Annotated in this window: 44 protein-coding genes (2 of these 44 cut by a window edge); 36 read left to right on the forward strand and 8 right to left on the reverse strand. The window is 38.1% G+C overall.

What is annotated here, in order from left to right; translation table 11 throughout:
* The 28 genes from F2B13_RS00535 to F2B13_RS00665 all read left to right on the forward strand — a co-directional run.
* A protein-coding gene (locus F2B13_RS00535) for a helix-turn-helix and ligand-binding sensor domain-containing protein (protein ID WP_149302672.1) crosses the window boundary here: on the forward strand, window positions 1-2,200 show its 3' portion. It extends 620 nt beyond the left edge of the window; the window shows 2,200 of its 2,820 coding nt (coding positions 621-2,820); its start codon lies beyond the left edge, outside the window; the stop codon is at window positions 2,198-2,200.
* A 249-nt stretch (window positions 2,201-2,449) separates the two neighbouring features.
* Window positions 2,450-5,581 carry a glycoside hydrolase family 2 TIM barrel-domain containing protein gene (locus F2B13_RS00540; protein WP_394348951.1) on the forward strand — a complete coding sequence of 1,044 codons (3,132 nt, stop codon included), beginning with the start codon at window positions 2,450-2,452 and terminating at the stop codon, window positions 5,579-5,581.
* 12 nt (window positions 5,582-5,593) lie between these two features.
* Window positions 5,594-6,994: a glycosyl hydrolase family 16 gene (locus tag F2B13_RS00545; RefSeq protein ID WP_232625170.1), complete on the forward strand. Its 1,401-nt coding sequence runs from the start codon at window positions 5,594-5,596 to the stop codon at window positions 6,992-6,994.
* Between the two features lie 51 nt (window positions 6,995-7,045).
* Window positions 7,046-7,864 carry a glycoside hydrolase family 16 protein gene (locus F2B13_RS00550; RefSeq protein ID WP_149302675.1) on the forward strand — a complete coding sequence of 273 codons (819 nt, stop codon included), beginning with the start codon at window positions 7,046-7,048 and terminating at the stop codon, window positions 7,862-7,864.
* Window positions 7,865-7,875: 11 nt separating this feature from the next.
* Complete coding sequence (locus F2B13_RS00555) at window positions 7,876-9,909, forward strand: carbohydrate binding domain-containing protein (protein ID WP_149302678.1); 2,034 nt, start codon at window positions 7,876-7,878, stop codon at window positions 9,907-9,909.
* 184 nt (window positions 9,910-10,093) lie between these two features.
* On the forward strand, window positions 10,094-11,230 hold the full coding sequence (locus F2B13_RS00560; protein WP_149302681.1) for a glycoside hydrolase family 16 protein: 1,137 nt from the start codon (window positions 10,094-10,096) through the stop codon (window positions 11,228-11,230).
* A 247-nt stretch (window positions 11,231-11,477) separates the two neighbouring features.
* Window positions 11,478-14,951, forward strand: a complete 3,474-nt coding sequence (locus F2B13_RS00565; protein ID WP_149302684.1) for a hypothetical protein — start codon at window positions 11,478-11,480, stop codon at window positions 14,949-14,951.
* 207 nt (window positions 14,952-15,158) lie between these two features.
* Window positions 15,159-15,317, forward strand: coding sequence for a hypothetical protein (locus F2B13_RS20330; RefSeq protein ID WP_198440055.1), 159 nt, complete (start codon window positions 15,159-15,161; stop codon window positions 15,315-15,317).
* 37 nt (window positions 15,318-15,354) lie between these two features.
* Window positions 15,355-16,854, forward strand: a complete 1,500-nt coding sequence (locus tag F2B13_RS00570; protein WP_149302688.1) for an MFS transporter — start codon at window positions 15,355-15,357, stop codon at window positions 16,852-16,854.
* Between the two features lie 712 nt (window positions 16,855-17,566).
* Window positions 17,567-18,688, forward strand: a complete 1,122-nt coding sequence (locus F2B13_RS00575; protein ID WP_198439868.1) for a glycosyltransferase family 4 protein — start codon at window positions 17,567-17,569, stop codon at window positions 18,686-18,688.
* Between the two features lie 101 nt (window positions 18,689-18,789).
* On the forward strand, window positions 18,790-19,806 hold the full coding sequence (pseB, locus tag F2B13_RS00580; RefSeq protein WP_149276964.1) for a UDP-N-acetylglucosamine 4,6-dehydratase (inverting): 1,017 nt from the start codon (window positions 18,790-18,792) through the stop codon (window positions 19,804-19,806).
* A complete protein-coding gene (gene pseC, locus F2B13_RS00585; protein WP_149302691.1) occupies window positions 19,803-20,987 on the forward strand; it encodes a UDP-4-amino-4,6-dideoxy-N-acetyl-beta-L-altrosamine transaminase in 1,185 nt (394 codons plus the stop codon). The genes pseB and pseC overlap by 4 nt, the downstream gene beginning before the upstream one ends.
* Window positions 20,977-21,606, forward strand: coding sequence for an LbetaH domain-containing protein (locus tag F2B13_RS00590; RefSeq protein WP_149302694.1), 630 nt, complete (start codon window positions 20,977-20,979; stop codon window positions 21,604-21,606). The genes pseC and F2B13_RS00590 overlap by 11 nt, the downstream gene beginning before the upstream one ends.
* A gap of 5 nt (window positions 21,607-21,611) precedes the next feature.
* Window positions 21,612-22,142 (forward strand): GNAT family N-acetyltransferase, encoded by a 531-nt coding sequence (locus tag F2B13_RS00595; protein ID WP_149276967.1) that lies wholly within the window; start codon window positions 21,612-21,614, stop codon window positions 22,140-22,142.
* Window positions 22,135-23,004, forward strand: a complete 870-nt coding sequence (locus F2B13_RS00600; RefSeq protein ID WP_198440056.1) for an aldo/keto reductase — start codon at window positions 22,135-22,137, stop codon at window positions 23,002-23,004. Before F2B13_RS00595 ends, F2B13_RS00600 begins: the two co-directional genes overlap by 8 nt.
* Entirely contained in the window at window positions 22,995-25,064 is a 2,070-nt protein-coding gene (locus F2B13_RS00605; RefSeq protein ID WP_149302700.1) for an aminotransferase class III-fold pyridoxal phosphate-dependent enzyme, read from the forward strand. The genes F2B13_RS00600 and F2B13_RS00605 overlap by 10 nt, the downstream gene beginning before the upstream one ends.
* A gap of 6 nt (window positions 25,065-25,070) precedes the next feature.
* A complete protein-coding gene (locus tag F2B13_RS00610) occupies window positions 25,071-25,640 on the forward strand; it encodes a GNAT family N-acetyltransferase (RefSeq protein ID WP_149276970.1) in 570 nt (189 codons plus the stop codon).
* 3 nt (window positions 25,641-25,643) lie between these two features.
* Window positions 25,644-26,309 (forward strand): SDR family NAD(P)-dependent oxidoreductase, encoded by a 666-nt coding sequence (locus F2B13_RS00615; protein WP_149276971.1) that lies wholly within the window; start codon window positions 25,644-25,646, stop codon window positions 26,307-26,309.
* Window positions 26,306-27,004 carry a metallophosphoesterase family protein gene (locus tag F2B13_RS00620; RefSeq protein WP_149276972.1) on the forward strand — a complete coding sequence of 233 codons (699 nt, stop codon included), beginning with the start codon at window positions 26,306-26,308 and terminating at the stop codon, window positions 27,002-27,004. Before F2B13_RS00615 ends, F2B13_RS00620 begins: the two co-directional genes overlap by 4 nt.
* Before the next feature lie 10 nt (window positions 27,005-27,014).
* Entirely contained in the window at window positions 27,015-27,965 is a 951-nt protein-coding gene (locus tag F2B13_RS00625; RefSeq protein WP_149302702.1) for an ATP-grasp domain-containing protein, read from the forward strand.
* A gap of 17 nt (window positions 27,966-27,982) precedes the next feature.
* Window positions 27,983-29,038: a pseudaminic acid synthase gene (gene pseI / locus F2B13_RS00630; RefSeq protein ID WP_198440057.1), complete on the forward strand. Its 1,056-nt coding sequence runs from the start codon at window positions 27,983-27,985 to the stop codon at window positions 29,036-29,038.
* Window positions 29,025-30,488 carry an oligosaccharide flippase family protein gene (locus tag F2B13_RS00635; protein WP_149302707.1) on the forward strand — a complete coding sequence of 488 codons (1,464 nt, stop codon included), beginning with the start codon at window positions 29,025-29,027 and terminating at the stop codon, window positions 30,486-30,488. Before pseI ends, F2B13_RS00635 begins: the two co-directional genes overlap by 14 nt.
* 23 nt (window positions 30,489-30,511) lie before the next feature.
* Window positions 30,512-31,408, forward strand: coding sequence for a 6-hydroxymethylpterin diphosphokinase MptE-like protein (locus tag F2B13_RS00640; RefSeq protein ID WP_149276976.1), 897 nt, complete (start codon window positions 30,512-30,514; stop codon window positions 31,406-31,408).
* Between the two features lie 60 nt (window positions 31,409-31,468).
* The gene (locus F2B13_RS00645) at window positions 31,469-32,533 is read left to right on the forward strand and encodes a hypothetical protein (RefSeq protein ID WP_149276977.1); all 1,065 of its coding nucleotides are present in this window, start codon (window positions 31,469-31,471) and stop codon (window positions 32,531-32,533) included.
* A 1-nt stretch (window position 32,534) separates the two neighbouring features.
* Complete coding sequence (locus F2B13_RS00650) at window positions 32,535-33,329, forward strand: glycosyltransferase family 2 protein (RefSeq protein WP_149276978.1); 795 nt, start codon at window positions 32,535-32,537, stop codon at window positions 33,327-33,329.
* A 532-nt stretch (window positions 33,330-33,861) separates the two neighbouring features.
* Complete coding sequence (locus tag F2B13_RS00655; RefSeq protein WP_149302711.1) at window positions 33,862-34,854, forward strand: ATP-grasp fold amidoligase family protein; 993 nt, start codon at window positions 33,862-33,864, stop codon at window positions 34,852-34,854.
* Between the two features lie 213 nt (window positions 34,855-35,067).
* Window positions 35,068-35,859, forward strand: coding sequence for a glycosyltransferase (locus tag F2B13_RS00660; RefSeq protein ID WP_149276980.1), 792 nt, complete (start codon window positions 35,068-35,070; stop codon window positions 35,857-35,859).
* Between the two features lie 118 nt (window positions 35,860-35,977).
* Complete coding sequence (locus F2B13_RS00665) at window positions 35,978-38,473, forward strand: GumC family protein (RefSeq protein WP_198440058.1); 2,496 nt, start codon at window positions 35,978-35,980, stop codon at window positions 38,471-38,473.
* A gap of 109 nt (window positions 38,474-38,582) precedes the next feature.
* Here F2B13_RS00665 and F2B13_RS00670 read toward each other — a convergent pair whose 3' ends face one another.
* The 5 genes from F2B13_RS00670 to F2B13_RS00690 form a co-directional block, all read right to left on the reverse strand.
* The gene (locus F2B13_RS00670; RefSeq protein ID WP_149276982.1) at window positions 38,583-39,263 is read right to left on the reverse strand and encodes a WbqC family protein; all 681 of its coding nucleotides are present in this window, start codon (window positions 39,261-39,263) and stop codon (window positions 38,583-38,585) included.
* A gap of 813 nt (window positions 39,264-40,076) precedes the next feature.
* Window positions 40,077-40,910 carry a c-type cytochrome gene (locus tag F2B13_RS00675; protein WP_149276983.1) on the reverse strand — a complete coding sequence of 278 codons (834 nt, stop codon included), beginning with the start codon at window positions 40,908-40,910 and terminating at the stop codon, window positions 40,077-40,079.
* Window positions 40,911-40,933: 23 nt separating this feature from the next.
* On the reverse strand, window positions 40,934-42,418 hold the full coding sequence (locus tag F2B13_RS00680; protein ID WP_149276984.1) for a flavin monoamine oxidase family protein: 1,485 nt from the start codon (window positions 42,416-42,418) through the stop codon (window positions 40,934-40,936).
* A 619-nt stretch (window positions 42,419-43,037) separates the two neighbouring features.
* Complete coding sequence (locus tag F2B13_RS00685; RefSeq protein ID WP_149302717.1) at window positions 43,038-43,529, reverse strand: CIA30 family protein; 492 nt, start codon at window positions 43,527-43,529, stop codon at window positions 43,038-43,040.
* A gap of 228 nt (window positions 43,530-43,757) precedes the next feature.
* A complete protein-coding gene (locus F2B13_RS00690; protein ID WP_149276986.1) occupies window positions 43,758-44,222 on the reverse strand; it encodes an Lrp/AsnC family transcriptional regulator in 465 nt (154 codons plus the stop codon).
* A gap of 236 nt (window positions 44,223-44,458) precedes the next feature.
* Here F2B13_RS00690 and eat point away from each other — a divergent pair, with 236 nt between their 5' ends.
* Genes eat through F2B13_RS00715 form a run of 5 tightly spaced genes read left to right on the forward strand, consistent with a single transcriptional unit; the run spans window position 44,459 to window position 50,432 of the window.
* Window positions 44,459-45,769 carry an ethanolamine permease gene (gene eat / locus F2B13_RS00695; RefSeq protein ID WP_149276987.1) on the forward strand — a complete coding sequence of 437 codons (1,311 nt, stop codon included), beginning with the start codon at window positions 44,459-44,461 and terminating at the stop codon, window positions 45,767-45,769.
* An 11-nt stretch (window positions 45,770-45,780) separates the two neighbouring features.
* Window positions 45,781-47,139, forward strand: a complete 1,359-nt coding sequence (locus F2B13_RS00700; RefSeq protein WP_149276988.1) for a glutamine synthetase family protein — start codon at window positions 45,781-45,783, stop codon at window positions 47,137-47,139.
* 8 nt (window positions 47,140-47,147) lie between these two features.
* Complete coding sequence (locus F2B13_RS00705) at window positions 47,148-48,299, forward strand: iron-containing alcohol dehydrogenase (protein WP_198439874.1); 1,152 nt, start codon at window positions 47,148-47,150, stop codon at window positions 48,297-48,299.
* Between the two features lie 7 nt (window positions 48,300-48,306).
* Window positions 48,307-49,047 carry a gamma-glutamyl-gamma-aminobutyrate hydrolase family protein gene (locus F2B13_RS00710; protein WP_198439875.1) on the forward strand — a complete coding sequence of 247 codons (741 nt, stop codon included), beginning with the start codon at window positions 48,307-48,309 and terminating at the stop codon, window positions 49,045-49,047.
* Window positions 49,048-49,058: 11 nt separating this feature from the next.
* Window positions 49,059-50,432 carry an aldehyde dehydrogenase family protein gene (locus F2B13_RS00715; RefSeq protein WP_198439876.1) on the forward strand — a complete coding sequence of 458 codons (1,374 nt, stop codon included), beginning with the start codon at window positions 49,059-49,061 and terminating at the stop codon, window positions 50,430-50,432.
* A gap of 40 nt (window positions 50,433-50,472) precedes the next feature.
* Here F2B13_RS00715 and F2B13_RS00720 read toward each other — a convergent pair whose 3' ends face one another.
* Window positions 50,473-50,802: a YtxH domain-containing protein gene (locus tag F2B13_RS00720; RefSeq protein ID WP_149277156.1), complete on the reverse strand. Its 330-nt coding sequence runs from the start codon at window positions 50,800-50,802 to the stop codon at window positions 50,473-50,475.
* Window positions 50,803-51,965: 1,163 nt separating this feature from the next.
* Here F2B13_RS00720 and F2B13_RS00725 point away from each other — a divergent pair.
* Window positions 51,966-52,253 (forward strand): TIGR03643 family protein, encoded by a 288-nt coding sequence (locus tag F2B13_RS00725; RefSeq protein ID WP_394348952.1) that lies wholly within the window; start codon window positions 51,966-51,968, stop codon window positions 52,251-52,253.
* A gap of 179 nt (window positions 52,254-52,432) precedes the next feature.
* Window positions 52,433-52,564, forward strand: a complete 132-nt coding sequence (locus F2B13_RS00730) for a DUF2256 domain-containing protein (protein WP_149276990.1) — start codon at window positions 52,433-52,435, stop codon at window positions 52,562-52,564.
* Between the two features lie 298 nt (window positions 52,565-52,862).
* Here F2B13_RS00730 and F2B13_RS00735 read toward each other — a convergent pair whose 3' ends face one another.
* Window positions 52,863-53,633, reverse strand: coding sequence for a hypothetical protein (locus tag F2B13_RS00735; RefSeq protein ID WP_149276991.1), 771 nt, complete (start codon window positions 53,631-53,633; stop codon window positions 52,863-52,865).
* A 584-nt stretch (window positions 53,634-54,217) separates the two neighbouring features.
* On the opposite strand from F2B13_RS00735, the gene F2B13_RS00740 reads away from it, so the two are divergent.
* Window positions 54,218-55,825: a hypothetical protein gene (locus tag F2B13_RS00740; RefSeq protein WP_149302720.1), complete on the forward strand. Its 1,608-nt coding sequence runs from the start codon at window positions 54,218-54,220 to the stop codon at window positions 55,823-55,825.
* 32 nt (window positions 55,826-55,857) lie between these two features.
* Here the strand turns inward: F2B13_RS00740 and F2B13_RS00745 are convergent, their stop codons facing one another.
* Window positions 55,858-57,671 carry the 3' portion of an ATP-binding protein gene (locus F2B13_RS00745; protein ID WP_149302723.1) on the reverse strand. 160 nt of this gene lie beyond the right edge of the window, so 1,814 of the gene's 1,974 nt are visible here — the last part of the coding sequence; its start codon lies off the right edge, out of view; it ends in the stop codon at window positions 55,858-55,860.

Below are 57,671 nucleotides of genomic sequence, written 5' to 3' on the forward strand. Positions count from 1 at the left end.
AATTGATGAAGTAGTTAATATTTTTGGAAGCCGCGAAGACTTTCTCATACTAACCAAAGACAATGGTTTTTATAAATTGAACAAAAATGTAGCGGTAAAATCCAAAAGTTCATCAAATGAGATTTTGTCTAAAGTTAGTGTTTATGATGGTATTAAATTAAATGATAATAAATTGGCATTGGGCACAATCGCCGATGGTTTATTCATCTTAGACGAAAGGGAAGAAATTATTTCTCATATAAATTATGAACAGGGATTAATAAACAATACCGTTTTGGCGGTTTTTGAAGATGTCACAAATAATATTTGGCTAGGACTTGATAACGGAATCTGCTATATCAATACAAATTCTCCATATGAATTACATTATGAAAATAAAGGAATTCTAGGCAGTGTGTACGTCTCAATAATTCATGATGGTAATTTGTATTTAGGTACAAACCAAGGACTTTTTTACAAAAAACTGAACAGTAATGATAATTTTGGCTTTATTGAAGGTACCCAGGGCCAAGTATGGTCTTTAAAAGAGATCGAAGGCACCTTATTTTGTGGGCATAACGCGGGTACATTTATCATCGAAAGCACGCAAGCAAAGAAAATATCCAATGTTCAGGGTACATGGAAAATTGCCCAAATCGATGATAGGGCAGAATTACTTCTTCAAGGAAATTATGATGGATTGTATGTGCTGGAAAAATATAGTAATGGATGGAGACTCAGAAATAAAATAAAAGGCTTTAATAACTCATCGCGCTATTTTGAAATTCTCAAAAATGAGATCTTCGTAAATCATGAATACAAGGGTATTTTTAAATTAAAGATCGATAAATCATATTTTGCGGTTGAAGAGGTTTCCATTGATACCACCTTAAAAGGTTCTAATTCAGGAATTACCAAGTATAATCAAGATTTATTGTATTCGTATAAACAAGGTATCTTTAAATATGATACAGTCAGCAAAACGTTTATCAAAGACAACTTCTTAAGCAAAGTATATACACCGAAAGATTATGAATCAGGAAAGTTAATTGTTGATGAAAATGCTAATATTCTGTGGGTTTTTACAAAGTCAAATATTACCTATATTACACCGACAGGTCTCACCGATGAAAAAAGAATTAAAACGATACCACTTTCCTCCAAAATTAGAAATAGCATTATTGGATATGAGAATATTTCGGCTTTAAATAGTCACACTTATCTAACAGGGGCTACCTCCGGATATATTATAGTTGATACAAGAGTATCAAAAACCGAAAACTTTAGCGTGCGTATTGGTCATGTACTTAATGGAAGTAACAACACGGTCTACGAAGAAAAAAATATTGATTCGAAAGGTCTGTATTCTAGTGATCAGAAAAATTTTGATATTTCATTTTATACTCCAGAATTTAATAAGTATGTAAAACCCGAATATCAATTTCAGCTTTTAGGAATATATGATGCTTGGAGTGATTGGTCTGAAAATTCCACTGCTTCTTTTGATAACCTTCCGTATGGGAAATACACGTTTAACGTAAGGGCTAGGATTGGAGATACCGTTTCAAACAACATAAGTACCTATACCTTTGAAATAAAAAAACCATGGTATATTTCAAATGTTATGCTCTCGTTGAACGCGTTAGGTATATTGGCCTTTTTACTTCTCTCCTATTCCATGTATAATCATTATTATAAGAAACAGCGTCGCGAACTGATTATTAAAAATGAAAAAGAATTAAAGTTGACGAAAATCCAAAATGAGCAAGAAATAACGAAGCTTAAAAATGAGAAATTGAAAGTTGATTTTCAAAGCAAAAGTAAGGAATTAGCCGCTTCTCTCATGAGTATTGCCAAAAAGAACGATTTATTGAGAACGGTTAAGGAAAAATTGAGAATTTCGAAAGGCGCAAATGATGTAAATTCTGTTGTTGGTTTAATTAACAAGAACCTAGGCCAAAATGATGACTGGGAATTTTTTCAAGAGGCTTTTAACAATGCGGATAGTAATTTTTTAAAAAAACTTAAAGAATGCCATCCAACTTTAACACCAAATGATCTTAAATTATGTGGGTATTTACGACTGAACTTATCGACCAAAGAGATAGCCAAACTACTTAATATTGCTCCAAGAAGTGTAGAAATCAAAAGATATAGGCTTCGGAAAAAATTGGATTTGGTACACAAAGAAAACCTTGTAAACTACATATTGGAGTTATAACTACCGCAACACGAGGGCATTTTGCCTCAACCATACCCCTACAACCCTATTTTTTTATAATTAATTAAGCCTCCCGAGCGCTCCCATCGTTGGTATGCACTAATTCAACTTTTGCCCTAGACCAAAGCCCTAGGACAGGTATTTTGACAAAAAAACTCTGTGTTAATTATCATGTCCGTTGTTGTTGAGGTTATTTTCTATTGAATCCACAATTTTAGGTGATAAGTTTAACAACCTTAAAAGCTATCAATGAATTCAAATCGAGGCATATCCCTTACACTAGTTTTTCTGTTTTTTATGACATTGGCTTTGGCCCAATCCAACAGTGTTGTGGTACGCCAAAATGATGAAGGATCAAAATTGGTTGTCAATGGAGAAGACTATATGATTAATGGCATGAATTGGGATTATGTCCCTATCGGTACGAGTGTTGTTAATTACAGTTTATGGAAACAGCCTGATGATATTATCAAAGCGGCCCTAGATGCTGAAATGGGGCTATTACAGAATATGGGTGTAAATACTATACGTCAATATGAAGGGGTACCACCAAAGTGGATTCAGTATATCTATGAGAACTACGGTATATACACTATGATCAACCACTCCTTTGGTCGCTATGGGCTTACCATCAAAGGCACATGGGTGCCAAATACAGATTATGCCGACCCTGACACGCAACAAATACTTTTAACGGAGGTATCGGAATTGGTTAAGAAATATAAGGGCACCCCCGGGTTGCTTATGTACTTGTTGGGAAATGAAAATAACTATGGGCTATTTTGGGACGGTGCGGAAACTGAGGATATTCCGATTGAAGAAAGAAGATCAACCCAACGGGCAAGGGCCATGTACCAGATGTTTAACAAGGCAACCCAGGTACTAAAGTCTATTGACAGCTCGTTACCTGTGGCCTTGTGTAACGGAGATTTACTCTTCATAGATATCATCGCCGAAGAATGTATAGACATTGATATATATGGAACCAATATGTACCGCGGTATTTCTTTTACGGATGCCTTTAAGACAGTTAAGGACAAATTGAACAAACCTTTGATGTTCTCTGAATTTGGTGCAGATGCATTCAATGCAATCGAAAACCGGGAAGATGAACGTGCACAGGCCTATTACATGTTAGGAAATTGGAAAGAAATTTATGAAAACGCATCGGGGATGGGCAAAGTCGGCAATTCTATTGGTGGTTTCACCTTCCAGTTTAGTGATGGTTGGTGGAAGTTCGACCAGACTAAGAATTTTGATATTCATGACAACAATGCGTCATGGTCTAACGGAGGATATCAAAAAGACTTCATAGAGGGAGAGAATAATATGAACGAAGAGTGGTTCGGCATATGCGCCAAGGGACCATCAAATGAAAGGGGGCTATATGATTTATACCCCCGAGCAGCCTACTATGCACTTAAAGAGGCACATCAATTAAATCCATATGCAGAAGGGGTAACGCTTGATTTGGTTGAAAATCATTTTACTAATATCGGCTTAATGGATGCGGTCTTGAGAGCACGTGGCGACAAAGCTGCGCTAGGAGGTTCTGCGCATAAAATCAGCATCAGCAATTTAAGGGCCGAATTTACAACTTTCAATACAGGAGGTAGTTTGATCACTACACCCAATGGTCCGGACCCAAATGAAACTACCTACCCAGATCAGCTTGGCTTTGATCACATGCAATCCTACTACGTTGGTGTTCAGGGTAATCCTACCTCCAACATGCGTGCAAATGTAAATTTTAATATTATTGGTAACGTGGCTACCAATCCTATAGACGAAATATTCTATGAAAACAGGGCGAGGCCCCGAAGCGTTTCTACGGATGAAGGTCCTTTAGAAATTTCGGACTGGAATAGAGTTCAAGTATATAGCGCCGAATATTCTTGGAATACAAAAAATTTCGACTTAAGGGGGTTTTATAGAACGGGCCACTACCATTGGGGCTATGAAGGTGATTTTTTCGGTCTTTATCGAGAAGCAAATTATGGCCCTAATCTCGATATTTATAATGGTGAGATAAGTGGTTTCGAATTAGATGGCAAAAAAGCGATCAACGGTTTAAAAGTCGCTTTCGGTCCTCAGCTATGGTGGGGTGCGAACCCTGCCTTTCTTTTGAAATATGCCAGAAAAATAGGCCAATTTGATATAGCTGCTGTATATCATGAAGATATATCCGACGCGCCTGAGGTAGTTACCTCGAATTTTATTCCACAACCAAAAACACGTAGAGCTACTATATATGCAAAAAGGGAAATTGGAAACTTGGGTGTTGAAATCGGAGGTATATGGGGCGGTCAGCCTCTCAATGGTAGAAGTTTTCAAATTGCACAGGGTGAACCAGGAAACTACACGATAATTACCGATGAAATAAATGTCGGTGACAATTGGGGAGGTAAAGCGAAAATAACCTATTCAAAAGGAGCGTTTAACTGGTATGCGCAGGGGGCGGCCATGGGTTTGGTGGCTAATGGCGGTGCAGATCAAACGCAAACATTTACCGGTTGGAAATTAAAAGATTCCGGTAGCGGAAACCAGACTAACTTTCTTACTGGGTTCACCTATACCTTTGGTAAACTCCAAATTGCCCCAAACTTTTTATGGCAGAAACCCATTGTAGCGGCAATGCCTAATGATGTTGAAGCACCTGGTCGACTGAGAAATATACAAGACGACCCGTTTGCGGTTAGGTCAAATAGGGAAACAACTGCCGGTGAGCTTTTGCTGACCTATGATCCCACACCTGCTACCTGGATGTATCAATGGGACAATGACAGGGCCGAAGATGCAAAATTGGCCATAAGTGCCGGATTTGTTTATCGCCACCATCCTACGGCCCAAGATGCGGCAATTGGTTTTTTAGCCAATCGTACACTATTTGCATTTCCAAATTCTGCACCCGCAGAGGATTTATGGGAAGCCCATACACGCCTAGTATCGAAGGTAAGTACTGACCTTGGGCTTATCGCCAATATCTACGCTGGCAATGGACAAGCGAATGGAAGTGATGAAAGGCTCATTCAGCGTGGCGGGGGTGACATTCGTGTTATTTATAAAAACATCAAAGTTGTACACTCCTTTAAAATCGATGATTGGGGTCCTTTCGACTATCATCGCGACTTCAACCTTACCTACCCCGTACAATTGATGTTAGACCTATCGACCACATTAGGGAAACCGGATTGGTTTATTCTACCCAATACAAAAATTGGAATACGCGGTACTTGGCGTTCTCTAAACGAATATTCGCCAAGGTATTTGCCCAATGTAGCACTCGAATTTGCAGAAGCACCTATTATTAGCCCCGTTGGATTCGATAATGGTAATGAATGGGAGATTAGAACGTATGTGCATATCAATATTGGGAAATAAATAGATAGACAGATGAAAAAAGAATTTTTCCTTAACTCAAAATACCCAATACTCCTTAGCTTAATCGTTGCAGTTGCATTAAGCTGTGAACGGGAACTTTCGGAAGAGGTTGAATTTGCAACTTTTCCTAACAATCCTGAGATTTTTATAGATGGTTTTAGTGGGGGCTTGCAGTATTTTCCATTTGCGGGCTCAAAATTCGACGCCTTTGATGTTGATACTGAAGTAAAATATTCAGGTACCTCATCGATGCGCCTTGATGTACCCAACTTTGGCGATCCAGGGGGCGCATATGCAGGAGCCATTTTTCCGGATCAAACAGGTCGGAACCTTACGGGTTTTGATGCATTGACATTTTGGGCCAAAGCCTCACAGGCCGGCACCATTAATGAAATAGGCTTGGGAAACGACTTCGGTGAAAATAAATACCTCGTAACCAAATCGAATCTTAGAATCAGTACAGCTTGGACAAAGTATATTATTCCTATTCCGAATCCAGAGAAACTTACTTTGGAAAAGGGCCTGTTTTGGTACGCTGAAGGGCCAGAGAATGAAAATGGGTATACCATCTGGATCGATGAACTGAAATATGAGCAATTAGGGACCATTGCACAACCTAGACCGGCTATTTTAAACGGTAAGGACGAAGTGCGTCAAGGTTTTCTAAATGATCAAACCGCCTTGAGTGGACTTACACAGACGTTTAATATGGCATCAGGCCTTAATGAAACCGTCTCTGCGGCTCCGGCATACTTTGATTTTAATTCTTCGGATGTGAATGTCGCGCAAGTAAGTGAATCTGGCTTGGTCTACATTTTGGGAACCGGAACCGCAAAGATTACCGCTAGCTTAGGCGGTATTTTGGCAAATGGTTCGTTGACACTCAATGTTTCCGGGAGTTTTGATTTTGCTCCAACACCTTCTAGGGCCGAAAGTGATGTCATTTCCATATTTAGCGATGCGTACGATAATGTACCTGTAGACTTTTACAACGGTTTTTGGGAGCCCTTTCAAACCACGGAATCGGATGACTTTTCGATCGATGGAGATCATATTCTGAATTATACCAATTTCAATTTTGTGGGTAACCAGTTTAGTAATCCAACCGTAGACGCAACTTCAAAACCCAATTTTCACGTCGACATTTTTATTCCCGGTACAATAGATCCTGCAGTTAATTTATTGATTACGCTTAAAGATTTTGGTGCTGATGGCGCTGATGGAGGTGGAGACGATGAGATTCAGCAAATTTTCTTTGTAAGCTCGGATTTTGTGCAAGGCACATGGAACAGTTTCGATATCTCGATTACGTTGACAAACAAAAATAGAATTGGACAGATCATATATGAGAATATTAACGGTTCACCGTTGTCCAATTTTTATGTAGACAACATCTATTTCTTTAATGAATAGTTCGATCTCAAAATAAAATAGATAGCTGAATCGGATAAACAGAAAAAAAGAATGCAAACACTCTTATTTAAATATGCTTTTTTGGTGTCGATACTGCTAACAATCGTAAGTTGTTCCAATGACGATACACAAACGGTTGCTCAGTTCACAGAACTAGTGATGCAAGATGAGTTTGATGCCGATGGGGTTCCTGATAACTCAATTTGGACTTATAATATTGGAACTGATACAAACGGTTGGGGAAACAATGAATTGCAGTATTATACCGACCGTAGTGATAATGTGAAAGTAGAAAACGGTGTACTTGTAATTACGGCAAAAGAAGAATCGTTTAATGGTTCGCCGTACACCTCGGCCAGACTGTTGACGAAAGGATTATTTGAGCAGGCCTATGGGCGTTTCGAAGCTCGGATTCAATTACCTTATGGACAAGGTATATGGCCTGCATTTTGGCTGCTTGGTGCCGACAAGCAGGAAGAATGGCCCCAAATAGGTGAAATTGATATTATGGAATATCGAGGTCAGGAACCCACCAAAATATCGGGATCGGTTCACGGGCCTGGATACTCAGCTGCCGAAGCCATTACTAAGACTTACACATTACCTAACGATCGTTTTGATACCGGTTTTCACATATTCGGTATCGAATGGGCCCCGGACTATATTAATTTCTATGTAGATAATGTCTTGTATAATCAAATTACACCGGGCGATGTTACCGGCGAATGGGTCTTTGACCAACCCTTTTATATTTTATTGAACGTTGCCGTAGGGGGCTCTTTTGTGGGCTCACCAAACAACGAGACAATGTTTCCTCAGAGTATGTTAGTAGATTATGTGAGGGTCTACAAGAATGATAACTTAAACTAAAGAAGAGTACTATGAAAAAATTATTAAGTCAATTAAGGAAAATGTCATTACTAATTTTAGGCGTTTTTTTCCTTGGGTGTAGCAGTGATGACGGGGCTGCAGAGCTACCGAAGGTGGTTGCCGGATTTACCGTTACCCTCAACCAAGATACAGGTGCGGCAACCTTTAAGAATACCTCTACAAATGCCAAGACCTATTCATGGAGTTTTGGAGATGGAAATACATCTACGGAGGTTAATCCCATTAAAATCTTTACCGAAGGCACATATACGGTTAGCTTAAAGGCCTCAAATGAGGCTGGGGCCTCGGATACCTTTGAAGATGAAATTATCGTAACTGTAACTGATGGTGGAGACGATGGGGACGGCGGTGATGTGACCTGTACTGAAGAAACGGCCCAATCGCTAAATGCAACAGATCTTAATTTGACTTTTCAAACTGACCCTACGGCTAGCATTGGCTCATTTGATGCCGGTTTGACCTGGATTGACAACCCTGATATCGATATTGACGTAAACGGTTCATGTAAAGTGGGTAAAATAGATAGAACAAGCGCTAATCCTTTTGCAAATAATCAGATTGAACTAGACACGAAATTAGATTTCAATGCAAATGGCGGCCTTACAATGAAAGTTTGGTCTCCTACGGCTGGAACGAATGTTATGATCAAATTAGAAGATCAAAGCGATGCAGGTTCCTTTATAGAGATACCTGTTATAACAACTCAGGCAAGCGCTTGGGAAGAATTGACTTTTCCGGTGGCAAGTACCGAAAGTGGCAAGTATGATTTAATCATTTTGTTTTTTGAAGTGAATACCGCTACTGTAGAAACTTACTTTATAGATGACCTGACCTTATATCCGTGTACCGAAAACTGCGAAGATGGCGGAGATGGTGGTGATGGAGGCGATGGCGGAGATGGAACCGATGAAAATAATTTGATATCCAATGGCGGTTTTGAAACCGGAGATAGCTCGGGTTGGGAAACATCTCTGGCAGGCAATAGTGGGGTTTTTACCGTTACTGATGCCGCTTCTAAATGTGATACGTACTCAGGTAGTTTCAATTCCGATACAGCACAATTAATGGTAATCAGACAAGCTAATATTGGTGTGGGTGTAGTAACCCCGAACAGCAATATTACCATTTCATTTGATTTACGCGGAACAGCTGGGGATGGTGGTGTTTTTATCGCACAGTTATTTTCTGAATCAATCGCCGATGGGGTTACAAAAACTGATATACTCAATAACTCCATGCCAATTCCCTTAACGGAAAATTGGACAAGATATAGCTTTACTACCACTACCGGGCCCGATGTTTCAAACGGAGTTAGCCTTTTATTGAAATCAGAATGCGGTGCAGTCGAGGGATGTATTGTCGAAGCCAATATTGACAATGTCTATGTCGCCGTAGGGACCAATGGTGGCCCCGCATGTTATAGCGGTACAGATGGTAGCGACAATGGCGGTGGAGATACTGGTGGCGACAACGGTGGTGGAGATACTGGTGGTGGTACCGGTACCGGAGACGAGTTTACAACAAATGGCGATTTCGAAACGGGAGACCTTTCCGGTTGGACCACATTCGTAGATAACATAACAGGGGCGTCTTTCGAGGCCACCGATACGCAAGCCAATGGTGGTACCTTCTCCGGCAATCTCGTAGCAGATTTTGAGGCAGGTAGTGGTGGTCCTGTTGACGCGGTAGTTAAACAAGCAAATATTGGGGTCGGCGTGGTGACCCCAAATACCGAATACGTCGTTTCATTCGACATGCGAGGAACACTATCTGGGGATGGCGGTGTGTTTTTTGCAGAATTTTTCTCTGAGCTAGGTACAGAGGGGGTTTCCAAAGCCGAAATCCTTACGGGTGGTCCAATTCCACCGACCGATACTTGGAGTACCTATTCCTTCAACGTTATGACAGGTAGTGACGTCTCAGGGGGTATAACCTTGCAATTGAAGTCTGCGTGTGGTCCTATTCAAGGGTGTGCCGTAGATGTATATGTTGATAATGTATCCGTTAAGCTTGTTGCCAATTAATTTTGTGGTGGTAGAAACCTATTATGTCTACATATATCAACAAAAGATTCGTAAAGGAACAAGAAAGTATAGTACGATAAGTAGACCATAGATAATTTTGAATTCTTATTTAGAGGGGGCGCATATCATGCCCCCTTTTTAAACCAGAAATGATACCAGAATAGAAATAAATAGTAAAGCCGAGATGCGCAATGGATTTTTTTGGTGTAATAGGATATTGGAATTCATACTCGTCGCAATGTTGAGCTCGTGTTCAACTACAAATACGACCGATGAGCCCATTGAAGACGATATCGTACCAACAAATATGACCTGGTCTATAAAGCTAATTGGGTCAGACAAAAATACCCCAAACGGTGATGGATCTGGTATGATCTTGTGCAAAGCATTTGCTGAGAATGCGGTTCGCTATGGATTAAAAATTGATGACCGACCAGAATTGGAAAACACAACCGGAGAATATGAATACACTTTTAAGAAAAACGGTATTAATAAATATACGGTAAGGGTTTCGGCGTATTCAAGTACCGGTAATATAATTAGTGTATCAAATATCATTGAAATATTGGTTATTGAAGGGGAAGAGCAAGCCCAAGACTCTAATATGGTATGGTCAGATGAGTTTGATTCTGACGGTCCTGTAAGCACTGATAATTGGTTTTCAGAAACAGTTCCTCCCAATAATGGGAGTTGGTTTAATGCCGAGCAACAGCATTATACAAATAGAGTTGATAATGCTTATGTGTCTAACGGTACATTAAAAATTGTGGCAAAAAAAGAGAAATATACAGCCTTTAATTCGACTAAAAATTACACCTCGGCCCGTTTGAATTCCAAATTTTCATTTACCTATGGGCGCATTGAAATACGTGCCAAACTACCAGCAGGAGGAGGTACTTGGCCAGCAATTTGGACTTTGGGATCTAATATAACCAGTGTAGGTTGGCCATCTTGTGGAGAAATAGACATCATGGAACATGTGGGAAACAATGTGGGAAAGGTCTCAAGTGCTATTCAAACTCCAGCAAGTCATGGGAATACAGTAAACGTAGAATTTTTAAACATCGAAAATGCCACCATCGATTTTCATGTTTATGTCGTCGATTGGACTTCCGATAAAATGGATTTTTATGTAGACGACAGGCTGTTCTACACGTACAACCCAACTGTTAAAAATAGTGCTACCTGGCCTTTTGATGCTAATCAATTTATTCTATTGAATATTGCAATGGGAGGAACACTGGGGGGGAATATCGCCAGTGAATTCAACAGTGCTACCATGGAAATTGATTATGTAAGGGTATTTCAGAAAGTCAAATAATCTATTATTGGTCATTGAATACGACTCAATTTCATCTATTCCATAAGTTCAATTTGCTTGCGCTTTACGAATATTGGCAACCTATAAAATAATACTCTGCCCAGTTCTTGCCGTGTTGGGTACCAGTACAAAAGTGAAGGGTATGGGTTCTTATGAGCATCAATATAGCAAAGAAGAAAAGGGCAGGTATTAAGAAATACTTTTATCCCGTTTTCTCAAACATTATAAATGGCCGAACAATTAAAGAATGAAGACAAGTGATATTTATTTAGGGAATTCAAAACTAACTTTTGATCAAAAGGAGATTGGTGGTCAATTGGTACGGTTTGAAAATGAAGACTATTATCGAATTTCGAACTACGATGGCATGCGCCCTTTCTTTATGAGTATCATTAGCCATTCAAATCATTGGATGTTCATTTCTAGTAACGGTGGGCTTACTGCCGGGCGTAAAAATTCAGATTTCCCACTGTTTCCCTATTATACCGACGATAAAATTACGGAATCGTCCCATGTTACCGGAAGTAAAACTATGATGCAAATCCGTTCTGGAAATCGCACTTTTATTTGGGAGCCTTTTTCTAAAGAATATGCAGGCATATACAATATTCATAGAAACTTATACAAGAATCGCTATGGTAACAAAGTCGTTTTTGAAGAAGTAAATGAAGATTTAGGTCTTGTTTATAGATATCATTGGAATTCCAGTGACCAATATGGTTTTGTAAGAAAGTCAACACTTATTAATACAAGGCAAAAAGAGGTACACATTAAAATCTTGGACGGGATTCAAAATATTATGCCCTATGGTGTCCATTCAGATTTGCAAAATGCATATAGCAATCTTGTTGACGCCTATAAAAAAAGCGAATTAGAAGCCGATATTGGACTTGGTATTTATTCGTTGAGCGCAATTATTGTGGATAGGGCAGAACCAAGCGAGGCGTTAAAAGCGACTACGGTTTGGTCGGTTGGAATTGAAAATGGCAGATATTTAATTTCTTCCCTTCAGTTAGATGCTTTTAGAAAAGGAAACCCAATTACTCAAGAAGTAGCTGTAAGAGCAGAAAAAGGAGCATATTTTGTAAGCACCGATATACTACTACGGGCCGAAGCTGAAAAAAGTTGGTTAATAATAGCCGATGTTGATCAATCGATGGTCGACATAAGTAAGATCTCGGAGAAAAAGAAAAACGGGGAAAATCTTATTGAGTCGGTTCTTGCAGACATTGAGATGGGCTCAAAACAGTTAATAACGCTTAGCGGGGCTGCCGATTCATTACAGGTAACGACCGATAAATTGAGGGATACCAGACACTTTGCCAATACCCTGTTCAATATTATGCGAGGTGGCATTTTTGATCATCATTACCAAATAGAAAAAACCGATTTCATAAAATATATTAAAGGGGCGAATATAGAGCTTTATACTCAAAAGAAAGAGGTATTGGAACATCTGCCTGAACACTTTGCGCTTCAATATCTACGACGACTCTCCGATCAACAAGAAGATACTGATTTCAAGCGACTCGCGTTTGAATATATGCCTTTAAAATTTAGCAGAAGACATGGTGATCCAAGTAGACCTTGGAATAAATTCTCAATAAATATAAAAGCCGAGGATGGCACAAAAGTATTGGACTATCAAGGAAATTGGCGCGATATTTTTCAGAATTGGGAAGCGCTTGCTCATTCTTATCCGGCGTTTATTGAAAGTATGATCTACAAATTTCTCAATGCATCAACTTTCGATGGCTATAACCCATACCGCGTTACAAAAGATGGATTTGATTGGGAAACCATAGAACCTGATGATACTTGGTCGTATATTGGATACTGGGGGGATCACCAAATCATTTACCTTCTGAAATTCCTGGAATTTATTGAACGTTATTTTCCCCAGAAACTGGGTTCCTATTTCAATCGGAAAATCTTTGTATATGCCAATGTTCCCTACAAAATTAAAAGTTACCCGGAGATCCTAAAAAATCCGAAGGACACCCTCATTTTTGACAAGAAATTAGATTCGGAAATCAATCAAGAGCGCTTAAAAATCGGTGCCGATGGTGCATTGCTTAAACATGGTGCCAAGGCTGTATGTAAAGCTAATTTAATAGAGAAATTATTGGTGCCCGTGTTGGTGAAGTTATCGAATTTTATTCCCGAAGGCGGTATATGGATGAATACACAAAGGCCGGAATGGAACGATGCCAACAACGCCTTAGTGGGTAACGGTGTTTCTATGGTTACCCTCTACTACTTAAGACGATTTTTGAATTTTTTGAAAAAAATAGTTCATAATACTCCAGATGAAAATTATGAGGTTTCAGAAGAACTTCACACCTTTTTCACGAGAGTTACGGCTACTCTCATTAAGAATTTTACCATCCTTTCCGGAAAAATATCAGATACAGATAGAAAATCGGTACTAGATGGGCTGGGCAATGCAGGCAGTGCTTACAGAAATACCATTTATAAAAACGGATTTAGTAATACAAATAAGCGTATTTCGAAAACGGATTTGTTGCAGTTTATTGAAATCAGTTCAAAATACCTAGATCACAGTATCGAAGCGAACAAACGGGTGGATAAATTATACCATGCCTATAATTTAATGTCCATTGAGAATGATACTGAAATTTCAATCACATATCTGCCGGAAATGCTTGAAGGCCAAGTCGGTGTTTTAAGTTCAGGGTATCTTTCGGGAGAAGCATCCCTAGAACTTTTGAACGCACTAAAAAATAGCAAACTTTTCAGACCGGATCAGTACAGTTATATACTATATCCAAATAAAGAACTCCCAAGATTTTGTGACAAAAATAATATTCCTTGTGAATACATAAATAAATCAAAGCTTTTACAAAAACTTTTAGAAGACGGTAACGTTCAAATTGTTGAGAGGGATCTAAAGGGGAACTACCATTTTAAAGGCACTTTCAACAATGCAGATAGTGTAAAGCGTGCTTTAGATCAATTATCCGAAGAACGGTACGGCGATCTCATAAAAAAGGATAAAGAACATTTGCTAAATACTTTTGAAGAGGTCTTTGACCACAAATCGTTTACTGGCCGATCAGGAACCTTCTTTGGGTATGAAGGTTTGGGCTCGATTTATTGGCATATGGTTTCAAAATTGCTATTAAGCGTTCAGGAGACTTGTTTGCTGGCCTTAAAAAAGAACGAAAATGAGATGGTCACGGAAGGATTGGTACACCATTATTACGAAATAAATGCCGGCATCGGTGTTCATAAATCTCCAGAATTATACGGAGCCTTCCCTACGGACCCCTACTCACATACGCCCGCAGGTAAGGGAGCCCAACAACCCGGTATGACTGGGCAGGTGAAGGAAGATATTCTCAGCAGATTTGGAGAATTAGGTGTCGTCGTAACCGATGGAAAATTAGAATTTAATCCCTGTTTGTTGCGAAAAGAGGAGTTTTTAAAAACCCCAACAACTTTTGAATATATAGCAATAGATAACAAAACAAAGAATCTTTATTTAAGTAAAGACTCCCTTTGTTTTACCTATTGCCAAGTTCCCATTATTTATGAATTAGCGACAAAGGAGGGTATAAAAGTATTCTTCGATAATGCCCCAACGCTCGAATTTGAAGGCCTAACGCTCGATAATCGAATAAGCGATAAGATTTTTAAAAGATCAGGGGCTATTGATAAAATTTTTGTTTCCCTAAAAATTAGACAAGGGTTGGCCTGATGCGTTACAATTTACGTAAGGGCTCATGTCTCCCTTTATTCATTACTGGCCAAGATTAAAATATTAGGAAGTACATATGGAAATAAAAAACTATTTGCTTTATAGTGATTACGTTGGTTGTTCATGTAAAGGAGAACTACAAAAGAGAGCATAGCGCCCATGGCGACAAAAGTATGGGTTTGAGCGCAAAATAAATATTCGACAACCATGAATATTCGGCCAAGTCTTATGGAAGATGGAAATGTAGATCAGGATATAAAGTCCACTTTAAAAGAATTAAGAGAAGGTTTGAAAATATTGACTGTCCTAGGGGAGAACATAGTGCGCACCTATAAGGTGCATCCGAGAGCTTCAAAGGAGGCCTGAAATATATTAACGAGAATACAATCTAAAATTATTAAAAATGAAAAATACCGCAACAAGGGCCATAGCTAAAGTGCATTTGAGTCAAAAAATCGCTTTCGGGCTAGGAATGCTTGCAAACCAGATGTTTCCTGCAGCTCTCGGAATTTTCATGGTTGTGTTGGTTCAAGATTTAAAATTTCCCGGATGGATGTGGGGCATCCTATTTTTCCTTCCTAGGGTTTTTGACGCAATAACTGACCCTATAATGGGGTTTATTTCAGATAACACAAGGTCGGTTTGGGGAAGAAGAAGGCAGTACGTGTTTATTGGTGCCGTCATCATGGGTATCTCTTTCGTTCTAATGTGGCAATTGTACAGGGAAGACGGAATAGACTTCAATTTCATTTACTTTCTCCTTTGGTCGTTCGTGTTTTATTTAGGGTTGACGGTTTTTAGCGTACCGTATGTGGCTATGGGCTATGAGATGAGCGATGATTTTCATGAACGTACCAATATTATGGCCGTGGCTCAGTGGATAGGACAATGGGCATGGGTAATAGCACCATGGTTTTGGGTTGTGATGTATGATCCCGAATGGTTTCCCAATGCAGATACGGCAACACGAACATTGGCTATTTGGGTAGGTGTGGCCTGTGCGATTTTGGCCATGATTCCAGCCCTATTTATAAAAAGCAAGTCGACAAAAGATGATACGAATCTTAGGCCCCTTAATTTGAAGAACATCGGGAGTAGTTTAAAGGAAATTGTAAAAGGCTTTCAAGAGGCTTTTAAAATTGGAGCATTCCGGAAACTTTGTGTTTCAACATTCTTGATTTTCAACGCCTTCAATACAATTGCCAGCTTTTCCTTTTTTATAATCGTTTACTACTTATTTAACGGAGATGCAGGTGCAGCCGGTATTTGGCCCACTCTTTTTGGGTGCATCGGGGCCTTAGGTACGACTTTTTTAGTAATACCAATTGTAACAGGGATGTCTAAAAAAATAGGTAAAAAAAACGCCTTCTTAGTTTCTCAAGGAATATCCGTCATTGGGTATACCATGCTTTGGTTTCTTTTTATACCTGGAAAACCATATATGTTCTTATTTGCCCTTCCCTTCTTCTCTTTCGGAATTGGAAGTCTGTTTACACTGATGATGTCAATGACTGCCGATGTTTGTGATTTAGATGAATTGAATACAGGTAAAAGAAGAGAAGGTATTTTTGGGGCCATTTACTGGTGGATGGTTAAGTTCGGTTTTGCAATTGCCGGCTTGTTGACCGGTGCAATTATGACATTGGTAGGTTTTGCTCCAGATGCTGATAATTCAGGTACCGCGGTAACCGGATTGAGAATTTTCTACTCTGGTCTTCCAATATTAGGGACTCTTGCAGCTATTTACGTTATGCGCAATTATGATCTCACTGAAGAAAAAGCCCGCGAAATAAGTACCGAACTAGCCAATCGAAAAGCAGATATTAATAGTCTGAAATTAGAAAACCCTGCGGGCTCACCGCTTAAAATTTCACTTAACGAAGTTGCCGGTCAAAACATCTAAGGTTTTGGTAGTGTAACAAATTGATCCGGTCAGGTATCACTTTATCCTGTTCGTTCTAGTACAATGTTGGTTTTAATTACCGATGTGCTTCTCATAAAAAATAGTATAATAAAGAATGAAGGAAATTAGTACTGGTAGTATGGGCAATGAAAAACTAAATTTAGCGAGCAAAGTAAACGAACTCTAGATTAGAATTGCAGTGTATTCCGATTTTCCATGATAGGTAAAAAAGTTTTTTTCAAAACATTGTGCCATTTATTTTTCTTTTATAATGGTATTTCCCATTCTTGATATCCCCAACAAATCAAACACATTAAAAGCACCGCCTCGTGCTATTTGCTAATGTATATGACCGTAATCAAACAAAATAATTGATGGTTTTAGAAATATCCAATCCTTAAAATGAGAAAAACATAATAAAAGCAACTTCATTTTACGGTTACAATAGTATACAAAGTCTAAAATACCTCAACATTAGCTCTACCAAACCGAATTTTTCATCGAAAATAGCACTACACATTCTTTGGTCTTACCACAGAAGATGTAAGTATTTACATCTTCGTTGTTGTTGGGATATATGAAATATCTAAGTAATGGGCATTTCATCGATTTTTTATAAAACTATATGAAACTAAACCTTGTATGTATAGTTTGTTTATACCATAAGATAATGATAATCAAGTACCCTAGGTCTATATTTATATCACACCATATGAAAAAAATTATGAATATCGTATACCTTACTGCCCTGGCAACCTTAATTGGATCATTTGTCATGGTGATGTACTTAATACCGAAAATCAAATACATTGTTGAACGTCGTAATTTGATTGATCACCCCGACAAAAGAAGTTCGCATAAAAACTTGACACCAACCATGGCAGGTGTTGCATTTTTTTTAACATTGATATTCGCCCTAAACCTTTTAGATACTTGGGACGTAGATGGTGTGGGCATTAATTTAATTGCAGCACTGACCATAATCTTTGCTTTGGGCCTAAAGGACGATTTGATTATATCTACTCCGAAGGCGAAAATTGGAGGCGAAATTTTAGCCATTTCCTTTATAATGTTTTGCAATTGTATGCAAATCACCTCTCTTGATGGCTTTTTAGGAATAAATGAAATATCGCCTTTGGTCTCTTATGTTTTGATTACGTTAATGATTTTGACCATCGTTAATTCGTATAATCTCATTGACGGAATTGACGGGTTGGCTTCAACCATAGGTATCGTGATTTTCAGCACTTTCGGGTTTATTTTCTTTATAGCCGGTTTACATTTTTATTTTATTTTTTGTCTTTGCTTAGTTGGTATGCAAGTAGCTTACCTAAGGTATAACCTATCGAAGACGAAAAAAATATTTATGGGCGATACTGGTTCCCTGACCATTGGGTTCTGTATTGGATTTCTGTCGCTCAAATTTTTATCCTTGGATGCGTTGGAATTATCCGCTTTGTCTTTTATACCCGAAAACAAACTCTTTGTCATAGTTTCTATACTTTTTATTCCTTTATTTGACACCCTGAGGGTAATTGGGGTTCGTCTAATGAATAAAAAGGGGCCTTTTACCCCGGATAAGAACCACATTCATCATGTTTTAATTGATTCTGGACTGTCACATGTTAAAGCCAGTGTGTTTTTGGGTTTTTTAAGTCTAGGTTTATCGGTCTTTTTCATCTCACTCTCATTATACATCAAAAGTTTTCAAATGCTAGTGGTTTTAGCAATTAGCTTTTTATTGCTACTTACCGTATTCGATAGGCTAAAAAACAATGTTAGAACGGAGAATAGGTTCAAATATTTAGTGAGGGCCATTCATTTCTTGTTTTAAAGTCCATGATCCATGTTGGTAAGGTGTTTACGAATTTGTAAGTAAGCCAATAAATAGACTGAGAAATAATGATTGAATCGCATCAAATTAATTAAAAAAATATGCTCAATAACAAATCTGTATTAATTACAGGAGGAACAGGTTCTTTAGGGAAAGCACTGACGGACAACATCTTCAAAAAATGGCCGAAAGTGAGACGTCTTGTCATTTTTTCCAGAGATGAACAAAAGCAGTTTCAAATGGCGCAACAGTATCCTGTTTCCGAATACCCCCAAATGCGTTTTTTTATTGGCGATGTGAGAGACAGGGAAAGATTGGTGCGGGCTTTTGAAGGAATTGATTATGTCATTCATGCCGCTGCCATGAAACATGTACATATAGCAGAGTATAACCCGAGCGAATGTGTGAAAACGAACGTGGGGGGAGCAGAGAATGTTATATACGCAGCTCTTCAAACCGGAGTTCAAAATGTTGTTGCACTTTCGACGGATAAAGCTTGTGCGCCTATTAATTTGTACGGTGCAACCAAATTAACTTCGGATAAGTTATTTGTTGCAGCAAATAATATTAGAGGAAAACACAACATTAAATTTTCAGTGGTTAGATATGGTAACGTTATGGGATCTAACGGATCTGTAATTCCTTTTTTCATGAGTAAACGTTCCGGGGGAGTTTTGCCAATTACCCTATCCGCAATGACCAGGTTCAATATTTCCTTACAGGGAGGGGTCGACATGGTGTTACATGCGATGAAAACAGCTTGGGGGGGCGAAATCTTTGTTCCCAAAATCCCATCTTATAAAATTACCGATGTGGCTCAGGCGATAGGCCCTAATTGTGAACACAGAATAATTGGAATTCGACCTGGAGAAAAAGTTCATGAAGAAATGATTACCTCTTCCGATTCGTTCTTTACTTATAACTTAGGTAAATACTTTGTTATAATTCCACAAACACCCATATGGAATTCTGCAGATTTTATATCCAACTTCAATGCTGAACTTGTTCCTAACGGGTTTACATATAACTCAGGAACAAATACAGAATGGGAAACCGTCGAGTCGTTGCGTTCTTTAATTAAAGAACATGTAGATCTAAATTTTAAAGTTGAGCAATGAATGCAATACCCTACGGGCGACAACATATAACTGAAGAAGACATTAAAGCTGTTGTCGAGACCTTAAAATCAGATTATCTGACCCAAGGACCACGGATAGCTGAATTCGAAAAAGCATTTGCCAATTATGTGGGTAGTAATTTTGCAGTGGCTGTTTCAAATGGTACGGGTGCCCTTCATCTATGTGCACTAGCTTTGGGAATTAATGAGGGTGACAAAGTCATTACAACGCCGATCACCTTTGCGGCATCCGCAAATTGTATTCGTTATTGTGGAGGAGAGGTTGTTTTTTCAGATATCGATCCTAATACTTATTTATTAGATATCGATAAAGTCAGACTACTCTTGGAGAATTCACCCAAAGGAACTTTCAAAGGAATTGTTCCAGTCGATTTTGCCGGAAGAGCCAACAATCTTGAAGATCTAAGAAATCTGGCCGATGAATTCGACCTTTGGATCATAGAAGATGCCTGTCATGCACCAGGAGGATCATTTCAAGACGTGAACGACGTCACACAATTTTGTGGTAATGGGCAGTTCGCAGATTTAGCTATCTTTTCCTTCCATCCGGTCAAGCATATTGCTTCAGGCGAAGGCGGCATGATTACCACTAATAATGAAGAACGATACCAAAAACTACTTCAATTACGTACCCACGGTATAGTCAGAAATACTGATTTGTATACAAATTCAATCGATTTGGCCGGTGGTAAAGAAGATTATCCAGGCTGGTATATGGAAATGCAAGACCTTGGATACAATTATAGGCTAACCGATTTTCAAGCCGCTTTGGGTCTAAGTCAACTATCACGCGCGAAAGAGGGTATAGCAAAACGACGAGAAATAGCGTTAAAATATTTCGATGCGTTCAAAAATGCCAAATTTATAAAAAGACAGTCGGGAATAGTTAATGGGCATGCTTATCATTTATATATAGTTGAAGTCGAGAATAGGCTAAGGCTTTACAACCATTTGCGCAGTAAAAATATTTATGCCCAAATTCATTATATACCATGCCACTTAATGCCTTATTACCAAGAATTAGGATATAAGGTAGGTGATTTCCCCTATGCTGAAAACTATTATAGGCATTGTATAAGCCTCCCCATGTTTCCACAACTAAATGAAGACGAGCAGGCTTATATAATACATGAAGTCAATTCTTTTTATAATGCTATTTGAAACCTCTAGAGAAGCAATTTTACAAGGGCTGAATAATCAGCTTTCTTCCTTTTTTACTATTTCGAAAGACGAAACTAGGCAGATGGAGTTGTTGAGCGAATTAGTTTTTAAGCGTTGCGAAATTTGCTTTTTGGGAAATACGAACAAGTACTATTCGAAAGCGGGAAGCGTCTATTTTAATCCATTTCATTCTGGACAATATACGGTCTTCTTATATTTTTTTTCTAATTCAGTTTATAAAGCAGGAAAAAATCATTGCAGACTCGCTGATAAAATATATTACCTAAATAAAATCATGAATTCTTGTGATTTGTTTTATGAAGTGGAATTACCCACAATATTTATGTTAGACCAGCCCGTAGGAACGGTACTTGGCAGGGCAAAATATGGTGAAAATTTTAAATTCACGCAGAACTGTACGGTTGGCAGTAATAATGATATTTCTCCAATTATCGGAAACGATGTGACCATGACCGCCAATTCAAAGATTTTTGGTAATTCTAAAATCGGCAAGAACGTGATAATTGGTGTGGACACTTGCATTAAGGATGAAGATATTCCTGATAACTCGTTGGTTTTCGGGCAATCACCAAATTTATTAATCAAACAAAGGAAGTGAAGCTTATGCGTTGTATTGATTTGACCTCAGAACGGCTGTTGCTAAAAAGACTTTCGGTGGACCACATATCGACCGCATATCTAAGTTGGCTAAATGATCCGGGAGTCAATAGGTATTTGGAAATTAAGGGGCGACAAACCTTAGAAATGTTAACATCATACGTTAAACAACATATTAACAATGGAGTCTATTTTTGGGCCATCCACTTAAAAGATTCAAATAAGCATATTGGCAACATAAAAATTGACCCGATAAACCTTGAGCAAAATTCTGGTGAGTATGGTATTTTAATGGGTGATAAAATAAATTGGGGTAAAGGATTTGCGAAAGAAGCATCATTAAGAATAATAGACTATTGCTTTGAAGAATTAAAATTGTCAAGATTGACGTTGGGGGTTATCGAAGACAATAGTACTGCTGTAAAACTCTACGAAAAAATCGGGTTCACCATTGACGAAGTCAAAATAAATACAGGGATATACAACCATAAGTGTTGCAATTCATTAAGAATGTCACTCCATGCCAAAAATGAATAATAGCAAGCTTATTTTGGGTACGGTTCAAATGGGCTTACCGTACGGTATTAACAATACAAAGGGTAAGGTTTCATTAAATGAAAGCCTTGAAATTTTGAATTATGCTTACGAAAATGGCATTGAAATTTTAGATACGGCGGAAGTCTACGGTAACGCACATCAAATAATCGGTGAATTTCATAAAAAATATGCGTCCAAAAAATTTCAAATAATTACGAAACTTCCAAATCAAGTAAAAGGTGATATCATTAAAAAAGTAACCAGCTTTTTAGATGAGCTAAGAGTTGGCCAATTACACGCCTTACTTTTCCATAGCTTTTCGAGCTTTGAAAATAATCAAAATAACTTCGGCGCTTTGGAGCAATTAAAATTTGAAAAAAAAATAAAAAATATTGGTGTATCCGTATATACCAACGAAGAAATTGAAAAGGTTATTCTAAATAAGGAAATTGACATTGTACAGGTGCCCTTTAATCTATTGGATAATGCCAATCTTAGAGGAGAAATTTTGGCAAAGGCAAGGTCCAAAGGAAAAACCGTTCATACGAGATCTGCGCTTCTACAAGGATTGTTCTTTAAAGATATCAATGACCATCATAAAGCGGTGAAAAACCTTAGGAATGAGTTAATTCTTATCGCTGATATTTCTAAAAAGTATAAGATCGCAACCTCAGCGTTGGCATTGGGTTATTGTATGCAGCAGCACACAATCGATAATGTATTGATTGGAGTAGATTCGATACATCAATTAAAAAAAAATCTCGAATCGGTAAATTATATAATTGGGCCTGTTGTTATCGATGAAATAAACGCCATCCATATAAAAGATACAAATTTATTAAATCCTTCATTATGGAATTAAAGACGATTCTGGTAACACAGGCGCGATTGGGAAGCACAAGATTACCTGGTAAGGTATTAAAAGAGGTAGAAGGAAAATCATTGCTTCAGATACATCTTGAAAGATTAAGTAAGTGTAAGAAAATTTCTGAAATAATCGTTGCCACCACGTGTAAAGAAGAAGATACAATAATTTACGATAACGCTACCAAATGGGGTTTTAAGGCCAGCAGGGGATCAGAGCTAGATGTATTGGACCGCTTTTACCAGGCAGTAAAGGATCATAATGCAGATTGGGTAGTAAGGGTAACCTCAGATTGTCCGCTTATAGATCCAGTATTGGTTGATGAAGTGATTACGTTCGTTCAAGAAAATAATAAAGATTATGGCTCAAATGGTTTAATCGAACATTTTCCAGATGGCCAAGATGTTGAGGTTTTTAAATTCTCGGCCTTGAAAATAGCCTGGAAAAATACAATGCTTTCCTCTGAACGGGAACATGTAACCCCATATATTAGAAACAATGCAGATAACAAAGGTGATAATCTCTTTAATTCGATCAATTACCCATGTGACCATGATTTTTCTAATATTAGAATGACGGTCGACGAGCCTAAAGATTTTGAATTGATCAAGATATTAATTGAAGATTTGGGAATTGAAAAATCATGGCTATCATATACAAATTATATCATCGAAAATGATTTGGACAAGATTAATGGTCAAATTATTAGAAATGAAGGCTTTTTAAAGTCATTAAAGCAAGATAAATTCATGGGTAAGGGACAAGAATTATACATAAAAGCAAAAACATTGATTCCCGGAGGAACAATGTTGCTTTCCAAAAGACCGGAAATGTTTTTACCGGATTATTGGCCATCTTATTTTTCAAAATCAAAGGGATGTAAAGTTTGGGACTTGGATGGCAATGAACTATTGGATATGTCAATCATGGGAATTGGCACCAACACCCTTGGGTATGGGAATGAAGAAGTTGATGTGGCAGTTATGGAAACGGTCAAGAAAGGTAATATGAGCACCTTGAATTGCCCTGAAGAGGTCTATTTGGCAGAAAAGTTAATTGAAATGAATCCTTGGGCTGATATGGTACGTTTTGCACGTACCGGAGGGGAGGCCAATTCAATTGCTATTAGAATTGCCCGTGCAGCCTCGGGTAAGGACAATGTTGCAATATGCGGCTATCATGGCTGGCATGATTGGTATTTATCCGCTAATCACAATGGAGGGGATGATCTGTCTGGACATTTAATACCAGGGCTGAGTCCGAAAGGAGTGCCTCGAAATCTAAAAAATACAGTATTTCCTTTTCACTACAATGACTTTAATGAATTAATGAACATTGTAGAAAATAACAATATCGGGGTTATTAAAATGGAGGTTATGCGAAATTTTGGCCCAGAAGATAATTTTTTACAGAAAGTAAGGGATTTGGCAAGTCGTAAAAATATCGTATTGATCTTTGATGAATGTTCCTCGGGGTTTAGGGAAACTTTTGGGGGCATATTTCAAAAATTTGGTGTTGAACCCGATATGGTGATGTTCGGAAAAACGATAGGTAATGGCTATGCTTTAACCGCGGTAGTTGGGAAGAAATCAGTAATGGAAGCGGCCCAAAACACCTTTATAAGCAGTACTTTTTGGACGGAGCGAATCGGTCCCACCGCAGCCCTTGCCACATTAAAGGTCATGGAAAGGGAAAAATCTTGGGAAACGATTACGAAAACTGGAAGTACTATGCAAAAAGGGTGGTTAAACCTAGCCGCTTTACATCAATTGGATATTACTGTTTACGGCCTGCCAGCAATGACCACTTATGGCTTTAATAGCCCTAACGCCGCCGCTTATAAAACATTTGTGACCCAAGAAATGTTGAAAAAAGGTATTTTGGCCAGTACCCATTTTTATGCCTGTACCGCGCACGAACCAAGACATTTAGAGCGCTACTTCAATACATTGGACGGTATTTATGCAACACTTCACAAATGTGAATCCGGCGAAATGAAGATTGAGGGTTTATTACAAGGACCTGTTTGCCACGGCGGATTTAAAAGATTGAATTAGAAGCTTATGAATGATAGCTACAAAGTTTTGAAGAAACAAACATTTAGCAAAGGTAACTATCGCATTGTTCCTATCCGAATGGAAGATAGATATGCCATATTACAATGGCGAAACGAGCAATTGTTTCATCTTAGGCAGAATCGGCCACTATCTAAAAAAGAACAAGATGCCTATTTCAGTACTGTTGTCGCAAATTTATTCAGTAATGAACAACCTGACCAAATTCTTTTCTCATATCTTGAAGGAGACACTTGCATAGGTTATGGTGGCTTAGTACATATAAACTGGACAGATCAAAATGCAGAAATATCTTTCATTACAAACACCATGATAGATAAGAAACGGTATGCATTTCAGATGTCTACATTTCTGACTTTGATCGCAGAAGTAGGTTATAAGGAATTGGGTTTTCATAAACTCTTCACCTATGCATTTGATGTAAGACCTGAGATTTATCCCATATTAGAAGAAAACGGATTTAAAAGGGAAGCGGTATTAAAGGAACATTGCTTGATTAGCGGAGCTTTCAAAGATGTAATTATACATACTAGGTTCAACACCTTGGAAAAAACTTGATTTATGCGAAAAGTGTTCATCGTTACGGGGGCGAATCGGGGTTTGGGAAAGGCATTTGTAGATGTCCTAGTCAAGAACAAAAATCATTTTATTATTTCGATATCGAGAAGTGCCAGCGTAGAGCAAAATGCTTATCCATCGGCAAACTTTCGATTACTCAAAATAGACTTGTCCGACAATGGTATAGGGGAAAAAATTTCGGTGCTCAAAGATTTAGTGGGTGAGCAAGAGGTTTATTTTCTGAACAACGCCTGTATTATAGACCCTATAGTAAAAATTGAATCCTTAGAAGAAAAAGATATCGATAGAACCTTATCTATAAATGTTAAGGCGGCAATGTTGATTACAAATTACCTGCTTCGATACTTTAGCGACAACGAATTAACCTTTGTAAATATAAGTTCTGGTGCGGCAAGCAACGCTATTGAAAATTGGTCTCTATATTGTTCTTCCAAAGCATTTATGAAAATGTTCTTTGATATAGCTGAGAAGGAGTATAGCCAGTATCGTTTCTTCAATGTCGATCCGGGGGTCTTGGATACCCGGATGCAAAAATATATTCGAGCAAGTAATTTCCCGGGAAAGTCTGATTTTCAGAAATTGGAAAAAGATGGTAAGCTAAAGTCACCTGAGGCTGCTGCATCCGAAATATTAAATACGATAATATGAAAATAGCCATCATATCGGACATACATGGTAATGTTGATGCACTCAGAGAAGTGCTCAAGAAAGCCAAGAAGGAACATGTAGAGCATCTATTGATTCTCGGAGATCTTGTGGGCTATTATTATCATCCCGATAAAGTATTGGAACTTCTTTCAGAGTGGAGCTATGACATCGTTAAAGGAAACCATGAAAGAATACTTGAAGACTTGGTCGCCCAACCTAAAATGAGCGAGTCGATTCGACTAAAATACGGCAGTGGTCATCAAGAAGCTATAGATAAGCTTACCGATCAGCAACTTACTTTTCTTAGTGGTTTACCGGAAACGAAATCCGTACAATTTAATGGTATCTCCATGTTGATGTGCCATGGAAGCCCATGGGCTAACGACGATTATATATATCCCGATTGCGATACCGAAACCATACTGAAGTGCGATTCAAAGGAATACGATTTTGTGCTAATAGGGCATTCACATTATGCATTTGCGATTAAAAACGCAAATAGCATTTTACTTAATCCTGGTTCTGTGGGGCAATCCAGACAAATTGGCGGTAAAGCGTCATGGGCTATAATCAATACCGCAAATGGGTGTCTCCAAATAGTAACGACCGACTATGACAGTGAAAAGTTGTTGAACGAAGTTAAAAACAAGGATTGTGAAATACGGTATCTCACGGAAATTTTAAAACGAAAGTGATTCATTACGTATGGGAAAATTGATAAATATATTGGTTACGGGCTGCGGAGGGGATATTGGTCAGAGTATCGGAAAGATACTATCCAAATCTAAATACACCAATACCTTGTTCGGAATTGATATTTCCGATAAAAATGCTGCAAAATTTATCTATCCTAATTTCTCTGTCGGATTGCCTTTTACCCATCCAAATTATTTAAGGAAAATGGAGCTTTTTATTGACGAAAACGAGATAGATATCGTGATACCGATAGCAGAACCGGAGTTGCGATTTTTTTCAGACCAAAATATTTTGGAAACAATAGGGGGAGCCAAAATGATTACGGCTTCAAGACTGGCATTGAAGGTTGGTTTTGACAAATACGAAACAGCTGAATTTTTAAAGTGCAGAAGCTTGCCTTTTCCTTTAACGTATTTGGCAAAAGATATCAAAACAATCGAAACTTTCCCCATTATCCTGAAATCTAGAACGGGGTCGGGCAGCAAAGATCTACATAAGATCAATACGATGGATGAATTCTTCTTTTACACAAGAAAGGACAGGGATGATTTTGTGGTTCAGGAGTTTATTCCATATAAAGATGGGGAATATACGTGCGGGCTATTTAGAAGCCAGAAAGGTGAAATACGGTCCATTGTTCTTAAGAGAGAACTTGAAAAAGGCTATAGCGGATATGGAGAAGTTGTTGAGAATACTGCTATTACCGCTATTTTGGAAAATTTGGCAGTGCAGTTGAATTTGGTAGGAAGCATAAATATTCAATTGAGATTGCATAAAGGCATACCTATGGTCTTTGAAATAAATCCGAGGTTTTCAAGTACCATATACTTTCGGCATCTGTTTGGTTTTGAGGATTTGATATGGTCAATTGAAGATAGCTTGGGTTTTCCGTTGTCGGATAATCGTAAAAACGTTATCGGCAGAAAATTCTATAAAGGCTATGAAGAATACGTAACATGAATAACGAAATGAAAAGTATGACTATAGGAAATTTTATGATTGATAAAAACTCTCCAGTTTTCATTATCGCGGAGTTATCGGCGAACCATAATGGCAATATAGAAACGGCATTAAAGACTGTAAAAGCGGCTAAGAGAGCTGGCGCCAATTGCATTAAACTACAAACATTTACCGCCGATACAATTACCTTGGATTCAACCAAGGATGATTTTAAGATTAATCAAGGCACGCTATGGGACGGTCAATATCTTCATGACTTGTACAAAACCACCCATTTGCCTTGGGAGTGGCATTACGACATAATGCAAGCGGCCAAAGAAGAAGGCCTCATTTGTTTTTCATCCCCATTTGACCCGACTTCAGTCGAGTTTTTGGAAACCCTGAATGTTCCCGCCTATAAGATAGCTTCTTTTGAAATTACGGATATTCCGTTGATCGAACTTATTGCTTCTAAGGGAAAACCCGTTATCATTTCAACGGGCATTGCCGGACAAGAAGACATAGAATTGGCCTTGGACGCTTGTAAGAGAATGGGAAATACCAATATTGCGCTTCTAAAATGCACCTCTAGTTATCCAGCGCCGATTGAGGAAGCAAATATGTGTATGGTGAAGAATCTTGCCGAGCGTTATGATGTAATTAGTGGACTTTCCGACCATACTATGGGCAGTACAGTTCCAGTGGTAGCCACGGCCTTAGGAGCCAAAATCATAGAAAAGCATTTTATCTTAGATCGATCTATAGGAGGGGCCGATGCATCCTTTTCAATGAACGAAGCTGAATTCACCGACATGGTGAGAGCCATCCGCGAAGCGGAAAGCGCAATAGGTATTGTAAGTTACGAGCTTACTGAAAAGCAAAGAAAGGGAAGGGATTTTTGCAGATCTCTTTATGTTGCGGAAGACATCAAAGCAGGAGAATTGCTGACAGAAAATAATATAAGAAGTATCAGGCCAGGTTTTGGTATGCATCCAAAATTCTACAAGGATATACTGGGGGAAAAGGCAGCAAAAGACATTGAAAAAGGAGATCCTTTACATTCAGCGGCGATAGAAGGACATGGGAAATCTTAAACCAGCCATAAAAATAGCCCTAAAAAATAAGGTTGTCCTTTTTCTTTTTAGCCGATATGGAACGTATTTAATACATTTTATTAATTCGCTCTTCATTGCGGTATATTTAGGGCCCTATTATTTGGGTATTTGGGGGTTTATAAGCTTGATTATCCAATATCTGAATCATATCAATTTTGGTATCTCCCACGCTGTTACTGCCATTATTTCGGTCAATAAGAGTAACGACTTTTATATACGGAAAATTATCGGCACTTCCCTAACGTTGCTTATAGCGCTTTCCCTAATTGTAATCTTGTTTTTTATTGCCAATGCAATTTTCAATCTTGATTTAGGTAAAAAATATGACTTTTCAACCTATGCACTGTTTGTGGTTTTGATTGGAATCCTGGGATATTTTAATGCTTTATTTAGTTCTATATTTAGGGTGTATGGTCGACTCTTTGAAATTGCTTTCCAACAAACGATTTTTCCTATTTTAATATTGCTCGCAATTGTTTTTTTTAAGAAAAGTAACTTACTCTGGGCACTAGTAGTCGCTAATTTTTTGGCCTTCCTTTTCGCCTTTATTTTATATGTGATCAAAAGTCCTGTAAAGCTGAAGCCCATATTTATTTTACGATTGTTTAAATTTATTCAGATAAAAGGCTGGCATTTATTTGTTTACAACACTTCTTTTTTTCTTATAGTTATTTCAACACGATCATTTGTAAGCGGCTTTTATAGCGTAGAAAAATTTGGTTTTTTCACCTTTGCATTCTCGCTTGCCAATGTGGTATTAATGCTGCTGCAAGCCTTTTCCTTTTTGATTTTCCCAAAAATGTTGAACCGTTTTGCTTCTTCTACCAATGATCAGAATATGGCCCTTCTAGAGAAAGTAAGGGATGCTTATGTAACTACTTCCCATCTTCTAGTGCATATCGCCATTTTATCTTTTCCATTGTTTTTATTGCTATTCCCACAATATCAAAGTTCATCAAAAGCTTTTAAGTTAATCGCTCTATCCGTGGTTCTTTATACCAACTCGTTTGGTTATTCCGGTCTTTTAATTGCAAAAGGTTATGAAAAAAAATTAGGTAGGCTGGCTTTTTCGGTACTACTTATAAATATAATATGTGCGCTAGTATTGATAAAAGTATTTGATGTACCCTTCACCCATGTAATACTGGCCACGACTTTAAGTTATTTTATTTATGTCTATATGCAAGGCCTGATGGGAAGAAGCTTGCTACAATTAGACACGACCATGAAGAGCGTATGGAAAGACATCTATCCCATGCGGTTATTGGCCCCCTATATTTTAAGTTGTGGGCTTGTACTTTTTTCAGCACCAAATTACTTTTTTTTAATACCATTAGTACTGTTCTTGATTCTTAATTATAGCATATTATTGAAGCTGAAAACGGTCGTGAAATCGGTGGTAATGAACCCTAATTTCATTAATATATAACCCCTAGATTAAGCCTTTAAACCATGTTTGGACGAAGAGAAAGAGTTGCGATGTCTGTTGTAAATTTTATAGAGAACTACCTGCGCGATATCCAGTTCTACATGAAGTTTTTGATGAGCAAAGATTTAAGAAGTGAAATGTCTAGAAATAAAATGTTGAAAGATTCACATTCGGGTCAAAGATGTTTTATTGTAGGTAATGGGCCATCCTTAAAATATCATGATTTGACCAAACTGACCAATGAGCATGTGTTTACGGTAAACTATATAATGAAAAGTGATTACTTCGAAATACTAAATTCGGATTACCACTTATTTTTTGACCCAGTCGTTTTTGGTCTTGACGCCGAGAATAAAGATGATCAAACAAAAATAGATTTAATTGCAAAGACGAAAGAAACAAATCCAAAGATGACCTATATTATTCCGTATCGGAGGCGTTCTAACTTTCTTAAACTATTTCCTCATCACAAGTTCATTTTTATATATAATCGTAAAACATATACGCCTTGGCAAAAAAAAGCATCATCACTTCACCGGATTACGCCTGGTTTTCAAAATGTAATTGTGTACGCTATCAACACGGCGCTCTATATGGGTTTTAGCGAAATTTATCTTTTAGGCGTCGACATGACTGGATTTCTTGAGCATTTTGAGTACAATAAAGTCAATGATCAATGGGGGCATTCTTATTCGAAAACTCAAGAAGAAAAAGAAAGCATCAAAAAAATACTCCTTGAGTCTAATATCGATAACGAATTTTATCTCAAGACATATGGTAAAACCTTCGAGCATTTAAAAACCATGTATACTAATGTTCTGGATAAGAATGCAAAGCTCTATAATGCATCCGAGCATGGCGCATTAGATTTTATACCTCGAGTAGATTACGAAAGAATATTTTCTGACCATACAAATTGAAGTTATTAAAACCAATCTATCGATTTATTTGACTTTAAAGAATTCAACCCTTGATTAGCAATGGAGACAACCCTGGAAAGAAATAGCTACCTCAGTCATTTCATCGGAGTGCTAGTTGTTCTAATGGCATTTACAGATATTCTACAGGAAAGAATACTTCTGATAGCCAGTGCGGCAACTTCTATTGTAGTTTTTATTTTGTGTTTTCCGCTAAAGAATAAAAATCATTTTTCGGAGTCCATGCTTTTTATTCTTATCTTACTCGGTACCTCGTTATTAAATCTATTTTTTACCGAGAACAATTTTGGAGGGTCTTTGACGCTCTTAGGTAATTTGTTACTGTCTTTTCTTTACATCAATTTCAACAATAAAAAGCTTACGCTATGGGTCGTGCTATCTTATTTAATAACCATTTTATTTATTGGTTATCATTTATTTGTCTTAAATACCCATGAGAATTTAATTTATGAAGGTTTAAGTAGAAACCATGCGGGGTTTGCAGTTATATTTTGGACCATATTTTTGCTGTTTCATTTAAAACTGAACCATAACTATTTACCGTTGTTTCCAGCAATTATAGCTCTTGTACTCTCATTTTTTCTGGTGGGAAGAACTAGCTTGATCGTAAGTTCGATATTGCTTATGGTTGTCTTTTATTATAAGTTCATCGAAAGACCGAGAATTCTTTTTATTGCAATGTGCATATTTATCGGGCTTTGTTATTTTCTTTGGCTGACACTGGGAACCGATATAATCACAAATACAAACTTAGATTCAGGACTTGACACACCTCGTTGGGAATTATGGCAAATTTATTGGGAGAATTTAAACTTTTTAAATCTTCTCACAGGAGTGGATGTTACCCATCTTCCCATGTATAATGAATTTGGGGGTAATCCTCATAATTCCTTTATTAAATTTCATTCAAGGGTCGGAATAGGATGTTTCTTTCTTGTTGCTCTTTATTTTGTATCTGCCTATAAATATTTAAAGAAAAAGAATAACTATATCCTCTGGCTTCTCATACTATTAACGATGCGGGCTTTTTTCGACAGCGATATTCTGATCGGTAATTTTGACTTCATCTTTTTTATTGTAACCTTCTATTGGATTAAAACCGAGTAAGATGGCGCAAGATTTCTCCATAGTTACAGTTTCTTATAACAGTGAGAATACCATTGAGCGCACTATAAAATCGGTTTTAAATCAATCACATAAGAATTTTGAATACATTATCATCGACGGGGGATCGACTGACCGAACCAATTCAATCATCAAGAAGTACGAACAACTCTTCGAGGGAAACCTAACACATCTCACCGAGCCTGACGAGGGAATCTATGATGCCATGAACAAAGGAATTTCGCTTGCGAAAGGAAAAGTTATAGGGCTATTGAACTCTGATGATTATTATTTTGAAAACACCCTGTCAATTGTTTTCGAAGCGTACGTAAACTCTAACCTTGCTAGTGTTATTACAGGAGAACTAATATTTAAAAATGGGGATAAAGAGCAATTATTGAAAACAAGTGAAAAGCGGTTTTTGAAAAAAATGGAACAGTATAAAAATGGGGTGAGACATCCTGCGACATTCGTTCCAAAAGCTATTTATGACCGAATAGGCCTCTTCAATTTAGACTATAAAATTGCTTCCGATGCGGAATTAATGTTCAGAATTTATAAATCCAATTATGGCTTTAATTTTTTAAATCGACCACTATTGGTAATGTCTGATGGAGGCATATCGAACTCCAAAGGAATTACTGAACAAATATTATTGGAAAAAGAACTTTTGTTAAATACGTATTGCCCCAGTATGGCCAAAAGATTATTCTTTTTAACTGAAACTGCATTCAGGTTTAAGGTAAAGGAACTTGCTGCTACTATAATCTCGCTATATAGAAAGATTGAAAATACTTAATTAAGCAGCTGGGTAATTCTATAAGTGAAGGTAATCAATGTTATTTGACAAAAAGCCTAGGGTTAACAAAACCAAAAAATGGAAGCAGAAATGTTTTCGGTGGTTTTTCTTCCAACAAGAAATCGGGTTATAGGTGTGATGATAGTGGTCATTTCATGTATAACTAGCTAATACGGTATAAAAAAAATCAACGAAAATGAAACTGACCATTTTCTTGGTTACAGACCAGTTGATTGTTTTACTCTAAAACTATTTTACCCTACAAATATTTTTAATCACCTTAACATTACCTCAACATTTATAAAATGAAAGGGAAATTTATTTTTTATCTGGAAAATCGTCCCTACATGTAGAGTCAGAATAAGTAGCCTATTTCCTAATTCTAGTTCCAGATTAACATATTTCTAGGCGATTCATCGAGTTTTTTCAAAGAAACTACCGCTGCACTTACAATGTATAGTTTGAATATACGGTAATAGTCTCGTAGTCAATAGTTTTAGATTAATTTTAATAGATTAAAAGAACTATAAATTTGATTTCACGTTTTAAAGAATTAATAAAGCAAAAATCCTTAAAGTCCGCTAGGGGAATTCTTTTATATGCCCGTTTTAGGGCGATCCTTGAAAAAATAGCATTAGCAAGCATTGGAGATGAGAGGTATATAAGAACCACTTACAAGAAGCGATTTGGCCGTCAAATTAATTTAATCAACCCAAATACCTATACCGAAAAATTACAATGGCTCAAATTATTTTATAGGAATGATAAAATGCCGATTTGTAGCGATAAATACGCTGTGCATCAGTATTTAGAGAACCATGGACATAAAGCATTACTAAACGAAATACTCGGTGTCTATAAAAAGGCCGATGATATTGATTTTGATTCCTTGCCAAATAGCTTCGTTGCAAAAACAACGCACGGTTGTGGCCAGAATCTTATTTGTAAAGATAAAAATGAACTAGATTGGAAAAAGTGGAAGGAAATAATTGATTCTTGGTTGAAATTAAACGTATATGCCTTTGGCCGAGAGTGGAATTACCATCATATCCCACGTAGAATTTTAATTGAGAGGTTCATAGATCATGAGCCATTAGTTGATTATAAATTCATGTGCTTTAATGGAGAACCTAAATTTTTACAGATCAATAATGATCGTGATGGAAAACACTATGTAGATTTTTATGACATAGAATGGAATAAAGTAGATTTTACATATGACAAATTTGAACAATCCGATTATATCGTTCCTCCCCCAGATCAGATTAAGGAGATGATAGCGATTGCAAAAAAACTTAGTGCTCCATTTCCATACGTTCGAGTCGATTTTTACAACCCTCCCAATAAAATAATCTTTGGCGAATTGACATTTTTTCCAGGTAGTGGTTTGCTGCCTTTAGTTCCGCTAGAGAATAAATATGATGAATTACTAGGGTCATATATCGACCTACCTAGCCCAAATCATAATTTAGCGCTTCAGGATAAAATGAATCGTTCAAAATCATGGCGGAAAAAATATTCCTGAATAATAATACATTCTTAATAGTTATTGGTCCCAATCACCAATACAATTTTTGAAAAAAGATATTTATGTAATAAGGCTAGCTACAATTTTAATTTTGCTAATGAAAGTGATTTTTTCATAACAGTTAAGCCTCTTGCCTAAGGGCTTATTTTATTGCTGTTTAGATCTGAGTAGGCACAGGGAAATATGTTTAATCATTAAAGAAAACTGCCAATGATATCAGTAATAATGTCTGTGTATAATGCGGAACAATACTTAAAAGAAGCCGTTGACAGCGTTTTAAGCCAAACTTATAAAAATTTTGAATTCATTATTGTGAATGACTGTTCAAAAGATAATTCTCTGGCCATTTTAAAAGAATACGAAAAAAAGCATAAGAATATTACGTTGATAAATAATGCGGATAACATGGGCCTCACAAGAAATTTGAATTTGGCCCTGTCGATTGCAAAAGGCAAATATATTGCAAGAATGGATGCTGACGATATATCTGAACCAACTCGATTCGAAAAACAGAGGCTATTCTTAAAAACACATAAGGAAGTAGATATCATAGGTTCATTTTCAAAGAACATTGATGAATTCGGCGTGGTCTTAGGAACAAGAACTACCCCTATAAGCCATAATGATATTATTAGTGTGCTTCCGAAACTATGCCCGATGTCGCACCCAACGGTTATGTTCAGAAAAAGTAGTTTAGAAAAATTATGCTTTTACAATGTAAAATACACTACATCGCAAGATTATGACATGTGGTTTAGAGCGGCGAGCGCGGGATTAAGATTTCATAATCTGCCTGAATATCTGTTGCAATACAGAATGGATGGTAAATATGTAGCAAGAAAGACATTTAAATTCAGGTGGAATGACTTTAAATTACGGTTAGAGGGTTATCATAAAATGAAATTACCGTTTTATAAATATACGTATGCCCTTATTCCGTTAACACTCGGGATAATTCCAAACTCCCTTTATGCTCTGTTGAAGACATTAGACCCCCGATAGTGTCCATACCAAATTTATTAAAGGGGTTAAGGCTTCTGTCTGTTACCCTAGTTTTAACATCATATTAGTCTTGAAGTTACTAGAATATTTTAAGGTTTCCAGTATTAAATAAATGAACATGCCAGATACTACTGCCAATTCCTCCAGAAATAACAAAATTCAATTGAGAGAAGTTTTTATAAAATTTGCCCTTCACTGGAAGTGGTTTTTAGTAAGTCTTGCCATATCCATAACTTTTGCATTTTTATACCTAAAATTCGCAACTTACGAATATCAAGTATCTTCCATTATTTTAATAAACGATGAGGGTAATGATGGTGGTTCAAGCTCTGAAATCTCGACTTTCGCAGATCTTGGGCTATTCGAAGGCCCTAAAATTTCTTTGGATACAGAAATAGGTATTTTAAAGTCAAAAACCCTAATTGAAAGTGTAGTCAAAGAATTGCAACTCAATGTGACCTTTTATACTAAAAGTGGATTTTCGTTCAAAGAAGTGTATCAAAAGGAGAAACCCTTCAATGTAAATTTGGTTGTAGATGACTTAAAAATCAATGAGTTGGATACCATTTTTTCGATTAATGCAACATCTACGACAAAGTACAATTTGCTAGACATCGACGGCAATCAATTAGGGGAGGGTTCTTTCGGTGAAGTAATCCCATGTGAATTCGGGAGTTTAGTAGCCACTCCTGCCGCAATTGACAGTGTGATTGCAGGAGATGAAATCACTATAAGAATAAGGCCCATAGAAGATGTCTCGATTGACCTTACAAAACGTATTGAAGTTGTTCCTGATAATTTGAATTCTAATCTTATTGTTCTCAAATTGCAAGACCCATTGAAATCTAAGGCAAAGGACATCTTGGATAATTTGGTAATTAATTACAACAAAGACGCTATTGAGTATAAAAGAAGAATTGCCCAAAATACTGATGAATTCGTTAGTAATAGAATTGATGATATTTCCGTGGAGCTAAAAAGTTTGGACCAAGGAGTTCAATCGTATAAAACAAAAAACAATTTAAGTAATCTAGATTCTGAAGCTAGTTTGGCCATTGCGTCCAATGTTGATTTGGGAAATCGAATTGTCGAGATAACATCACAAATTAAGTTGATAGATTATGTAATGGAGTATATGAAATCAAACACGGAAGATCTAATTCCTGCAAATTTAGGATTACTTAACGAAAACGATGGTCAAAATACCATCAATTATAATAATTTGATCTTGGAACGCAATAGATTATCTACAAGCGCCAACAAAGAAAACCCCGTTATACTAAATTTGAATAATCAAATTGAAAATTTAAGGGAAAGCATTGATAGAAGCTTGCTGAATACACGAACGTCTTTAAAAATTTCGTTGGATGATGCTAAACTTCAAGAAATAAAATTGAATTCAAAAATATCATCCAATCCTAAACAGGTAAGAGAAATTAGGGACATACAACGCCAACAGGAAACTTACGAAACCTTATACCTCTATTTGCTGCAAAAAAGGGAAGAAAACTCCATTTCGTTGGCAGTAACCGCACCTAATGCCAAAATCGTCGATAAAGCGTACGGTAGTAGAGATCCAGTTGCACCAAGAAAAATGATAGTACTTCTAGCCAGTATTATGTTAGGCGTAATAATGCCTGTTTCGCTGATTACTATTCGTTCCTTGTTCAATAATAAAATTAATACTCCTGAAGAAATCGAAGACATCCTTCAAACTTCGACTATTGGGTGCATACCACCGCTGACATCGAAAAATGAATTCATTGCCTTTAATAAAGGGCAAAGCAATGTCGCAGAGTCGTTTCGTTTATTAAGGACAAATGTCAATTACTTGCTCCTAAATCATACTAAGGACTCCACAATTAGCCAGAAAAAAGTATACGAATCTACTGTTGAAACAGGGGAAGTATCTTCTATGGAGAAAATCATGTTTGATTCTTATTTTGATACTGTAAAAAGTGAGAATAAAGGCTTTGTTGGAGGGCAAAGAAGTTTTAAAGAGGCAAAAATAATTATGATAAGCTCAACGATAAGAAAAGAGGGAAAAACATTTGTGGCTCTTAATCTGGGTACTTCATTGGCTTTGCTGAACAAAAAAGTATTGTTTATAGAAGCAGATCTTAGAAACCCCGCAGTTTCAACTTACCTAAAAAAGAAAAAACAAAAAGGATTAACCCAATTTTTGACCGACCGAAGTTTGGGCCTTAGCGACGTTATCATGCATGATCAAGAAACCGATCTTGATATTTTGGGAGCTGGAAGTGTACCGTCAAATCCAGCGGAGTTATTGGCGAACGAAAGGTTTACTGAACTTTTGATACAGAGTAAGCAATGTTACGATTATATCATTGTTGATACTTCAGCACTGAATATTGCCACCGACACGTTACTACTAAGCCACTACGCCGATTTATTTATCTATGTGCTGAGAGCCAATTTTTTAAGTGAAAAATTGTTACATATCCCAAGAAAAATGTACGATAATAAAAGATTGCCCAACATGGTCTTCTTAATGAATGGTACCGATTATACGAAAACCGGATATGATAGTACCTATAGTTTCGGACAGTCAGAAGGCAATAATAAGTCCTGGATAAAAAGAATGCTGGGATAACATAGACCTTTGAAGTTGTTTTAATGGATATAATTGATCCGTTTTGCATTCGGAAGTGCGTCGTTGCGAAAGGTCTTAAAAATAGCTAAACCTCTAGTTAAACCGGTATTCAAATGAAGTGTTTCGAATTTTCCAATTCTGAGAATAAGAGATCCAAAACGGACAAATGTTCAAGGAATACATCTCCGGACTGCCTATACCGAGGATGTGTATAATTATGATAAGTCACCTTGATATGTTCCTTTACAAAAATTTCCTTGTCTTTCTCCAAATAGTCCCTTGAGCCATTATTGGCCAATAATTCGTCGGCATTCAATTTCTTACAAATATCTAAGACTAGACGGCTTTTCTTTCCTTTTGCTTCCAATTCTGAAGCCAGAACGAGTTTAGTTGGTATTTCAAGAAATTGACAACATAATGTAATGAAGGTTATGTTAAAATCTGCAATTTTTTGCCAGTCTTTTAGGTATAGATTTTTTAGAAAAGTTATCCTTTTATAATCGTTGCCATAGTTGCTCTGAAAGATATCTAAGTGTTTTTGTTTCCAATCCTGGTTATTATCGATAATGACATCCCTAATTAAAGTATTTGATTTTGCAGCCCTTGTTGGAATTCGAACCCAAATTTCCCCCTCTTCAACGTTTGTCCTTATTTTTAAACGATTTCGCATATGCCACGTCTGTTTATTGAATTGGACATTATCCAAAAAAACAAAGACATCTGCCTCTTTAATCATATTAAAATAACCTAACCAAGGGAAAAGGGTGGGTTGAGAGATACTAACTTTCATTCTAGGACACTTTCTTCGTCATAATCATCCAATTAACAAAACTAATCATAGTACTTTTCTGATTTTGATAGTGATTCAATGATGCAATTAAAATCAAAACGGGAAATTTTTAGTCATGAATACCATTTCGATTAACTTGATCGAATTGACCCTCAAGAGGCTTATTAATCAATTAGTGACCTTTTCTCGGATTGAGGAAATTTCAAAGTCACGATTGAAGGATTTTTTTGCCCGAATAAGAATACTAATATAGTGCTACTAAAACGAATAATTGAGGATTTGATTATACATAAAACACTAAAGTTGGCTCGTACGACGAAAACCTTGGTCGCATTTAAAGCGAAAATGTTGCTTATAAGCAATTTAATAGCAAATTATACATAAGTAAAAGTCTTAAAACAATTTGAAAATAGCTTTAGGTCTTTTATGAGGTCGGTAAACAAAACTGTAAGGTTATTGGTCAATACACCATCAATAGCTGAATCGTCTTTGTGCTTGTCTATAGGTTATTCCAGTGCATAACATTTTTGTTTGGCTAGGCCAATCCGAACAAGAATTTTTGTTTTGAATTGGGAATCATTTTTCAATCAATGAGGTGGATTTGAGAGTGGAACGATTATTAAGGCTCCTATTTGTCACCAAATATCGTGGTGGATGAAATCTGGGATTTTTACTATCATTTTGAAAAGCACAAATGATATCTTTATAATATCAGAAAGTAAAGCATTTTATTATAAGTTCTCATAATTTCGTCAACAAATCAATTGATTATCTTTTTTGGATTTCGAAATTGTTTTCAACCGGACTAAGACATTATCGAATGTTAAGTAGAATGGAATCTTGTCCTCTCATTTTTGAAGTAGACGTATAACTGGCAGTCAAAATATAGAATCCTTGCTCTATATTTTTTGGCTTTTCGATAATTCGAAACGTTCCTTCCAGCCCAGGTATAATCCAGTTATTTTTCTTTGCCCCTTGCTCAAGAATGAATTTTGATATCTGTTCCGTTTCTGAAACGGTCAAATCGGGATTTGAAGGCATTTCCGTATTACCCCAAAGACCTTTGGAACCCTCTAAAATAGAATTTGAAAGTGATACGATATGGGTTGATGTATTTTCATATCTATCGGCAATTTCCGAAAATGATGGGCCCGTATGTGTTGCTTTATCCGCATGACAACCGAAGCAGGTTGAATTTTTCATTAATGCCAGCCCCATATGTTCCGTTTCTTTTTTAGCCTTTTTTAGTCTATCCTTTAGCACTTTTTCAACAAGCTCTTCTGCATTTTCAATTGGTATAAATTCTATTTCTAAAAATACTTCCCCCTCATTGATCTCGCCATATTTTGAAGCGCCATCGATGGTGTCTAAAACATCAATGGAATAACGCACAAACGCATTCCATTCATAGCTGTTTGCAGTGTCTTGAGGTAGGCGTATTTTTACTTGGGGACTGCCCATTTCCTGTATTCTGTGAGGGTATGTATTTTCTTGCCAAAACATCAGTGAAGCCAGAGATATCCGTGAATTCTTAAAAGCTCCATAATCTTCAGAATGGTAGGGGTAAAACGTGTTCTCTATAGCTGAACCCTTTTTATTCGATATGCAACCCGCTATTACTAACAGAAAAACTAAAATAGATCTCACTCTGTAGTTGATTGTGACAATAATTACGCTTTTTCGATTTCTAAGGCCACCCTGATAGCTGAATTCGTAGCCGCTTCCATACCCCAACTTCTATTGTCCGCATAGGCTCCGGCAAAATGAATTCGACCATGGGGCGTCGTAGTATGTGGCCAAAATTTTGACAATTCTCCCAAATCTCCAAAACCATGTCTTTCGCAGCCATGAACGAATTGATCGCTTGACCAATCTTTCACTAAGACCTGCTCGATATCAATATTCGACTTGTTCCCTGGGTAGAATTCCTTAAAGGCCTCTAAAGTTCGTAGTGGGTTGGTTCCGCCAGGGGCTTTAGCCATCAGGGAAACCCTTTCGGTCGCTACTTCATCTGCTACTTGCCATATATGGGTAAGTGCCGGATGATTGTAGGTTAGATTGATACTTAGTTTATCCTTTAACCAGAATTTAGACCTAGCTTGAAAGACGATCCTGGTAGTTTGATCATAAGCCAGATTGTCAATTACAAATTGTTTTTTGGGAGACAAGGTTGGTTTGATCGGAATTTTTTTAAGTGCAGTGGTACGAAGACAGCAAGCCATATAATCTGCAGATATCTCTTTTGTCTCTCCGAATTCTTTATATTTCACTATTACCCCCGTTTCGCCGTTTACAATCTCCAGAACTTGGCAATCAAGCCTTACCCTTGACCCTAATCGTCTTCCGAACTCGTTCGTCAGTACTTGATTCCCCCCTTTTAATCGAAATAACTTGAATGGCTTATCATATCCCCTTAGGTGCATTATATACGCTTGCCATATGGCGTAGAGAGCAGATGTTTTACTTCCTCCTAAAGTAGCTATGGCCGCCTTTGATGCGCCGTCTTGTTTATAGATTTCTGATATGGGGATATTTTCAAGATGGTCAAATCCAATTCCAAAGGGCTGGTATTCATTTTTAAATGTATCGAAGTATGGTTCTAAGTATAGGAAGCTTAAGTCATATGAAGGGTTGGCCAATAGAAACTCTTTTTCTTTACTATTAAACCCACCTAAATCTTTTACCTTTTGATTGTAAGCCGCCTTCTGGGCCTCATCGGTAAGCCAAACTCCATCTATGCGAGTCAATCTATTTTTTCGATGGAAATAAGGGAGAACAGTGAGGTTAAACTCTTTAAGATACCTCCAGTAATTCTCATATCCCGGTTGTGTGAAATTTTCAGCGCCAAAGTCTGCATAGAGCCCATCTGCAAGACCATCATGTACCGAAAGCACTGCGCCACCAAGTCGACCCGAGGCTTCCAACACGACGACCTCATGTCCCTTTTTCATCAATTCATAGGCACAACAGAGTCCACTAATACCGGCTCCGGCAACAATAACCCTTTTTTTACGAAAAGTTCGAGACTTATTTTCTAGGATGGTCTCACTATGAGTCGCAGTATCGTTGGCCATTAGCTGTGAGGGCATAATTGAAGCACTCAATCCTGAATAAAGGGTATTACGTATAAATATCCTCCTATTAATATTTTTCATAGCCAATTATATAGCTTATATATTTCCTACTAAAGATAGTAATCGCGCTGTCGGAATACAACCAACCCCAATTGAAAATAGCAGCAGTAATTCCTCAAGAAGTTTATTCATTTCTAGATTTATTCTTTGTCGAAAGAACTGAACCATCAATAAAACTGATCGGGTTAGGCGCTACAAAATGATCATTGAAAATATAAATCAAATCATTGTTTTATTAGTACCATAAAAATTTTAGTAAAGAAAATATGGATAGCTTCAAAAACATTTAATGTACATTTTTTATTTCAGAAAAGGTCAATCTTAAAGAAAGGCCATGTTCCCTTTTTCTTAGGCATCTTGCTATAACATTTGCACCAATATCAGTAGGAAAGGAATTAGAGGGCTCTAATACTATACTATTGGTAAAGTCAAATAAGGCGAATAAGATCTCACTCATCTGAGGGTAAAATCTAAATTTTTTTCTGCTCCACATTACTATTCGTTGGATGGGCATGTAGCTTTCTTAGGATTAGCTACGATCAGCCTAGCACGTTTGGATATTTTTTTCGGCCGGGAAGATGGAGAGGGTATGGGGATTTCCGGCCAGATAAATCCTTAGGAATCGCAAGGAGGACGATGCTCATTCTAGACGTATAAAATCTATAAGGAGCTTAAATTTTTCGGGTTTTTTATTACTTATTAAAAAAGCGATTTCTTCGATATGTTCATGTTCGAAATTAGGCAGGTCTAAATTTCTACCTCTGTAGGTAGGGTAAAATTCCTTTAATGGCAATACAATATCTTCCCAAACCATTGCGGTATCGAAGGAATGATTGTAGGAGTAGCTAATTCCCGTGCTGTGTCTGATTCGGAACTGGTACGATTTACCATCACCCTTAAGACGAATTCGTATGTGGGTATTTCCCTCGGTTGCCATAGGGGCAAACGAATAGCGAACAGAAGAGAAGCCCCCATTATTTTCTAGCGACACTGTTCCTCTAAATTCGCCGTGCCCCTCTGGGGACAGTTGAAAATGCCCATCCGATCGGCCTCCCATGACCACATCATCTACAACGTTCCAGTCAGAAATGTCGCTTTCCAAAGAAAAATCAAAAATGTGTTGTGCAGCCATACTATTCAAGGTAAAAAGTAAAATAGGGATTAATCGCATGCTGAAACTTTCGGACAGCAAAATTACTTGCTTTTCAAAGATACAAATAAGCGAATGCGCTTTACCAGAGTGAATTATAAAAATAGACGCTTCCCTTTATAATTTGTTGATTTATAATAAGTTGTATGATTGAAACTTTATGGTGCGTACCTTATTAAAATGCTCCCATTATTAAACTTTTGAAAATACTCAATCAAACAATGGAATACTGGTAGTATTGATTACTTCGTTCATTACGAAATGACTTTCCATATGCCGGACGTTTTTGATAGCGGCCAGTTTTTTAAAATTAAATTCATGATAATGTTCAATATCTTTCGCATAGACTTTTAATTGAAAGTCAAATGCTCCTGTTACATGAAGACATTCCACTACTTCCGGAAATTTTTTGATTTCGTTCATGAAAACAAGGGCGCCTTCCTCCGAATGTTTTTCAATATTCACCAACACCAATACCATAACGTTCAGTCCCAATTTCTTTCGGTTAAGCAGAAACACTTTTTTCTTGAGCAACGACATGGCATTTAATTTTTTTATCCGCTCATAGACCGGGGTTACGGTTAAATCTGTGGCGGCGGCAATTTCTTTGTTGCTTATATTGGCATCTTCCTGCAGTAGACCCAAGATTTTGAGGTCTTTATTGTCTAATTTCATGTCATAGTATATTTAAACCAAAAAAAACCATTATACTTTTAATTATAGGGTAATTAAACTAATATAATTCAAAAAGTAGATTTTTTATCTAAAACTATAAATAAATTGGTGTTTAATGTTTTTAAATTCAAAATTTGCAATAGATTTAAACTGATAACGAGTTGTGTACCATACTTTGAAACGATTTAGATTTGAGTACTTGATTTTTTTCAGAATAGCGAATAATCCCATATGAAATGAGCGAAACCCAATTAAAGAAAGTCCTCAGCCCCCTTATGTTATGGGGTCTCGGTGTGGGCTATGTGATATCAGGAATGTATTTTGGATGGAATTTGGGCTTGGCAGAAGGAGGTACATACGGTCTGGCCATAGCTACGTTCTTTATTATAATCATGTATTTCACTTTTACGTTTAGTTATACGGAAATGGCTTGCGCCATACCCAAGGCTGGGGGAGCCTTTGAATACGCCAATAGAGGGCTCGGAAAACATTTGGGATTTATTGCAGGAATCGCACAAAACATTGAATTTGTATTTGCGCCACCAGCTATTGCGGCAGCCATTGGGGCCTATTTACATCTTCTATATCCGTCCATTGATCTAATGGTATTTGCCATTGGGGCCTATCTTATTTTCACGATGATCAATATCCTGGGCGTAAAAATAGCGGCCTCTTTTGAACTGGTGATAACGGTTTTGGCCGTTATTGAACTCTTGATTTTTGCAGGGGTGGCGCTACCGGAGTTTGAATTGAGCAATTTACAGTTGAACCCCATGCCTCATGGATTTTCTGGGGTATTCGCGGCAATTCCCTTTGCGATTTGGTTTTTCTTGGCTATCGAAGGGGTGGCTAATGTAGCCGAAGAGGCCATTAATCCGCAGCGTAGTGTGCTTATTGGCTTTGGATCTGCAATTTTGACATTGGTCGTACTCTGTATACTTACATTTGTTTCCGCTGTAGGCGTGGCCGGCTGGGAAGCCGTGGTCTACCCCGAAGGCAGTACCGTAGCTTCAGATTCACCACTTCCTTTGGCCTTATCCAAAATTATCAGTAGTGGCCATATACTTTATAAGCTTTTGATCGGAATAGGACTTTTGGGGTTAGTGGCGTCATTTCACGGTATCATTTTGGCCGGGGGCAGGGCTACCTTTGAATTTGGTAGGGTAGGCTATGCCCCACAAATATTAGGAAAGGTACACCATAAATTTCGTACCCCCGCCAATGCCTTGATCGTTAATATGTTGGTAGGCATAGTTGCGTTGTTTACGGGTAAAACGGGTGAGATAATTACCATTGCATGTTTTGGGGCCCTGAGTCTTTACATTGTTTCCATGGTTTCGTTTTTTGCTCTGCGAAAAAAGGAACCTATGATGGAACGCCCCTTTAAAGTACCCATGTTCCCGCTATTCCCCCTTACCGCTCTTGTAATTGCAGTGATAGCAATTATTGCAATGGCATTTTTTAATCCTATGATAGGCCTTATTTTTATTAGCATCGTAGGCCTGTCCTACTTTTATTTTTTACTTTTCCTTAATAAAAAAATGTAATACCGGATTATATGGACAAGCAAGAGATCATAAAAAAACTTAAAGAGGGAAAGCATACCAAGGTCAAAGTTGGCGTTGTAGATATCGATGGCGTATTAAGGGGCAAATTCATGCACCGTAACAAGCTTATTTCGGCCTTGGAAAACGGATTCGGATTTTGTTCCGTGATATTTGGTTGGGACATGGGAGACCAGGCCTACGACAACTCCAAAGAAGTGGGCTGGCACACAGGTTACGGGGATTTTGACGCTCGATTGGATTTAGATACATTTCGAACGATTCCATGGGAAGAAGGAATACCTTTTCTGCTTGCAGATTTCAATAGTGATTCTGCGGTAGATCTACCGCTTTGTCCAAGAAGCCTACTAACGAAGGTTATAAAGGAAGCGGAAAGCTTGGGATATGCTCCGATGTTTTCCCAAGAATTTGAATGGTTCAACTTCAGGGAGACCTTGCAATCATTGGAAGACAAAAATTTTCAAGGGTTGGAAGCCCTGACCCCGGGAATGTTCGGGTATTCCGTTTTGAGAATGTCCGAGAACAGTGAATTCTTTCACGATCTGTTTGATCAATTGGAAGCCTTCGGGGTTCCTTTGGAAGGGCTCCATACCGAGACGGGCCCTGGTGTCACCGAAGCGGCAATTATGTATAGTGATATATTGGAATCCGCCGATCGTGCCGCGTTGTTTAAGACGGCCGTAAAAGAGATAGGTTACAAACATGGTATAATTGCCAGTTTTATGGCCAAACAAACCAACCAGCTTCCAGGTAATGGAGGTCATATTCATCAAAGCCTTTGGGATCTGGAAAAGAAAAAGAACCTATTTTTTGACGACTCTTCAGAAGGAAACATGAGCGATATGATGCAGAGCTACACAGCCGGGCAACTGCACTGTCTTCCCGAGATATTACCTATGTTCGCTCCAACCATTAACAGCTACAAGCGCTTGGTCGAGGGTGCATGGGCACCGACGACACTTACCTGGGGCCATGACAACAGAACCTGCGCCCTTAGGGTATTGTCTGCATCTGAAAAATCAACACGAATAGAACACCGGGTGGTAGGGTCTGATGTGAACCCTTATTTGGCCATGGCTGCCTGTTTGGCAAGTGGTCTATATGGCATAAAAAATAAATTAAAATTGGATGTTGCACCCACCAAGGGCAACGGATATGAAAATTTAAGCAATGGTGTACTTCCTGCCAATTTGTGGGAAGCGTCTCAAAAAATGAAAACCTCAGACCTGGCCAAAGAACTTTTTGGTGAAGTTTTCGTCGATCATTTTACACGAACGAGGGAATGGGAATGGCGACAGTTTTCGGCTGCAGTTACCGATTGGGAAATAAAAAGATATTTTGAAATTATCTAAGACATATCATGATAGACGTACATAAAATTTATGGATTTAACTTCCCGACCCCTATTCGGTTCGGGGCCGGTGCGATTAAGGAACTAAGTGATTATTTAAAGGCTAATAACCTTAAAAATCCGCTTTTGGTGACCGATGCCAATGTGGCGGAACTTGATTTTTTCATTGACATTAAAAAAGATCTGGAAGAAAACGGAATGAGCACCGAGGTGTTTAAGGACATGCATAAAAACCCGGTCAAATCAGATGTGCTTAATGGCGGTGATATGTATCACCGTACCAAAAGGGATTCCGTTATTGGAATCGGTGGAGGGGTGGCCATGGACGTGGCCCGTGCTATTGTTCTTAGAGTGAACCATACTCGAGATCTTTTTGACTACGACGATCTCATAGGAGGCGATAAATATGTGACAGGTGAAGTTCCTTATTTTATTACAGTACCTACTACAGCAGGTACGGGCAGTGAGGTAGGTAGAAGTTCGATCATCTCCGAAGAATTGTCTAAAAGGAAAAGAATACTTTTTAGTCCCAAGCTCATGGCAAAGATTGTTTTTGCCGATCCTCAGTTAACCATGGAATTGCCTCCATTTATTACCGCTGCCACAGGTATGGATGCCCTGACCCATAATTTAGAAGCCTATCTTGCCAAGGGTTTTCATCCGATGTGTGATGGTATTGCCCTTGAGGGAATGGGGCTTATTGCCCAATCTTTGGAAAAAGCGACCCATGACCCCGATTTAGAATCCCGGGCAAAAATGCTTTTGGCCTCTTTAATGGGAGCTGTGGCCTTTCAAAAAGGACTTGGGATAGTCCATAGTTTAGCACATCCATTATCCAGTTTGTTGGATACCCACCATGGATTGGCCAATGCCATAAATCTACCCCATGGTATGAAGTTCAACTATGAAGGTTTTGAAGATCGCTTCGATCGTATGGCTTTCGCCATGGGCTTGGGCAATGGGGCCGGAAATCAGTTAGTAGATTATCTTACGGACTTGAACCGTAATTTGGGACTGCCGACTAAGCTATCCGAGATAGGGGTAAAAGAGAAGCACCTTGAGGAGCTCTCGGTATTGGCGGAGGCCGATTTTTGTCATCCCAATAACCCCAAACCTGTCAGCAAGGAAGATTTTAAAAAATTGTATACTGAAGCTTTGTAATCAAACGATGATGAAAAAAATAGGTATTTCTCCCTGTTTTATGTACCCCGATAAGGGGAGGAGTGTTTTTGGCCATAAATCATTGAGTTACTTGGAAAACGATATGGCCAACTATGTCACCCGGAAAGGAATATTACCAGTATTGATTCCCGATGTGGCAGATGAGTACCTGAACGACATTCTTTCGGAGATGGATGGTTTTGTCATGCAGGGAGGTTCTGATTTGGCTCCTGAAACTTACGGCGAAAAACCCATCGGAAAATGGAAGGGAGATGCTCCTAGAGATAGATTTGAGCTAAAGATCCTAGATTATGCCGTTAAAAATTCAAAGCCGGTCTTGGGCATATGTAGGGGCTTTCAGTTAATGAACGCCTATTTTGGGGGAACACTTTATCAAGATACTATTACCCAAAAACCTGAGGTAGATAACCACCGTTGCGCTGAGCGATACGATACGTTGAAACATCCTGTGGAATTTACGAAGGGAACCTTTTTTGAAACCCTTTATAGGGAGGAGAAGAAGCTATTTGTAAATACGGTACACCATCAGGCCATTAAAGATTTAGGAAATGATTTAGAGGTTTATGCCCTATCACATGATGGGCTGATTGAAGCTTTTGGGTATACTAAAGAACCGCCAGGCAAGATTATGGGGGTGCAATGGCATCCGGAGTTTTCGCATACCATAAAGGATGAAATAATCGATTCCGATATCTTGTATGAAGCCTTTCTTCAACATATTAAATAATCCCTAAGAAAATGAAGAAAATGATAATAAAGAATCCGGCAACGGAAGAAATTTTAGCAGAATTGGTCATGGATACGCAGGAAGAAGTATCTGCTAAATTAAACATGTTGAGAAACGGACAGAAAGAATGGTCGAAACGCACCCTCAAAGAGCGTTTGTCCAGCATTGTTCGGTTCGGAGAACTTATCCGGCAAAACAGCGACGAATTAGCTGCTATTTTAACAAGCGAGACTGGAAAACCCATACAGCAATCGCTCAATGAAATCAAAGGAGCCCAAAATAGGGTCGACCACTTGGTGCAGTACGCAGAACGTTGGCTTGCAGAAGAGGTGTTGGTCGACTCTGGTATGACCTATGAGAAAATAGTGTATGAACCCCTCGGTGTTATTGCTAACATATCTGCATGGAATTTTCCATACAATGTAGGTTATAACGTGTTTTTGTATGCTTTGGTTGCTGGGAACGCCGTATTATATAAGCCCTCGGAATATGCCGCCCTCACTGGAAAGCAGTTCGAAAAATACCTACACAAGGCCGGGGTTCCTGCCGATGTTTTTCAATGTGTCATTGGAGATGGGCAGGTGGGACAAATGGTATTGGAGGAAGATCTTGATGGTTATTTCTTTACGGGCTCTTATGCTACGGGCCAACGCATTGCAAAAGCCGTATCCCATAAATTGGTTCCCTTGCAATTGGAAATGGGCGGTAAAGACCCATTATATGTTACCGACGATGTGCCCGATGTCAAACAGGCCGCAATCAATGCAGCAGAGGGTGCCTTCTATAATAATGGCCAAAGCTGTTGTGCTGTAGAGCGTATCTATGTTTCCGATAGTATTTACGACACTTTTGTAGCTGCTTTTGTGGAGGAAGTGGCTTCCTATAAAATGGGCGACCCTACCCACACTGAGACTTTTGTGGGGCCCTTGACCCGTGGACAACAAATATCGGTTTTGAACGAACAACTGACCGATGCGATACAAAAAGGCGCTACGGTAAAAATTGGGGGAAGTGTACCGGAACGAAAGGGATATTATTACCAACCCACCGTGCTGATCGATTGTAATCATAGCATGAAGGTGATGCGTGACGAATCTTTCGGGCCCATCATAGGAATTCAAAAAGTGACCTCCGATGAAGAAGCTGTGGCCCTTATGCAAGATACCGAATATGGACTTACGGCCGCCGTTTTTTCATCCAATGAGAAACGGGCCATAGACATACTGAGAGAGATGAATACTGGAACCGTGTATTGGAACTGCTGTGATAGGGTAAGCCCTAATTTACCATGGTCGGGACGAAAAAATTCAGGGTTGGGGTCCACCTTGTCTTCTCAAGGAATTCGGGCTTTTGTACAGCCCAAGGCATATCACCTGAGAGCTTAAAGATTATCATGGATTTAAAAAAGGCCTTATGCAGCTCAACTCATTTTTGTAGTTGGGCATTCTTTTTTTTCAAATCTTCTAATTTGCGTTCAAGATTTTCGATGATATCATCGGCTTTATAGCTCATATGGGAAATAGCTTCGTCCAATTTTCGATCGAAGTCGTCCTTTTTTTCTTTTGTCGATTTAGTGAGCTCATCTTTGGCATGTGAGATACGCTCAGCAAGATCGTGGCCCGTATCATCGACCATTTTTTTTATTTTATGCCTCGTATCAGCACCCTTGTGAGGGGCATAAAGAAGCCCTATACCGGCTCCTATAGTGGCTCCTGTTAAAAGGGCCAACAATATACTTCCACTATTGTCTTTCATCATATTAGATTTTAAGTTATAGTATCTTATACGTTTCTCGGCAAAGGTAAATTAATGGTAGTCCCTGTAAAATGATTTTTATCATATCGCCGGCAGATAGCACCATGTGATTTTCAGAGGCGACCTTTGCGCGCTACAACCAAATCGAAAAGTTGATCCAGTTCCTTTCCAATATGAAATTACATGACGTATGGATTGGTCAGGTCCGATTACTTTCCGATAGTATCATTTGAATTACATCGATATCCGAGAAATCATCCTGGTCATTTTAAAAATATCAATTCAAAATCGAAGTTTAAAGGTCGTCCTGATAATTATGAACTTTGTGCCTCATAAAGGAAAAATTATCGGAAAAGCTCTGTCCTATGACCTGTTGTTCCATTGGTTGGCCCTGCTTTCATTATATTCAAATGTCTGAAGCAAACCTGAAAAAGCTTATGGGTTGGGCTAAAATTATACTGAATAGGTTAGCTATTTTGGAAGGTTAATATGGTCGTGTTTGACCCTAAAGATTGGTTCCATATGGTCATGCGATACTCGCCGACCTAGGCCTATTTGCTTTTTTTTGCTAAGGTATTTCAGAATCCGATCAGCCCGATCGCAACATTTTTTCCATTCCGCTTTGAGTGGCATAACTCCTAAAAAAATCACAATGAGGGTCTAAAGTTTGACCGTCTTTTTTTGTTTAATTATTTTTATTAATTATTGAACATTATTAAGATTTTAGCAATAGGTTGTGTTGAGTGAGTCTGTTAAAATGCCTGGAGCAAATTAATGACCTAGTGCTAAAGTTTTAAGAGCTTACACACGGCTTATTTTAGTTCTAATGAATTTCTGCCAGCAAGAAAAAGGGTGAAATAATGGATACTGAGGAGCGACTTATTAAGAAAATAGAAGTATTATTAAGGCAAACCACAAACTAAAGGCCACATATCAGGAACTGAAAGAAGCCTATGAAAAAATGCTTGACGAGTTTGAATACAGTCAACTCATTTTTAACGCGAATTTTTCTTTTGAACCAATTGTTGGCCAAGCCTACTACCAATACAAAAGAGAAAAGGGGAGTCGTTTTTATCGATCATAGCACTCAACCAATGCGATTTCGAACCGATACGAAGCTATTACCTTAGCGTCGATCAAATTTGGAAAAAAAATAGATAACATTGACACAAGATAGCTTATTCACAGAAAGAGAACTCGACCGTATTATAGAAATGGCTTGGGAAGACCGTACACCTTTTGAGGCCATACAATTTCAGTTTGGCTTGACGGAAAAGGACGTCATAAAACTCATGCGCCGACATCTAAAAAGAACAAGCTTCAACCTTTGGCGAAAAAGGGTTAATAGTGGGGTGAGCCAAAAACATTTAAAAAAGCGAAATCCTGAAATTTCACGATTCAAATGCTCACGACAAAAAGCCATCTCTGGAAATAAAATAAGCAAACGCTAAGGTTATATATGGGCTTGGACAGACATCCCATAATCTGTAAGACCAGTTTGAGTCTAAGACCAACATAGGCAAAATGCCTTAGAAAGGTTAGGGCGCGGGTATCTTCGGAGCAAATTGTGCGAATTAAAATAATCTAAAAATATTGATAGGAGCGAGAATAGGTTACCTGATTCTAAGAAATGAAAAAGCAACATTTACCCACTAAAGTATGTTTAGTTTGTAAACGGCCTTATTCTTGGCGAAAGAAATGGGAAAAGAATTGGGAAACCGTAAAATATTGTAGTGAACGTTGCAGAAGAAACAAAGTATGAATGTGACATTTGCGGCGAAAGAGCGGTTTTGGGAGCGATGGAAACCTTTGCGGCCAGCAATTTTTATTGACCTATAAGAGGATTGAATTTTATGCTAAAACCACCACTGTCTGAAAAAATAGCTATAATAGGACAATGGATCAAACTACACCAGAGGATATCCAATTGCAAGGATGCACATAGCTTCTCATTTGGCCAACTACTTTAAATTTTTAAGCAACCATTAACAAAGAATATATCCCCTACTAAAACTTCCACCACGGAGGTTTAAGTAGGGGACTTACCGTAATTGTTAGTTTTATTGCGGAGGTGCCTGAACAGCGGAAATGACCCGATAAAGATGTGAATTTCTTGTAGCATTATAATTGCCTTGTAAAGGGTCCCAAAACCCATTGGGTATACTTAGGTCTTCACTGAATGCTGGTGAAAGTGCAGCCTGTAAACTGGGGAAAATATCGTAGGAATAGCTGTTATAGCTAAAATCTTCGGATTGAGGTAGAATAATAGTCCCATTGCCCCACCCGGTCATTGTCGTTTTCCCTTCGACCCAAGCCCTTTCGACTAAAGGCATCCATTTTTCGGCCTCGAAGCTCAAATGTTTCGATAGGTCATTTACACTGTGATAAATAAATCGCACATATTGATAATCTTCGCCGTCGGTATTCGGCTTACGAATATGGTTTGTCGAATTATCAATAAATATTCGATCAACAGTGGTACTCATGCCCCAGGTATTCATTTTGTCCATGGAGACATTTGGAAATAAATCTGTTATACCGGCCCATTCGACACCTTTATCTATGTTGTTAAAAGCATTGACAATAAGAATGTTAGGTTCGGTATCCAGATTCATTCCATCGATACGCTGAAAAATACCCCAAAATGTAAGATTGCCTTTTTTGACTTCGTTTTCCGCAAATACTTTCCAATAGGTGGTTTCTCGTTTGATGTATTCTTCCATATCCGCCGGGGCCACCCTTCGGTACTCATGGGTGATGATATTTTGAGCTTTGATAAAATGTAGACCCAAAAATAAAATGGCCATTACTGTAATACTTACTGTTCTCATGATTGTGGATTTAAATTATACGCTTGGTTGTTACTCTAAAGTCCAAAAAAGGGGGAGGTGATAAACTTCAATCTTTTGTCGATGAATTTCAGTATTAATTCAAGGGAATGGCGGCAAAGTCAAAAAGTGTAGAATAAAGAAATACTAAATGAAAGGGTTTGGCAAGAAAACATGGACTAATCGATTGATTTTCTGTCCGAAATGTCTGTAAAATTGTCCGAAGAATATCAGGTTACAACTTTAATAAGGCATTCAATGGAGACCAACTATTTGAAAATATTGTCAATTATAAGACGCAATACGGTAGTGCTTTTGGATTCTCTAAACGTGCCATTAAGAAGACCTAATGGCTCTAACCCGCATCTTTCCCACATATCCTAAAAATTCCATCAAAGTGTTACAGGGCGCTGCTATAGTTAAGATATTTAGTTTTTCGCTGAACATACTTGGATTAAATTGTATCTTCATAGGGTTAAGCTCCCCTAAGTTATTTCACATTATCTCAAAATTGCATGTGATTCTTCTTTCGTTAGAAATCAAGTAAGAAAAAGTACTTTTTTGAGGTGCCATCAAAAATACATTGCATGTTAATGATAAATTTTAGAACACTGGTGATTGCGTCGGTCCTTTCATTTATATCAGTTTTGGGGATGGGGCAGAACGATGTTAGAAGGTCTCCAGGTGATTCGCTTACCTTGGCCCAGGCCTACATGAACTTATCGCTAACGGAAATGTATTTTGACAGCTTGGAAACGGGTCGTATTTCTAAAATTCTCCCTTTTGAGTCTGCAGAATTGAGGTCGATCGTCGATAAGAAATTTATCAAGGAAAATTCCACATTGTATCACTTTACAATTTCCCTGCTTCATTTTAACGGGGCACAACTGTTGTATCGAAATAAAACGGAAGTAGGGAGGAAGGTGCTTATCGCTTGGAAGAACACTTTGGAAGAAGCTATCGGGCATTTCAACCTAGCTAAAATCAATCAATACAATTTGGGCGAAGGGTCTAGTAGTTCATTTTACAATCTCATTAAGTTCGATAATGAAGCCGTGCGCCGAGTGAAGTCAAATATCGAAAATTTGAAATATACCTATACGGCCTACTTTAATGAAGATATCTACCCCGATTTCAAAAGAGTTTACCAAAGGGCCAATAAAACTGGTGAGTATGATTTTGAGGCGCTTCTCGAATATGCGAAACTTTATAATTTCCCGTTGGAGATGTCCATTCTCAATAATCGACCCGACCTAAAAGAATATGGCGATTATGGAAGATCGATCCTTTCTATTTCGAATGAATATCCACTGGATCAAAAACTGCAATTAATTGCAGAATACCTTCAATTAAGGTATCTGACCACTGAAAAATATACTGCACCTACCGGAGGATTAGATACGGAGATTTTATATGCTTCCTATGAAAAATTTGTAAACAAACTTAAATACGCGAAGGACGCTTTTATTAAAAGGGAGCTTACGCCCGTAGTGCGAAAACAATTGTACGAAGCACTGCAAAAAAAGTTTCCTCCCGAAAAGAACTTTGATCAGGGACAGAGCAATACCGAGCTAGCTTATATGATGAATGACATGACAAATGACGAACCATACTTTTTTCCCGATCCGGCTCCTTTATCCTCGGCCTTTATGTCGATTACCAATTTTAAGCCGCAAATGCCCCGACTGGGCCAGGTCGACGATTTTTTAAGAACCCATTTGAGTGCAAAAGGGTATGATAATCAACTGCGCTATTGGTACGACCTAGACGGTTTTGCCCTAAGTACCGGTTTGGAAAAGTTCAATAAAGATGGGTCGCCTACGGCAAAAGAAAGGCGTTTTGTCAAGATGTTGGGTGGTGATGGTCAGTTTTCCTACTATGAAATCTTTAAATCGATTTTCTTTGAGATAGCATCCGAATTTAGAATGTTCGTTTTCGTGGTTGCCACCAAAGGGGTTACCCTAAGTGATGAAACGTTATCGGCAAGTCGTACCGATGAATTGTTGCGAAATAGCTATGCCACACTCCCAGATGATTTAAAAAACAAAACCCTTTCTAGTAAAGACCTTTCGGTCTTGGTCTACCATTTTCATCAAAACGATATCGGTCAGGTGCCCATGCTCGACCTCAACAGTGCTTGGACAGCTAAGAATCATTTACAAAATGCCGGCTTATTGGGAATAATTGAAGAGTAGTCTCTACTAGTCGATATCTACGTAACCCATACTCATGGATTATTCTTGAAGTATTCAGTAAATGAATAGTTTCGATGCAAGGTATCTCCTTTTTTAAGAATAATATCGATATTCATGGTAGGGCAATATCCCCAGCCTAGGTAGCCAATGGCAAACGAAGTGGCAGGTTCTTTCGAGATTCTAACCGGATTGACAAAACCTTTGCAGAAAATATATTGAACCTCCTCGATTTCATTTTTTCTAAAGGATGGGACATCTATCCAAAGTACAAAGTTACGGTATTGATCATCGTTGATACTGAAATTGGTAACAGCGGCCATTGGGGTAACCAAGTTTTCAATAGGTGCAGTACGTTCGACATGTAGCGTTTCGCGAAGCGCCGAATCATTCTCGGTTTCGTACTTTCGTCCTCGATCTTTCATTACGAGCTGGAGCAATTCATTCGCGTAGTTTTTGGCTTTTTCAAAGCGAACCTTGGCTTGCTCTGCCTTAATTTCCTGATTTCTATATTTTATAGCCAAAAAAATAGATAGTATTAGCGCAGCAATTACCACAAGGCCGATCCGTTGTAACCATCGCTGCCTTGCCTTCCTTTTTTTTATAAACTCATCCAATTTTCGCCTCGCCGCCAGATCTTTTTGTTCTTGCACAAATTGGGCGCTCTTGGTCATCCAATCCTCCTCTTCTTCGCTTGGTTTTAACCTGTCTAAATACGGTTCGACGAACAGCAGTTGTTTCTCCGTAAAGTATTCGCGGGCATTTTCGTTGACCGCCACCTGATTTTGAATCAGCCGACGTACTTCCAACAGCGATGTTTCTTCAGCGCTCCGGCGTTCGGCAATGGGTTTTGCCAAAGTATCGTGAGATAGCTCAAAGGTTTCCGTCGCTTCATTGTAACGAAGCATACGTCTGTTAACCATAGCATTCACGATATCTTGGATCAAGGCGTCCTCAATATCTGGAAGTCGTTCACAAAGTTCCGATATACCCATGGGCTCTTTGGTTCCATCCAATGTAGAAAAGGGCGACAGGATTTTCCAAGTTAACTGTGGCGAAATTTCGGGATATGTATCTTTAAGTTCTCGTGCCACATCGATGACCTGCTCTTCGAGAAAGTCGACAAGAATGTCTCCTATTTCTCCCATTTCCTTCAAAGATCGAACCGAGAAGATGGCCTCTTCCTTTCGACTTCTATCCTTAGTTAGGTTGAGGTAATATTTATCGAGAAAGACCTGTAGAAATGGCAATTGTATCGACAAGGATTTGCCCTTGCCTTTAATCTTTTCGAAGATTCCTTCGGCCACCTGTTCTGCTTCTCCTTCCTTTACCCGCACATTGGAATCTTCATATTCCGATACTCCAATGATAACCTGTTTCACCTTTTCGAGGTTCATGGGCTCAATGCGTAACTTTTTTTGGAGCAGTTGGGGTACTTTTTTTTCAAATTCGTAGAGATGCCCCAAGTACTCCTCACGAATGGAGAAAAGCAATTTTACAGGTTGTTCAGAGGCTAAAATAGCTTTGACCGTTTCAATAAAACGGTTTTGTTCATGTAGATTTCCCAGAATGAAAAGTTCTTCAAACTGGTCAAAAATAAGGTAAATCGGTCGGAACGTTTTTTCATAAACTGACCTTATGATCTTTTCAAAGGGATTTGGTTTACCGCCTGTTGACGAGCCCAGGCCATCGGCATCTTTGTCAAGATCCTTCTTTTCGATATCGGTGTCAAATGGCCCCCCTGCCGAGTTTAGGACATGCTCGAGCGAATTATTAATGTCGCTACCCCGACGTACCATCAAAGGAAGCCAATCGTGAGGTTCGAATCTACAGGCTAAACCACAGTTGA

The sequence above is a fragment of the Pareuzebyella sediminis genome (assembly GCF_008367235.1).
GTDB lineage: Bacteria > Bacteroidota > Bacteroidia > Flavobacteriales > Flavobacteriaceae > Pareuzebyella > Pareuzebyella sediminis.

What these genes read in the sequence shown, in the direction of transcription:
- F2B13_RS00730 (WP_149276990.1), top strand. Translation starts at nt 52,433, where the DNA reads ATGAAAAAGCAACATTTACCCACTAAAGTATGTTTAGTTTGTAAACGG.
- eat (WP_149276987.1), top strand. Translation starts at nt 44,459, where the DNA reads ATGAGCGAAACCCAATTAAAGAAAGTCCTCAGCCCCCTTATGTTATGG.
- F2B13_RS00615 (WP_149276971.1), top strand. Translation starts at nt 25,644, where the DNA reads ATGCGAAAAGTGTTCATCGTTACGGGGGCGAATCGGGGTTTGGGAAAG.
- F2B13_RS20330 (WP_198440055.1), top strand. Translation starts at nt 15,159, where the DNA reads ATGAATATTCGGCCAAGTCTTATGGAAGATGGAAATGTAGATCAGGAT.
- F2B13_RS00650 (WP_149276978.1), top strand. Translation starts at nt 32,535, where the DNA reads ATGGCGCAAGATTTCTCCATAGTTACAGTTTCTTATAACAGTGAGAAT.
- F2B13_RS00660 (WP_149276980.1), top strand. Translation starts at nt 35,068, where the DNA reads ATGATATCAGTAATAATGTCTGTGTATAATGCGGAACAATACTTAAAA.
- F2B13_RS00620 (WP_149276972.1), top strand. Translation starts at nt 26,306, where the DNA reads ATGAAAATAGCCATCATATCGGACATACATGGTAATGTTGATGCACTC.
- F2B13_RS00640 (WP_149276976.1), top strand. Translation starts at nt 30,512, where the DNA reads ATGTTTGGACGAAGAGAAAGAGTTGCGATGTCTGTTGTAAATTTTATA.
- pseC (WP_149302691.1), top strand. Translation starts at nt 19,803, where the DNA reads ATGAATGCAATACCCTACGGGCGACAACATATAACTGAAGAAGACATT.
- F2B13_RS00680 (WP_149276984.1), bottom strand. Translation starts at nt 42,418, where the DNA reads ATGAAAAATATTAATAGGAGGATATTTATACGTAATACCCTTTATTCA.
- pseI (WP_198440057.1), top strand. Translation starts at nt 27,983, where the DNA reads ATGACTATAGGAAATTTTATGATTGATAAAAACTCTCCAGTTTTCATT.
- F2B13_RS00635 (WP_149302707.1), top strand. Translation starts at nt 29,025, where the DNA reads ATGGGAAATCTTAAACCAGCCATAAAAATAGCCCTAAAAAATAAGGTT.
- F2B13_RS00720 (WP_149277156.1), bottom strand. Translation starts at nt 50,802, where the DNA reads ATGAAAGACAATAGTGGAAGTATATTGTTGGCCCTTTTAACAGGAGCC.
- F2B13_RS00670 (WP_149276982.1), bottom strand. Translation starts at nt 39,263, where the DNA reads ATGAAAGTTAGTATCTCTCAACCCACCCTTTTCCCTTGGTTAGGTTAT.
- F2B13_RS00590 (WP_149302694.1), top strand. Translation starts at nt 20,977, where the DNA reads ATGCTATTTGAAACCTCTAGAGAAGCAATTTTACAAGGGCTGAATAAT.
- F2B13_RS00740 (WP_149302720.1), top strand. Translation starts at nt 54,218, where the DNA reads ATGTTAATGATAAATTTTAGAACACTGGTGATTGCGTCGGTCCTTTCA.
- F2B13_RS00550 (WP_149302675.1), top strand. Translation starts at nt 7,046, where the DNA reads ATGCAAACACTCTTATTTAAATATGCTTTTTTGGTGTCGATACTGCTA.
- F2B13_RS00570 (WP_149302688.1), top strand. Translation starts at nt 15,355, where the DNA reads ATGAAAAATACCGCAACAAGGGCCATAGCTAAAGTGCATTTGAGTCAA.
- F2B13_RS00710 (WP_198439875.1), top strand. Translation starts at nt 48,307, where the DNA reads ATGATGAAAAAAATAGGTATTTCTCCCTGTTTTATGTACCCCGATAAG.
- F2B13_RS00610 (WP_149276970.1), top strand. Translation starts at nt 25,071, where the DNA reads ATGAATGATAGCTACAAAGTTTTGAAGAAACAAACATTTAGCAAAGGT.
- F2B13_RS00700 (WP_149276988.1), top strand. Translation starts at nt 45,781, where the DNA reads ATGGACAAGCAAGAGATCATAAAAAAACTTAAAGAGGGAAAGCATACC.
- F2B13_RS00565 (WP_149302684.1), top strand. Translation starts at nt 11,478, where the DNA reads ATGAAGACAAGTGATATTTATTTAGGGAATTCAAAACTAACTTTTGAT.
- F2B13_RS00555 (WP_149302678.1), top strand. Translation starts at nt 7,876, where the DNA reads ATGAAAAAATTATTAAGTCAATTAAGGAAAATGTCATTACTAATTTTA.
- F2B13_RS00705 (WP_198439874.1), top strand. Translation starts at nt 47,148, where the DNA reads ATGATAGACGTACATAAAATTTATGGATTTAACTTCCCGACCCCTATT.
- F2B13_RS00545 (WP_232625170.1), top strand. Translation starts at nt 5,594, where the DNA reads ATGAAAAAAGAATTTTTCCTTAACTCAAAATACCCAATACTCCTTAGC.
- F2B13_RS00560 (WP_149302681.1), top strand. Translation starts at nt 10,094, where the DNA reads ATGCGCAATGGATTTTTTTGGTGTAATAGGATATTGGAATTCATACTC.
- F2B13_RS00665 (WP_198440058.1), top strand. Translation starts at nt 35,978, where the DNA reads ATGCCAGATACTACTGCCAATTCCTCCAGAAATAACAAAATTCAATTG.
- F2B13_RS00690 (WP_149276986.1), bottom strand. Translation starts at nt 44,222, where the DNA reads ATGAAATTAGACAATAAAGACCTCAAAATCTTGGGTCTACTGCAGGAA.
- F2B13_RS00735 (WP_149276991.1), bottom strand. Translation starts at nt 53,633, where the DNA reads ATGAGAACAGTAAGTATTACAGTAATGGCCATTTTATTTTTGGGTCTA.
- F2B13_RS00715 (WP_198439876.1), top strand. Translation starts at nt 49,059, where the DNA reads ATGAAGAAAATGATAATAAAGAATCCGGCAACGGAAGAAATTTTAGCA.
- pseB (WP_149276964.1), top strand. Translation starts at nt 18,790, where the DNA reads ATGCTCAATAACAAATCTGTATTAATTACAGGAGGAACAGGTTCTTTA.
- F2B13_RS00645 (WP_149276977.1), top strand. Translation starts at nt 31,469, where the DNA reads ATGGAGACAACCCTGGAAAGAAATAGCTACCTCAGTCATTTCATCGGA.
- F2B13_RS00605 (WP_149302700.1), top strand. Translation starts at nt 22,995, where the DNA reads ATGGAATTAAAGACGATTCTGGTAACACAGGCGCGATTGGGAAGCACA.
- F2B13_RS00625 (WP_149302702.1), top strand. Translation starts at nt 27,015, where the DNA reads ATGGGAAAATTGATAAATATATTGGTTACGGGCTGCGGAGGGGATATT.
- F2B13_RS00595 (WP_149276967.1), top strand. Translation starts at nt 21,612, where the DNA reads ATGCGTTGTATTGATTTGACCTCAGAACGGCTGTTGCTAAAAAGACTT.
- F2B13_RS00685 (WP_149302717.1), bottom strand. Translation starts at nt 43,529, where the DNA reads ATGGCTGCACAACACATTTTTGATTTTTCTTTGGAAAGCGACATTTCT.
- F2B13_RS00575 (WP_198439868.1), top strand. Translation starts at nt 17,567, where the DNA reads ATGAAAAAAATTATGAATATCGTATACCTTACTGCCCTGGCAACCTTA.
- F2B13_RS00540 (WP_394348951.1), top strand. Translation starts at nt 2,450, where the DNA reads ATGAATTCAAATCGAGGCATATCCCTTACACTAGTTTTTCTGTTTTTT.
- F2B13_RS00600 (WP_198440056.1), top strand. Translation starts at nt 22,135, where the DNA reads ATGAATAATAGCAAGCTTATTTTGGGTACGGTTCAAATGGGCTTACCG.